Annotated in this window: 46 protein-coding genes (2 of these 46 cut by a window edge); 19 read left to right on the top strand and 27 right to left on the bottom strand. The window is 69.9% G+C overall.

The genetic code is table 11. The annotated features are described in order from the left end of the window. A protein-coding gene (tgt, locus tag WG903_RS04830) for a tRNA guanosine(34) transglycosylase Tgt (RefSeq protein ID WP_340073090.1) crosses the window boundary here: on the top strand, positions 1-196 show its final stretch. 935 nt of this gene lie to the left of the window's left edge; 196 of the gene's 1131 nt are visible here — the last part of the coding sequence; the start codon falls outside the window, past its left edge; the stop codon is at positions 194-196. A gap of 354 nt (positions 197-550) precedes the next feature. Here the strand turns inward: tgt and WG903_RS04825 are convergent, their stop codons facing one another. Further along, positions 551-2476 (bottom strand): MFS transporter, encoded by a 1926-nt coding sequence (locus WG903_RS04825; RefSeq protein WP_340073089.1) that lies wholly within the window; start codon positions 2474-2476, stop codon positions 551-553. Further along, the gene (locus tag WG903_RS04820) at positions 2473-3270 is read right to left on the bottom strand and encodes a hypothetical protein (RefSeq protein ID WP_340073088.1); all 798 of its coding nucleotides are present in this window, start codon (positions 3268-3270) and stop codon (positions 2473-2475) included. Before WG903_RS04820 ends, WG903_RS04825 begins: the two co-directional genes overlap by 4 nt. A 112-nt stretch (positions 3271-3382) precedes the next feature. On the opposite strand from WG903_RS04820, the gene WG903_RS04815 reads away from it, so the two are divergent. Next, positions 3383-4114 carry a helix-turn-helix domain-containing protein gene (locus WG903_RS04815; protein WP_340073087.1) on the top strand — a complete coding sequence of 244 codons (732 nt, stop codon included), beginning with the start codon at positions 3383-3385 and terminating at the stop codon, positions 4112-4114. Here the strand turns inward: WG903_RS04815 and WG903_RS04810 are convergent, their stop codons facing one another. The 8 genes from WG903_RS04810 to WG903_RS04775 form a co-directional block, all read right to left on the bottom strand. Next, a complete protein-coding gene (locus WG903_RS04810) occupies positions 4115-5164 on the bottom strand; it encodes a DUF535 family protein (protein WP_340073086.1) in 1050 nt (349 codons plus the stop codon). Between the two features lie 118 nt (positions 5165-5282). Further along, positions 5283-6542, bottom strand: a complete 1260-nt coding sequence (locus tag WG903_RS04805; RefSeq protein ID WP_340073085.1) for an FIST signal transduction protein — start codon at positions 6540-6542, stop codon at positions 5283-5285. Positions 6543-6549: 7 nt separating this feature from the next. Next, positions 6550-7242: a PhaM family polyhydroxyalkanoate granule multifunctional regulatory protein gene (locus WG903_RS04800; protein ID WP_340073084.1), complete on the bottom strand. Its 693-nt coding sequence runs from the start codon at positions 7240-7242 to the stop codon at positions 6550-6552. A gap of 69 nt (positions 7243-7311) precedes the next feature. After that, positions 7312-8196 (bottom strand): copper chaperone PCu(A)C, encoded by an 885-nt coding sequence (locus tag WG903_RS04795; protein ID WP_340073083.1) that lies wholly within the window; start codon positions 8194-8196, stop codon positions 7312-7314. Continuing rightward, positions 8193-10391: a TonB-dependent receptor gene (locus WG903_RS04790; protein WP_340073082.1), complete on the bottom strand. Its 2199-nt coding sequence runs from the start codon at positions 10389-10391 to the stop codon at positions 8193-8195. Before WG903_RS04790 ends, WG903_RS04795 begins: the two co-directional genes overlap by 4 nt. A 52-nt stretch (positions 10392-10443) precedes the next feature. Next, positions 10444-10800 carry a hypothetical protein gene (locus WG903_RS04785; RefSeq protein WP_340073081.1) on the bottom strand — a complete coding sequence of 119 codons (357 nt, stop codon included), beginning with the start codon at positions 10798-10800 and terminating at the stop codon, positions 10444-10446. 23 nt (positions 10801-10823) lie between these two features. Continuing rightward, positions 10824-11624 carry an enoyl-CoA hydratase/isomerase family protein gene (locus tag WG903_RS04780; RefSeq protein WP_340073080.1) on the bottom strand — a complete coding sequence of 267 codons (801 nt, stop codon included), beginning with the start codon at positions 11622-11624 and terminating at the stop codon, positions 10824-10826. A gap of 12 nt (positions 11625-11636) precedes the next feature. Next, the gene (locus WG903_RS04775) at positions 11637-12599 is read right to left on the bottom strand and encodes a TraB/GumN family protein (protein ID WP_340073079.1); all 963 of its coding nucleotides are present in this window, start codon (positions 12597-12599) and stop codon (positions 11637-11639) included. 111 nt (positions 12600-12710) lie between these two features. On the opposite strand from WG903_RS04775, the gene otsB reads away from it, so the two are divergent. The 3 genes from otsB to otsA are packed head-to-tail and all read left to right on the top strand — an operon-like array spanning position 12711 to position 16680. After that, positions 12711-13460 (top strand): trehalose-phosphatase, encoded by a 750-nt coding sequence (gene otsB, locus WG903_RS04770; RefSeq protein WP_340073078.1) that lies wholly within the window; start codon positions 12711-12713, stop codon positions 13458-13460. Then, positions 13457-15262, top strand: coding sequence for a glycoside hydrolase family 15 protein (locus WG903_RS04765; RefSeq protein WP_340073077.1), 1806 nt, complete (start codon positions 13457-13459; stop codon positions 15260-15262). Before otsB ends, WG903_RS04765 begins: the two co-directional genes overlap by 4 nt. Beyond that, on the top strand, positions 15262-16680 hold the full coding sequence (otsA, locus tag WG903_RS04760) for an alpha,alpha-trehalose-phosphate synthase (UDP-forming) (RefSeq protein ID WP_340078195.1): 1419 nt from the start codon (positions 15262-15264) through the stop codon (positions 16678-16680). Before WG903_RS04765 ends, otsA begins: the two co-directional genes overlap by 1 nt. 3 nt (positions 16681-16683) lie before the next feature. Here the strand turns inward: otsA and WG903_RS04755 are convergent, their stop codons facing one another. Next, positions 16684-17700: a fumarylacetoacetate hydrolase family protein gene (locus WG903_RS04755; protein ID WP_340073076.1), complete on the bottom strand. Its 1017-nt coding sequence runs from the start codon at positions 17698-17700 to the stop codon at positions 16684-16686. 86 nt (positions 17701-17786) lie between these two features. Here WG903_RS04755 and WG903_RS04750 point away from each other — a divergent pair, with 86 nt between their 5' ends. The 3 genes from WG903_RS04750 (at position 17787) to WG903_RS04740 (ending at position 19985) form a co-directional block, all read left to right on the top strand. Then, positions 17787-18578 (top strand): IclR family transcriptional regulator, encoded by a 792-nt coding sequence (locus WG903_RS04750; RefSeq protein WP_340073075.1) that lies wholly within the window; start codon positions 17787-17789, stop codon positions 18576-18578. Further along, positions 18571-19617, top strand: coding sequence for a DUF3108 domain-containing protein (locus WG903_RS04745; RefSeq protein ID WP_340073074.1), 1047 nt, complete (start codon positions 18571-18573; stop codon positions 19615-19617). The genes WG903_RS04750 and WG903_RS04745 overlap by 8 nt, the downstream gene beginning before the upstream one ends. A 95-nt stretch (positions 19618-19712) precedes the next feature. Next, positions 19713-19985 (top strand): BTH_I0359 family protein, encoded by a 273-nt coding sequence (locus tag WG903_RS04740; RefSeq protein ID WP_340073073.1) that lies wholly within the window; start codon positions 19713-19715, stop codon positions 19983-19985. A gap of 10 nt (positions 19986-19995) precedes the next feature. Here WG903_RS04740 and WG903_RS04735 read toward each other — a convergent pair whose 3' ends face one another. Continuing rightward, entirely contained in the window at positions 19996-21051 is a 1056-nt protein-coding gene (locus tag WG903_RS04735) for an AbrB family transcriptional regulator (protein WP_340073072.1), read from the bottom strand. 22 nt (positions 21052-21073) lie between these two features. On the opposite strand from WG903_RS04735, the gene WG903_RS04730 reads away from it, so the two are divergent. Further along, positions 21074-22174 (top strand): glycosyltransferase, encoded by a 1101-nt coding sequence (locus WG903_RS04730; protein ID WP_340073071.1) that lies wholly within the window; start codon positions 21074-21076, stop codon positions 22172-22174. Here the strand turns inward: WG903_RS04730 and WG903_RS04725 are convergent. The 3 genes from WG903_RS04725 to WG903_RS04715 are packed head-to-tail and all read right to left on the bottom strand — an operon-like array spanning position 22171 to position 24957. Continuing rightward, positions 22171-22896, bottom strand: coding sequence for a hypothetical protein (locus tag WG903_RS04725; RefSeq protein WP_340073070.1), 726 nt, complete (start codon positions 22894-22896; stop codon positions 22171-22173). The genes WG903_RS04730 and WG903_RS04725 overlap by 4 nt on opposite strands. Further along, entirely contained in the window at positions 22889-24223 is a 1335-nt protein-coding gene (locus tag WG903_RS04720) for an aminotransferase class III-fold pyridoxal phosphate-dependent enzyme (RefSeq protein ID WP_340073069.1), read from the bottom strand. Before WG903_RS04720 ends, WG903_RS04725 begins: the two co-directional genes overlap by 8 nt. A gap of 38 nt (positions 24224-24261) precedes the next feature. Continuing rightward, positions 24262-24957 carry a DUF4197 domain-containing protein gene (locus WG903_RS04715; protein WP_340073068.1) on the bottom strand — a complete coding sequence of 232 codons (696 nt, stop codon included), beginning with the start codon at positions 24955-24957 and terminating at the stop codon, positions 24262-24264. A 38-nt stretch (positions 24958-24995) separates the two neighbouring features. Between WG903_RS04715 and purU the strand changes: the two genes are divergently transcribed. Both purU and WG903_RS04705 read left to right on the top strand, forming a co-directional pair. Continuing rightward, on the top strand, positions 24996-25847 hold the full coding sequence (gene purU, locus WG903_RS04710; protein WP_340073067.1) for a formyltetrahydrofolate deformylase: 852 nt from the start codon (positions 24996-24998) through the stop codon (positions 25845-25847). A 194-nt stretch (positions 25848-26041) separates the two neighbouring features. Further along, a complete protein-coding gene (locus WG903_RS04705) occupies positions 26042-26914 on the top strand; it encodes an MT-A70 family methyltransferase (RefSeq protein WP_340073066.1) in 873 nt (290 codons plus the stop codon). On the opposite strand, the gene WG903_RS04700 is transcribed toward WG903_RS04705, so the two are convergent. Then, positions 26899-27606, bottom strand: a complete 708-nt coding sequence (locus tag WG903_RS04700; protein WP_340073065.1) for a BglII/BstYI family type II restriction endonuclease — start codon at positions 27604-27606, stop codon at positions 26899-26901. The genes WG903_RS04705 and WG903_RS04700 overlap by 16 nt on opposite strands. A gap of 97 nt (positions 27607-27703) precedes the next feature. On the opposite strand from WG903_RS04700, the gene WG903_RS04695 reads away from it, so the two are divergent. The 4 genes from WG903_RS04695 to WG903_RS04680 all read left to right on the top strand — a co-directional run bounded on the left by WG903_RS04695 (position 27704) and on the right by WG903_RS04680 (position 32874). Continuing rightward, positions 27704-28573, top strand: coding sequence for a LysR substrate-binding domain-containing protein (locus WG903_RS04695; protein ID WP_340073064.1), 870 nt, complete (start codon positions 27704-27706; stop codon positions 28571-28573). Between the two features lie 44 nt (positions 28574-28617). Beyond that, positions 28618-30252 (top strand): sensor domain-containing diguanylate cyclase, encoded by a 1635-nt coding sequence (locus WG903_RS04690; RefSeq protein ID WP_340073063.1) that lies wholly within the window; start codon positions 28618-28620, stop codon positions 30250-30252. Positions 30253-30313: 61 nt separating this feature from the next. Next, entirely contained in the window at positions 30314-31384 is a 1071-nt protein-coding gene (locus WG903_RS04685) for an enolase C-terminal domain-like protein (RefSeq protein WP_340073062.1), read from the top strand. Next, positions 31381-32874, top strand: coding sequence for an FAD-linked oxidase C-terminal domain-containing protein (locus WG903_RS04680; RefSeq protein ID WP_340073061.1), 1494 nt, complete (start codon positions 31381-31383; stop codon positions 32872-32874). Before WG903_RS04685 ends, WG903_RS04680 begins: the two co-directional genes overlap by 4 nt. A 6-nt stretch (positions 32875-32880) precedes the next feature. On the opposite strand, the gene WG903_RS04675 is transcribed toward WG903_RS04680, so the two are convergent. Next, positions 32881-37653, bottom strand: a complete 4773-nt coding sequence (locus WG903_RS04675) for a beta strand repeat-containing protein (protein WP_340073060.1) — start codon at positions 37651-37653, stop codon at positions 32881-32883. A 236-nt stretch (positions 37654-37889) separates the two neighbouring features. Beyond that, the gene (locus WG903_RS04670) at positions 37890-45845 is read right to left on the bottom strand and encodes a beta strand repeat-containing protein (protein WP_340073059.1); all 7956 of its coding nucleotides are present in this window, start codon (positions 45843-45845) and stop codon (positions 37890-37892) included. A 370-nt stretch (positions 45846-46215) separates the two neighbouring features. Between WG903_RS04670 and WG903_RS04665 the strand changes: the two genes are divergently transcribed. Beyond that, the gene (locus WG903_RS04665; RefSeq protein WP_340073058.1) at positions 46216-47178 is read left to right on the top strand and encodes a GlcNAc-transferase family protein; all 963 of its coding nucleotides are present in this window, start codon (positions 46216-46218) and stop codon (positions 47176-47178) included. Here the strand turns inward: WG903_RS04665 and WG903_RS04660 are convergent. From WG903_RS04660 to tsaB, 3 genes are read right to left on the bottom strand one after another with little or no spacing between them, the layout of a single operon-like run. Further along, positions 47166-47906 (bottom strand): uracil-DNA glycosylase, encoded by a 741-nt coding sequence (locus WG903_RS04660; protein ID WP_445263579.1) that lies wholly within the window; start codon positions 47904-47906, stop codon positions 47166-47168. The genes WG903_RS04665 and WG903_RS04660 overlap by 13 nt on opposite strands. Then, positions 47903-48370 (bottom strand): ribosomal protein S18-alanine N-acetyltransferase, encoded by a 468-nt coding sequence (rimI, locus tag WG903_RS04655; RefSeq protein WP_340073057.1) that lies wholly within the window; start codon positions 48368-48370, stop codon positions 47903-47905. Before rimI ends, WG903_RS04660 begins: the two co-directional genes overlap by 4 nt. Beyond that, positions 48367-49035 carry a tRNA (adenosine(37)-N6)-threonylcarbamoyltransferase complex dimerization subunit type 1 TsaB gene (gene tsaB, locus WG903_RS04650; protein ID WP_340073056.1) on the bottom strand — a complete coding sequence of 223 codons (669 nt, stop codon included), beginning with the start codon at positions 49033-49035 and terminating at the stop codon, positions 48367-48369. Before tsaB ends, rimI begins: the two co-directional genes overlap by 4 nt. A gap of 36 nt (positions 49036-49071) precedes the next feature. Here tsaB and dacB point away from each other — a divergent pair, with 36 nt between their 5' ends. Together dacB and WG903_RS04640 are read left to right on the top strand one after the other, a co-directional pair. Beyond that, entirely contained in the window at positions 49072-50460 is a 1389-nt protein-coding gene (gene dacB, locus WG903_RS04645; RefSeq protein ID WP_340073055.1) for a D-alanyl-D-alanine carboxypeptidase/D-alanyl-D-alanine endopeptidase, read from the top strand. Beyond that, complete coding sequence (locus WG903_RS04640) at positions 50460-50723, top strand: SemiSWEET family sugar transporter (RefSeq protein WP_340073054.1); 264 nt, start codon at positions 50460-50462, stop codon at positions 50721-50723. Before dacB ends, WG903_RS04640 begins: the two co-directional genes overlap by 1 nt. 4 nt (positions 50724-50727) lie before the next feature. Here the strand turns inward: WG903_RS04640 and WG903_RS04635 are convergent, their stop codons facing one another. Genes WG903_RS04635 through purE form a run of 4 tightly spaced genes read right to left on the bottom strand, consistent with a single transcriptional unit; the run spans position 50728 to position 54404 of the window. Further along, positions 50728-51684: an SGNH/GDSL hydrolase family protein gene (locus tag WG903_RS04635; RefSeq protein WP_340073053.1), complete on the bottom strand. Its 957-nt coding sequence runs from the start codon at positions 51682-51684 to the stop codon at positions 50728-50730. A 52-nt stretch (positions 51685-51736) separates the two neighbouring features. Beyond that, positions 51737-52726, bottom strand: coding sequence for an L-threonylcarbamoyladenylate synthase (locus tag WG903_RS04630; RefSeq protein WP_340073052.1), 990 nt, complete (start codon positions 52724-52726; stop codon positions 51737-51739). Positions 52727-52746: 20 nt separating this feature from the next. Continuing rightward, on the bottom strand, positions 52747-53910 hold the full coding sequence (locus WG903_RS04625; RefSeq protein ID WP_340073051.1) for a 5-(carboxyamino)imidazole ribonucleotide synthase: 1164 nt from the start codon (positions 53908-53910) through the stop codon (positions 52747-52749). Then, positions 53907-54404: a 5-(carboxyamino)imidazole ribonucleotide mutase gene (purE, locus tag WG903_RS04620; RefSeq protein ID WP_340073050.1), complete on the bottom strand. Its 498-nt coding sequence runs from the start codon at positions 54402-54404 to the stop codon at positions 53907-53909. Before purE ends, WG903_RS04625 begins: the two co-directional genes overlap by 4 nt. A gap of 50 nt (positions 54405-54454) precedes the next feature. Here purE and trxA point away from each other — a divergent pair, with 50 nt between their 5' ends. Continuing rightward, positions 54455-55336, top strand: coding sequence for a thioredoxin (gene trxA, locus WG903_RS04615; RefSeq protein ID WP_340073049.1), 882 nt, complete (start codon positions 54455-54457; stop codon positions 55334-55336). Here trxA and WG903_RS04610 read toward each other — a convergent pair. Then, positions 55333-56241 (bottom strand): phosphoribosylaminoimidazolesuccinocarboxamide synthase, encoded by a 909-nt coding sequence (locus WG903_RS04610; RefSeq protein WP_340073048.1) that lies wholly within the window; start codon positions 56239-56241, stop codon positions 55333-55335. The two genes, trxA and WG903_RS04610, sit on opposite strands and share 4 nt — an antisense overlap. Next, positions 56241-57281: the 3' portion of a class II fructose-bisphosphate aldolase gene (gene fba, locus WG903_RS04605; RefSeq protein ID WP_340073047.1), read on the bottom strand. It continues 24 nt past the right edge of the window; the window shows 1041 of its 1065 coding nt (coding positions 25-1065); its start codon lies beyond the right edge, outside the window — the gene reads right to left on this strand; its stop codon occupies positions 56241-56243. The genes WG903_RS04610 and fba overlap by 1 nt, the downstream gene beginning before the upstream one ends.

The following is a 57281-nucleotide window of genomic DNA, read 5'->3' as shown; positions in this document are numbered from 1 at the left end:
CTGCGCTGGCGGCTTCTCACGCGCCTACTTGCACCACCTGGAGCGCTGCGGCGAGATGCTCGCACCCATGCTGGCGACGGTGCACAACCTGCACTACTACCTGGAGCTGGTGCGCGAGATCCGCGAAGCGCTCGATTCCGGGACGTTCCCGGCCTTCGTCGCGAGGTTCAGGCTGGACCGCTCGCGCGGCGTCTGAAGCTTCAGGCGCAGGCCTTCCAGGCGGGACTGCGATTGGGCGCGGGCGGCGCTCGCGGCGAACGCCAGCGAAAAGGCGGCGGCGAAGAATTCGTTGCTGCTCATGGTCGTTTCCCTCCGGCGCGCAGTCTCACCGTCGGGGCGCCCCTAACGCGCCCGGTTTCGGGATTTCGGCCGGAAGCAGTCCTGCCGGTATCGCCGGGCGATACCCGGCGCCGATCAGGTGGCGGTCAGGCGGTGCGCCGAATAATGGGATCGCGCCGGTCCTCACGGACTGCGCGGCTGCGACTCGAGTCTCCTGTGGCCGCCCGGCGCACTCCCTGTTTCACCGGCCCTTCGGGGCCGGTTTTTCTTCTCAGGCCGGCGCCAGCAGGTGCTCGACTCGCGCCCGCAGCAGCTCCGGCGAGACTTGCGCCGGCGGCACCGGCTCGCCGACGTTCAGGCCCACGCGGTTGAACAGGCCGCGCCGGAACGGCCGCACCATCGCGCCCTTCTCCTCGATGCGCGAGAAGTACGAGCCCCACAGGTTGGTCAGCGCCATCGGGATGACAGGCACGGGGTGGCGCTCCAGGATCTTCATGATGCCGCCCTTGAACGCCTGCAGCTGGCCGTCGCGCGTGATCGCGCCCTCCGGGAAGATCGCGAGCAGGTCGCCGTCCTTCAGCACCTTCGCGGCGGCGTCGAAGGCCGCTTCGTAGGCGCGTTCGTCCTCCTTGCGCGGCGCGATCGGGATCGCCTTGGCCAGCCGGAAGAGCCAGCCCAGCACCGGCACCTGGAAGATGCGGTGGTCCATCACGAAGTAGATCGGGCGCGGGCTCGCGGCCATCAGCAGCACGGCGTCGACGAAGCTCACGTGGTTGCACACCAGCACCGCCGCACCTTCGGTTGGGATGGCCTCGTCGCCGCGCACCTTGAAGCGATAGACGATGCGCGAAGCGATCCACGCGATGAAGCGCAGCAGGTACTCGGGCACCAGCAGGAAGATGTACGCTGCCACGACCGCGTTGGCGATGCCCGTGAACAGGAAGATCTGCGGGATCGTGAAGCCCGCCTTCAGCAGCGCTCCGGCGATCACCGCGCTGGCGATCATGAAGAGCGCATTGAGGATGTTGTTGGCCGCGATGATGCGCGCACGGTGCGTCGGCTGGCTGCGCAGCTGGATCAGCGCGTACATCGGCACGCTGTACAGGCCCGCGAAGAGCGACAGCAGCGCGAGGTCGGCCATCACGCGCCAGTGCGGCGCCATGCCGAGGAACTGCGCGAGCGTGAGCTCCGCGGACGGCGCGAGTCCGCGCGAGGCGAAGTACAGGTCGACCGCGAACACGCTCATGCCGATGGCGCCCAGCGGCACCAGGCCGATCTCCACGTGCCGCCGCGACAGCACCTCGCACAGCAGCGAGCCGATGCCGATGCCGATCGAGAACACCACCAGCAGCAGCGAGGCGACCTGTTCGTTGCCGTGCAGGACTTCCTTGGCGAACGAGGGGAACTGCGACAGGAACACGGCGCCGAAGAACCACATCCAGCTGATGCCCAGGAGCGACCGGAACACCACGACATTGCCGTGCGCGAGCTTCAGGTTGCGCCAGGTTTCGCTGACCGGGTTCCAGTTGATCTTCAGGCCCGGGTCGGTCGCGGCCGCGCGCGGCACGAACTGCGCGAAGCCGCGGCCCACCAGCGCGAGCAACAGGCAGGCGATCGCGACGTGGTGCCGCCCGACCTCGGGCGTCGCCACCAGCAGGCCGCCCGCCACGTTCCCCAGCAGGATCGCAACGAAGGTGCCCATCTCCACCATGCCGTTGCCGCCGGTGAGCTCGCGCTCGTCCAGCACCTGCGGCAGGTAGGCGTACTTCACCGGGCCGAACAGCGTCGAGTGCAGGCCCATGAGGAACACGCACCCGAGCAGGACCGGCGCGTTCGCGCCCCAGAAACCGAAGGCCGCGAGCACCATGATCGCGATCTCGAGGTTCTTGACGAAGCGGATCATCGCCGTCTTGTCGAACTTGTCCGTCAGCTGTCCCGCGGTCGCCGAGAACACCAGGAAAGGCAGGATGAACAGCGCGCCGATCACGAGGCCGGCGAGCGACGGCGGCATCCACGCCAGCTGCAGCTGGTAGGTCACCATCACCGTGAACGCGAACTTGAACAGGTTGTCGTTGGCGGCGCCGAAGAACTGCGTCCAGAAGAAGGGCGCGAAGCGGCGCTGGCCGAGGAGCGCGAACTGGTTGGGATGTTCGTGCGCGGGCGCGGGTTGCGCGGCGCTCGTGACGACCGTGCTCATGACGAGATCCTCCTCAGCGTGCGCGGGCGCAGCGCGCCGCGCGGTTCCGCGGCATTGTGCCACCCGAGTGCGGCAATGACGGGCAGAGCGGCGCACGCGGCGACCAGGTGCTTCAAGGTGTGGCCGGAGAACAGGTACCCGCTTGCCGCGAACGCCCATCCGTCCAAGCCCTCGCATGCCTTGGCCGCGCAATAAATGGCGACGATGGCGAGCCAACGGACCGGCAGGGCGTCGGGCAAAGGCCGACCCAGCGCGAGCAGCACCAACAGCGCCATCCCGCCGAACTGCAGCACGACCCAAGGCAGCAGTTCGCCTTGCACACTGGCATGCAGCGCGAGCGGCGCAGCGGCGAGGAACGCCAGGCCGACGAACGCCGCAGCCCGTTCACCCACGCGTGTCGTGACCGCCAAGCCAAGGAGGCCTGCGAATGCCACGGCCATGCCACTTCGGTCAACGACGAGCCGCGCATCGTCGGGACCGAGGTGATACCAGGCCGAACACGCCGCGGTGAGCACCAGCCCCGCGAAGAACAGGCCCGCCATCGCCCTTTGCATGTTCGTCAGCGCGCCGCGCGGCAGGCGCCACACTTTCCAGGCGCCGACCAGCCCCGCAAGCGCGAAAGCGAGGTTCGAAAGCACGTCGCCGGCATTCGGCAGCGCGCCCCAGGCGCGCGTGTCGGCGAATGAGTGGTACGCGGGCGGAGCCGGGACATGCGGCCCCGCGGCCGCGAGGAGCGCGAGCGCCGCGCAGGCCACCAGGAGGGTGGACTCACGCGGCGAGAGAGGTGTTTTCATGGGTTCTCCTTTGCACGCGGCGCAGTCTGGTGCGCGCCCGCGCGAAGGCATCGGGATTTCAGGCTACATTGCGGCTTTCCGCACCTGCGGTATCACGCCGCGATACTTCGCCATGAGCACCACCGCCGACCTCGTGACCGCGCTGAAGAAGGAACTGAAGGCGGCGCAAATGACGTATGCCGACCTCGCGAAGTCGCTCGGCATGGCGGAATCGAGCGTCAAGCGCATGCTGGCCAAGGGCGACATGCCGCTGTCGCGCATCGACGCGATCTGCCGCGCGCTGAAGATGGACTTCGCCGAACTCGCGCGCCGGGTGGCCGACGCGCAGCCACTGCTGAAAGAGCTGACGCTGGAGCAGGAGCGCGCCGTCGTCGCCGACAAGAAGCTGCTGCTGGTGGCCATCTGCATCCTGTCGCAGTGGACGCTGGAGCAGGTCACGGCCAACTACCGCCTGACCGAAGCCGAGGGCATCAAGGCGCTGGCGCAGCTCGACCGCATCGGCATCATCGAGCTGCGGCCGATGAACCGCTACCGCCTGAAGCTCGCCAAGACCTTCCGCTGGCGCCCGCACGGCCCCGTGATGAACTTCTTCCGCGAGCACGTGGTGCTTGACTACTACAAGGGTGGCTTCGACAAGCCGGGCGAAGGCCTGCTGCTGGTCCACGGCTCGGTCAGCCGCGCGACGGCCCCGACGTTCTTCGAACGCATCCAGCGCCTGGCGCAGGACTTCGCGCAGCAGCACCAGGCCGACCAGCGCCTGGCCGAGAAGGACCGCGAGGGCTACACGCTCCTGCTGGGGATGCGCAGCTGGGAGTTCGAGGCGTTCACGCGGCTGCGCCGCTGATCAGTCCTCGTCGAGGTTGCCGGGCCCGGTCTCGAGCACGCGCGACGCGAAGAAATCGTCGTCTTCCATGCTGCTCGATTCGGGCACGTCGAACTCGTCCAGCGGGATGTTGCCCGAGGGCGTGAGCGCCTGCGTGATGCGGTCCAGGCGCGGCTCGCGCAGGGGCCGCTGCAGCAGCTTGCGGAACTCCGCGCGCAGGCCGTTGCGCGTGCGGATCCAGAAATCGGCGCGCCGCGCCTGGCGCGCGCGCTTCTCGGGCGACAGCGCCGTGGCCGCGAGCTTCTCGTCGGCTTCCAGCGGCAGGATCACCCAGCCCGCGGGGCCGTTGCGCGCCTCGAAGTGATCCCAGAGCGCGCGGTAGCTGGCGAAGATCTTCTCGCCTGCGTCGCGGTAGCGGCTGCTCCAGCGGTAGCTCCAGTCGTGCAGGCGGTGCGCCGTTGGGTCGAGCCCGACCAGGCGCAGGTTCCAGTAGCGCGCCAGCTCCTGCGCCACGCGCACGAGGAACACGGGCGCCTTCCATCCCTGCAGCGCGTGGCTCACTTCCACCGGGCTCACGCGCTGCACCGGGTCGCGCTGGCCGCGCACGCCGCCGATCACCAGGCACGGCGTACCGTCGATGCGGAAGCGGCTGAAGGCCAGCACCGCGGCCTCGATCGGCTGCGGCTTGTGCTGCAGCTCCGCCGAGCGGCGCAGCTGCAGCGTCAGCAGCATCTCGCCTTCGGGACTGTTCACCGGCGCCTGCCGCAGCAGGATCCGCATCATGTCGTGGCCGCGCGGCGGCGTGAGCTCCGCCAGCACCAGCGAATCGCCCGACGCGACCTGCGTGAACGCGGCCGGATGGAAGGCCGTCTCCAGCCAGTCCATGTGGTCCACCAGCTGCACCACGCGCTCGGAGAACGTGGTGTTGCCGTTGACGTAGGGCCGCACGGCGCGCAGGTACTCGCCCTTGACGTCGCGCACCACCTCGCGCGAGCGCAGTTCCACCACCACCGCCATCCAGCGCTTGAGCGCCTTGCCCTCGTGCAAGGTCGCGCGCAGCGCGCGCCACACCAGGCGCGAGCGCGACGTGCCGCCGCCCGGCGACGCGGCGGCGAACGCCCAGCGCAGCCCCTGCCAGAGGCTCGGGACGCGGCGCGGCGCACGCGGGGCGGCGCGCGGCGAGGACCGGCTAACGGAAGACAGTGAGCACCCCCGTGTAGCCGTACAGGTGGTGGCGCGCGATCTCGCCGCCGGCGAAGAAGCCGACCAGCGGCACGTCGCCGAGCGCGCGGCGCACGATCTGCAGCTCCGCGCTGGGGCCGCCGAAATGCGGGCCGCCGCGCCCGGCGCAGCTGACGTAGATGGCGCCGGCGATGCGCCGCTCGGTCGACGGCGCGCCGTCGGTGGCGGAATCGGCGAGCGCGGAAGCAGCGGCCAGCGACATCTCCTGCGGCTCGAGCTCTTCGCGCACCTCGGCGCAGATGCGCACGAGGTCGGCGCGCGCGGCCTGCGGGTTGCGCTGGCAGAAGGCCATGCGCATGCCGGTGCTGACGCGCTCGGCCACGGCGACCGCGCGGCGCGTCGGGTCCAGGCCGATGATGTGGCGCACGACGACGTCGGCGCCGAAGCTGCCGGTGCGGCCGATGGCGTCGGCGCCTTCGGCCGTGAGCCCCACCAGCGTCGCCCGCAGTTGCGCCATGGCCTCCTCGGGCTCGTCCAGCGAGATGCCGGTGTCCTTCAGCAGCACGTCCAGCGCCGGCTCGCCATCCAGCTCGGTGATGACGTTCGACTGCGCGCCCGTCACCACGCGCTGCGGCGCCACCGGCTGGCAGCCTTGCGTCACGCGCGAAATGAGCGACACGCCCTCGCCGAAAGCCACGCCCGACAGGCCGCCGGAGAACACGCCGCCCGCCGCGCCGTGGCCGCGGATGTTGCCGTTGCCGCTGACCGCGAACTGCACCGCGCGCCCGCGGCTCGAAGCCAGCCCGCCGAAGAGGTAGCCCGACGCGGTGCGCCCCGCCATCTCGTTGATCAGTTCGGCCACGTCGGGCGTGTGCGCATCGGCATGCACGAGCGCCGTGAAGGGCTCGAAGCCCATGCCCTCGCCGATGCCCAGCGGCGCGACGCCGGAGAACACGCGGTACTGGTGCGACGGCAGGTCGCAGAGCATCAAGCCGAGGGCCGGCTCGTCGAAATACTCGACGTTGCTCGAGGCGATGCCCACGCCCACCGTGCCGGCCCAGTCGGTCACCTCGGGCAGCTCGGCGCTCAGGTGGTCGAGGATCTCCTGCGCTTCGTCGACGTAGTGGTCGGTGATGTAGAGAAGGGCCAGCGTGGGCGACGCGGCGTAGTCGGGCAGCGCCATCTGCGCGCGCACCTGCGCCAGCACCAGGCCCGCGGCCATCTGCCACTTCGGGTGCGTCGCGTGGCCGAAGGGAAACAGCTTCACGGCCGCCTCACGCCCCGTGTTTCTTGGCCGGCCGTTTGGCCGCCGCTTTCTTCGCGGCGGCGCCGGCCGACTTCATCGCGCCCTTGGCCATGCCCGCGGCCATGTTCTTGGCCGTGTCCATCGCCGTCTGGGTCGCGGCGTCCTTCATCGCGCTGGTGGCGATCTGCTGGAACTGCTGCGTGAGCGCGCCCCACCACTGCAGGGGGTCGACGACGCCGTTGGCGCCGGGCTTCGCGGCGGCCCTGGCTTCCGCCGCTTTCGGTTTCGCTTTCTTGCGCGCGGCCTTGGCCTTGGTGGCCGCGCCGCCGGCGACGCCCGACACGGCCTGCGCCGCACCGGCGGCCGTCTCCGTCATCTTCTGCACGCCGCCCAGCACCGTGTCGGCGGCCTTGAGCTTGAAGGCGTTGGCGACGTCGCCCATGTTGAAGTTCATGCCCTTGAGCGTCGCCAGGGTCATCTTCTGCACTTCCAGCGCCTGGATGGTGGCGCCCAGCGCCTTGGAGTTCTGGTCCAGCCAGAAGTGCACGGCCTTCAGTTCGCCGATGCGCTTGTCCAGCTCCTCGACGTTGAGCGTGGGGGCGACCCAGTTGGAGAGGTTGGGCAGCTGGGGCAGCGTCTGCGACGCGCCCTTGGCGATGTTCTGCAGGAAGTCGAAACCGGGGACGAACTTGCCGAAGCCGAATGGGGTGTTGTCGCTCATGGCCGCCTCCGTGCGCTGTTCCGGCCACAGCTTAACGCATGGGCCCGCGCGGGGCGAGCCCGGCGTGGCTCAGTGCTTGTGCTCTCCGTGGCCGCCGGCGGGCGCACCGCCGGGCGGCTGGGCCGTCACCGGCACGCGCAGCTCGGTGCGGCTTTCCACGCCCCGGGCGTTGCGGAACACCAGCGTCACCGGCACCGTGCTGCCCGCGGCCAGCGGCTGCTTGAGCTCCTGCAGCATCACGTGATGGCCGCCGGGCTTGAGCTCGAAGGGCTTGCCCACGGGAAGCTCGATGGCGCCGGCGGCCCGCATGCGCATCACGTCACCCTCGAGCTTCATCTCGTGCACCTCGGCCTTGCCGGCAACGGGTGACGACGCGCCCACCAGCTGGGTCGGCTCCTTGGCGGTGATCCGCATGTACGCGCCGCCCGTGGGCTGGCCCGGCAGCGTGGCGCGGGCCCATGCGTTCTCCACCACCGGCCGCATGCGCCAGGCCGCCGCTTCGGGTGCGGCCATCACCTGCAGCAGCACCGCGGGCGTCTTCATGCCTTCGGTGCTCGCGCCTGGCGCCGGCACTTGCGACCATTCGACGGCCGTTGCGCCGCAGCGCTGCACGGCCGTCAACCACGTCGCTGCCGGCGCCGAGGCGACGCGCAGCTCGAGCGGGAAGTCGCCCTTGTCCTTGGCATCGGGCGTCGTTCCCGGCGCCACGGTCCACGTCACCTGCTGGGGCGTGAGCGCCACCTGCCAGCCGGCCTTGGCCTGCGCGCGCACGGCCGTGACGCCCGCGGGCAGCTTCAGTTCGACTGCGGTCGTCGCGGCCGCATCGCAGCCGTGGCCGATGCGCACGACGCCGTTCCACGGGGCGCCGGTTTCAGCGACGGGCGGATCGATGCCCACGTGCGCGGACGCGGCGCCGCAGAAGGCCAGGGAGGACAGGAGGAGGGTCTTGTTCATAGGTCCACTTTCAGTTCCGCGGTGTAGGTGCGCTGCGGGTAGGGATGGAAGTTCCAGTAGGTGTCGTTGCCGATATTGTCGATGCCGATGGCCGCGGTCCAGTTCCTGTCGATCCGCCAGCGCGCGCGCAGGTCGACGACGAAGAAGCGGCTCACGCCCATGTAGGTGCCGCCGTCGACGTCGCTGTTGTCGAGCGTGCGGAACTGGCGGCTGCTGTAGCGCGCGCCCACCGACGTGGAGAACCCGTCGTCCCAGCGGTAGCTCGCGAGCGCCGCGGCGCGCAGGCGCGGGATGTTGGGCTGGCGCTTGCCGATCGTGTCGCCCGGCACGGCGACGAAGCCCGCGTTCTCGCGGATGTGCGAGTCGGCGTAGGTGGCGCTTGCGTTGACGTCCAACTGCTTCCAGACGACACCGGCGCCGGAGTACGCCAGCTCGATGCCGCGCGTGCGGATCAGGCCCACGTTCTGCACCCGCGTGACGTTGCGGTTGGCCGCGGCGTCGAAGAGCGCCTGCGAGTACAGCGCGTCGTGCGTGTCCTCGCTGAAGGCGGTGGCGCGCAGCACGGCGTTGCCCACGTCCTTCTCGACGCTCAGCTCGCGCGTCCACGAGCGCTCGGGCTTCAGGTTGGGGTCGTTGATGAAGAGCGAGTTGACCGTCGAGGTGCCGCCGTAGAGTTCGGCGACAGTGGGAAAGCGCAGCGCGCGCCCCGTCGACGCCTTCACCACCGTGTCGGGCAGCCACTGCCACGACAACGCCAGCTTGGGCGACACGTGCGACTCGCTGCGGCTCGGCCAGGCGGTGTTCACGGCCGGCGCGATCAGCGTGTGCCCTTCGTCCGCCGTCCAGGTTTCGGCGCGCGCGCCGAGCACGGCCTTCCAGCGGGGAGCCAGCGACCACACGTCCTGGGCCCACGCGCTGCGCAGGTGCGTGCGGCCGCCGACGTCGCTGATCACCGCTGCGGGCGCGGCGGCGGTCCAATCGCCCGGCACGGCCGATGTCACGTAGGCGAGGCGGAAGCTGTCCTGCTGCACGCCGAAGTCGACGACGTGGGGTGCACCGGCCGGGCGCCAGGTGCCCTTGAGCGCCAGGGTCTGCCAGCCCGTGCCGGAGCCGTCGGCGAGCGTGCCCGAGTTCTGGCGCTTGCCGTCCTTGCTGTAGTCGTAGCGGCTGGCCGCGACTTCCCAGTCGAACACGCCCTGGGTGTGCTGCTTGAGCGTGAAGCCGTGCATCGCGTGCCGCAGGCTCTCCCGCGTCTGCGGCAGGTCGGCCAGCACCAGCGGCGCCGCGACGTAGGAGTGCGAGACGCCTTCGGCATCGTTGCGCCACACGCCGAGCACATAGGTCGCGCGCAGCACCGGCGTGACGTCGTACGCCAGCTTCGCCTTCAGGTGGTCCTGCCGCGTCGTGTACTCCGTCTGGGAGGCCACGACGTACCACGGGACGTTCGCGTTGTTGCGGCCCGGCAGTGCGCCGGCCGGCGCCGTGCCCGCCGATGCGAGCCGCGTCGCGAACGTGAGCGGCTGGCCGTGGCTGTCGGTGTGGCTGACGTTGAAGAACCACGACCAGTCACCGCCGCGGTTGCCGGCCGAGGCCGACGCCTGCCAGGCGTTGAACGTCGCGTGCGTGCCGTACAGGTCGAAGGGCTGCGACGAGTAGCCCGCTTGCGCATGCGCCTCGAAGCGCGTCGGCATGCGCGTGACGTAGTCGACCACCGCGCCGACCGAGTTGCCGGGATAGGCTGCAGAGAACGGGCCGTACATCACGTCGACGCGGTCGATCTCCTCGGGCGTGACCAGGCCCCAGCGCGGCGGGAAGGCCAGGCCGCCGACGCCGTTGCCCAGGAAGTTCGACAGCAGGATGCCGTCGGCGTACACGGCCGAGCGCGCGCTGTTGCCGGTGCCCGAGGCGCGGCTGGAAAGGATGGCGTGGTTGTAGTCGCCGATGTAGCGCTTGCGCACGAGCAGGCTCGGGAAGTACTTCAGCGCGTCTTCGCTGTCGGCCGCGTTGATCGCCTGCTCGATCTGCCCGCGCGTGATGCTCTCGACGGTGGTCGGGATCTGCGTGGGCAGCGACGTCGGCTGGCCGCCGGTGACGGTGACCACGCCCAGGTCCTTCTGCAGCGGCGGGTGGTCGGCCCATGCGCAGGTGGCCGAAAAGGCCATGGCCAGTGCCACGGCAAGGCGGGTGGGAATCATGGATGCCCCTGACGGTTGAAACCACCGGCCGCGTGCAACGGCCGGCGCTCTTTCAAGCAGCCGGGGAAGCGGGCGGGCCGCGCGCGGGCAAGGGCGCGGCGAGGATCGAAGCGATGCGTGCCGCCGGGATCGGCTGCACGGCGTGCGCGAGAGGGGCGGCGAATGCGACGTGGGCGTGGATGGGGGGCGGCGCGGCGGAGCCGCTGCACAACTGGCACTCCAGCGCGTGCGAGCCCGGCGTTTGCGCGCCCTCGCCCTTGGCCACGAGCTTCATCGCGCCCTTGCCGGTGCACACCACCTCGAACTCCGCGGGCTGCACCAGCGGCGAGGCCATCGCCACGCCCAGCGACAGCGCGAACCAAGCCAGCACGAGGCGGGCCAGGAAGGAAGCGCGGCGCAGGGCTTGCATCACCGCGCGATTATCGCCGCCGCCTAAAACCTCGGCGCGCGCCGCTCTTTCAGCGACGCGATGCCCTCGCGCACGTCGGGGCCGCCGAAGCCCATGAACTCCAGCGCCAGCGAGGTGTCGAAGCTGGGGCCCGCCATGCGCAGCCAGTTGTTCAGCGAGTACTTGGTCCAGCGGATCGCCGATTGCGAGCCCGCCGCGAGCCGGTCCGCGACTTCGTAGGCCTTGTCCAGCAGCCGGTCGTCCTCGACCGCCAGCGACACCAGGCCGATGCGCTCGGCCTCCTCGCCGGTCACCGGGTCGCACAGCATCAGGTAGTACTTGGCCTTGGCCATCCCGCACAGCAGCGGCCACACGATCGCCGCGTGGTCGCCGGCGGCGACACCCAGGCGCGTGTGGCCGTCGACGATCTTCGCGCTCCTGGCGGCGATGGAGATGTCGGCGAGCAGGCCGGCGACCAGCCCGGCACCCACCGCCGGCCCGTGCAACGCGCTCACGATCGGCTTGTCGCAGTTGATCACGTTGTAGACGAGGTCGCGCGCCTCCTTCCACACGCGCGTGCGCACCTCGAAGTCGTTGGCCATGTCGGCAACGAGTTCCAGGTCGCCGCCGCCGGAGAAGCCCAGGCCCTCGCCGCGCAGCACGGCGCAGCGCACGCTGTCGTCGTCGTTCACGTCGCGCCAGACCTGCGCGAGCTCGCGATGGCCGTCGTGCCCGGCCGTGGGCAGCTTGCCGTTCTTCGCGCGCATCTGGATGTCGAGCACGGCGCCGTCCGCGCCGCGGCGGGTGAGGGCGAGCGTGGCGTAGCGGCTGGGGTCGATTGGCATGTCGGTTCCGTTTCACTTTCCATCGAAGGCGACGCGCTGCACGTCGAACCCGCGCGCGCGCAGCAGCGTGACGAGCGACTGCGGGCCCGTCATGTGCAGCGCGCCCACCGCGGCGAAAAAGCGCGTGCCCTCGCCGTGCAGGGCGGCCATCTTGTCGGCCATGGCCGGGTTCCGGTCGTCGTTCATCCGCCGCATCATGGCCCTGTCCAGGTCCGTCTTCAGGCAGTCGCACCACTGCGGGTAGGCGGCCATGTCGTCCGCGTCGCTGCGCTCCCACGCCGCCACCATCCGCGCCAGCTGCGCGCGTGCGCGCAGCCGCTCGGCGGGGTCGATCGCCTCGACGATCATTTCGCGCTCCTCGGACTCGCTGGCGGGCAGCATCGCCTTCATCTGCCCCGCCACCGTTTCCAGCGCCACGATGCGCTTGCCCATGTGCGGCGCCATCGCCGTGAGGATCCAGTCGATGCCCAGTTCCGGGTGCAATCCTGCGGAACGGGCGGAGAGCACCGTGAGCATCACCACCTGCATCGCGGGCCGCCAGGACTGCGCGGCTTCGGGAACGCACCCCTGTTTCAGGGCCGATTTCAGCCGCTCGTCCAGGCCACCGGCCAGCACCCGCGCCGACGCGCCCGCATCCAGGGGCGGCACCCGCGGCGCCTGTTCGCCGGCCTGGGTCAGGTCCAGCTCGAGCACGAGCACGTCGCTCGCCGCCAATGCTTTCATGATGGTGGGGCCCGGCGCACCCCACTCCAGCCGGCCCACATGGACCGTGCCGTACAGCCACGAGGTGCGGCCGTCCTTCTCCAGGCGCCACAGCAGGCCGCGGTCGCGCCGCGGCGTCTTGATGACCGCCTGCTGGATCTCGGCGATGCCGGGCGGCGGCACGCACGCCGCGTCCTGGGCGGCGGCGCGGCCCGCCGCCATCGAGGCCGCTGCGGCGGCGAGCAGGCAAAGGCTTCTGGCAAGGATTCCCATGCGCCCATTCTGCATGGCCTGCCGCGAATTTCCGATGCGGCTGTAGTCCTGCTCCTACGCGGTTCGGCGTTCGCGTGAGGTGGCGGGGGCCGGTGCCCTCTGCTACGGTCGATGACCATGAATTTCGAGGACATCCTGTTCCCGTCCTGCGCCGTCTTCCTGGACTTCGACGGCACGCTGGTGGACATCGCGCCGCAGCCCGAAGCGGTGATCGTCCCGCCCGCACTGTCGGCCACGCTCGCGCAGCTGCACGGGTGGCTGGGCGGTGCGCTCGCCCTGATCTCCGGCCGCCCGATCGCGCAGATCGATGCGTTCCTGAAACCCCTGGTGCTGCCGGCCGCCGGCGTGCACGGCGCCGAGCGCCGCGGCGCCGACGGCAGGTTGTCGCTGCTCAGCACGCATCCGCTGGAAGTGGTCGAGGCCGCCGCCGCGGCGCTCGTCAAGGGCGACCCGCGGCTGCGCCTGGAGACCAAGCGCGGCTCGGTCGCGCTGCACTACCGCCAGGCGCCCGAGCGCGAGGCCGAATGCATCGCCGCGATGCAGGCCGCCGTCGAGGAGTCGCCGGGCCTGACGCTGCTGCGCGGCAAGATGGTGGTCGAGGCCAAGCCGGGCGGCGCGAGCAAGGGCGCCGCCATCGAGGCCTTCATGGCCGAGGCGCCGTTCGCGGGGCGCACGCCGGTCTTCGTCGGCGACGACATCACCGACGAAGTCGGCTTCGCCACCGTGCAGCGCCTGAAGGGCCTGGGCGTGAAGGTGGGCGAAGGCGCGACCGTGGCCTGGCAGCGCATCGAGTCGCCCCAGGTCTTCCGCCAGCAACTGCAGTTGGCCGTGGCCCACAAGGCCGGAAAGGTGCACGCATGACCCGCCCCGTCGCCCGCCCGGAGGCTTCGCTCAAGCTCGGCGTGATCGGCAACTGCGCCTTCAACGCGCTCATCGACGAACGCGGCGGCGTCGTATGGTGCTGCCTGCCGCGCTTCGACGGCGACCCGGTGTTCGACGCGCTGCTCGACCCGACCGACAAGGCGAGCCTGTGGACGTTCGAGCTCGAGGACTTCGCGCGTTCGGAGCAGGAGTACGAGCCCAACACCGCCGTGCTGCGCACGCGCCTGTACGACACGCAAGGCCAGGGTATCGAGGTCACCGACTTCGCGCCGCGCTTCTGGAACCGCGGCCGCATGTTCCGGCCGATGACGATCATCCGGCGCGTGAAGCTGATCTCGGGCTCGCCGCGCATGCGCGTGGTGCTGCGCCCGCGCTTCGACTGGGGCCGCGCCGAACCGACGGAGATCACGCAGGGCAGCACGCACCTGCGTTTCGTCGGCCCGGACCTGTCGCTGCGCCTGAACACCGACGTGCCCATCAGCTACGTGCTGGCTGAGAGCTTCTTCGTGATCGACCGGCCGATGAACTTCATCCTCGGCCCCGACGAGACGCTGACCTCCGGCATCGAGGACACGGCGCGCGGCTTCGAGCAGGAAACGGTCGCCTACTGGCGCAGCTGGACGCGCGCGCTGGCCATCCCGCTGCAGTACCAAGAGGCCGTGATCCGCGCCGCCATCACGCTGAAGCTGTCGTTGTACGAGGACACGGGCGCGATCATCGCCGCGATGACCACCAGCATCCCGGAGCACGCCAACAGCGGCCGCAACTGGGACTACCGCTACTGCTGGCTGCGCGACGCCTTCTTCGTCGTGCGCGCGCTCAACTCCATTTCCGAAGTCGCGACGATGGAGGAATACCTGCGCTGGCTGAACAACATCGTGGTGAAAACCGCCGGTGGCCACATCCAGCCGCTGTACGGCATCGGCCGCGAGGAGCAGCTGCCCGAGTCCATCCTGGAGCACCTGCCCGGCTACCGTGGCATGGGGCCCGTGCGCGTGGGCAACCAGGCGCAGGAGCATTTCCAGCACGACGTCTACGGCAACATCATCCTGGCGGCGGCGCAGGCCTTCCACGACCAGCGACTGTTCCGGCGCGCGGGCAAGGCGGAGTTCGCTTACCTCGAGGCGGTGGGCGAGCAGGCCTTCCGCATCTACGACAAGCCGGATGCGGGGATGTGGGAGCTGCGCACGCGCGCGCGCATCCACACATCGTCGGCGCTCATGAGCTGGGTGGCGTGCGACCGGCTCGCCAAGATCGCGCACGTGCTGAAGCTGCCCGACCGCGTGGGCTACTGGCGCGAGCGCGCCGACACGATCAGGGAACGCATCCTGCGCGAGTCGTGGAACGAGCAGCGCAAGGCCTTCGCCGAGAGCTTCGGCGGCAAGGAGCTGGACGCCAGCGTGCTGCTCATGGCCGAAGTGAACATGATCGACCCGAAGGACCCGCGCTTCGTTTCGACCGTCGCCGCGCTGGAGGACAGCCTGTGCGACGGCCCGTACATGCGCCGCTACGAAGCGGCCGACGACTTCGGCAAGCCCGAGGTGTCGTTCAACGTCTGCACCTTCTGGCGCATCGACGCGCTGGCGCGCATCGGCCGCAAGGAGGAGGCGCGCGAGATCTTCGAGGTGATGCTCAGGAACCGCAACCACCTGGGCCTGCTGTCCGAAGACACGCATCCCGTCACCGGCGAGATGTGGGGCAACTACCCGCAGACCTATTCGATGGTGGGGATCATCAACGCCGCGGTGCGCCTGTCGGCGCCGTGGGACTCCGTGATCTGATGGCGCGGCTCGTCGTCGTCTCCAACCGCGTGGCCGACCCGCGCAAGACCGCCGCCGGCGGCCTCGCCGTCGCGCTCGGCGAAGTGCTGAACAACACCGGCGGCCTGTGGTTCGGCTGGAGCGGCAAGGTGGTCGAGCCGGCGCAGGGCGGCCGCCCCGGCGAGGGCCAGGTGCACACGCAGCAGGCCGGGCCGGTGAAGCTGGTGACCGTGGACCTGAGCCGCGAGGACCACGACACCTTCTACGCGGGCTACGCCAACGGCGTGCTGTGGCCGGTGTTCCACTACCGCCTCGACCTGGCGGACTTCGACCCGCGCTACATCACCGGCTACCGGCGGGTGAACCAGATGTTCGCGCGCAAGCTCAAGGCCTTCCTGCGCGACGACGACATCGTCTGGGTACACGACTACCACCTGATGCCGCTGGCCGCCGAACTGCGCGCGCTCGGCTGCTCGCAGCGCATCGGCTTCTTCCTGCACATCCCGCTGCCGCCGTCGCTGATCCTCGCCGCGATCCCGGGGCACGACTGGCTGATCCGCGCGCTGTTCGCATTCGACCTGGTGGGCTTCCAGAGCAAGGCCGACCTGTTGCACTTCGCGCGCTATGCGGAGGCCGAGGCGCATGCGCACCGCCTGGACGGCGGGCGCTGGCGCGCGTTCAACCGCACCGTGCAGGCCGGCGCGTTCCCGATCGGCATCGACGTGGAGGAATTCGAGTCGCTCGCGCAGGCACCCGAGGGCCGCGAGATGTACGAGCGCATGACGCGCGAGTATTCGCGCCGCAAGCTGCTCGTCGGCGTCGACCGCCTCGACTACACCAAGGGCCTGCCCAACCGCATGCGGGCGTTCCGCGAGCTGCTGGAGCGCTACCCCGAGCACCGCAACAGCGCCACGCTGATCCAGATCGCCTCGCCCAGCCGCGAGGACGTGGTGGCCTACAACGACATCCTGAAGGAACTCGAGTCGCTGTGCGGGTCGATTAACGGCAACTTCGGCGAGCTGGACTGGATGCCGGTGCGCTACATCCACCGCACGGTGGCGCGCCAGCGCCTGCCGGGGCTGTACCGCGCCAGCCGCGTGGCAATGGTCACGCCGCTGCGCGACGGCATGAACCTGGTGGCCAAGGAGTTCCTCGCCGCGCAGGACCCGGCCGACCCGGGCGTGCTGGTGCTGTCACGCTTCGCCGGCGCGGCCGAGCAGCTGCGCGACGCGCTGCTGGTGAACCCCTACGACGTGGAGAGCATCGCCAACGCCACGCACCTGGCGCTGCAGATGCCACTGGAGGAGCGGCGCATGCGCCACCAGCAACTGATGTCGGTGCTGCGCTCGCAGGACGTGCACTGGTGGTGCGACAGCTTCCTCGACGCGCTGGTGCAGGCGCAGCCGGAGGAGACGGGAACGCCGTGGCTGCGGCTGTGACGCCTACTTGGCGCCGTACTTGACGACCTTCTGCTCGATCGCGCCGAAGACGGACTGGCCGTCCTTGCCCTTCATCTCGATCTTGATGGTGTCGCCGAACTTCATGTAGTCGGTGGAAGGCTGGCCGTCGAGGATGGTTTCGATGGCGCGCTTCTCGGCGATGCACGAGTAGCCCTTGACCCATTCCTTCTTGCCGTCCTTGCCTTCGACGGCGCGGTTGCTCACGGTGCCGCTGCCGACGATGGAGCCGGCGCGCACGTTGCGCGTCTTGCAGATGTGGGCGATCAACTGGCCGAAGTGGAAGGTCATTTCCTGGCCGGCGTCGCACATGCCGACCGTGCGGCCGTTCCACTGGCTTTGCAGCGTCAGGTGCAGCTTGCCGTCCTTCCACGCGTCGCCCAGTTCGTCGAGCGTGACGGCGACGGGGCTGAACGCGGTGGCCGGCTTGCTCTGGAAGAAGCCGAAGCTCTTGGCCAGCTCGTCGGGGATGAGGTGGCGCAGCGACCAGTCGTTGGCGAGCATCACCAGCCGGATGCCGTCGAGCGCCTGCTCCGGCGTGCTCGTCATCGGCACGTCCGCGCACACGACCGCCACTTCGGCCTCGAAGTCGATGCCCCAGGCCTCGTCGGCGAACGGCGCGTTGTCGCGCGCGCCGATGAAGTCGTCGCTGCCGCCCTGGTACATGAGCGGCTCGGTGTAGTAGTTGTCCGGAACCTTCGAGTTGCGCGCGAGTCGCACCAGCTCCACATGATTGATGTACGCCGACCCGTCGGCCCACTGGTAGGCGCGCGGCAGCGGCGCCATGCACTGCGCCGGATCGAACGGGAAGGCGTGGCGCGCCTTGCCGCCATTGAGCGTCTCGTACAGGTCCTGCAACTGCGGCGACAGGAAGTTCCAGTCGTCCAGCACCTGCTGCATGCGGTCGGCGATGCCGGTCGCATAATGGGCCGTCGCCAGGTCGCGCGAGACCACCACCAGCTGGCCGTCGCGCGAGCCATCCTTGTACGTTGCGAGTTTCATGAGGGTTTGCCGCCTTCCACGCGCCACGGTACCATCCGGCGCGTTACGCATAGTGAAATGAATTTACCTAATCGTAATTCTAGCCGATGGCCGGGAAGGTGAAGGAACGCGCCGGTATCCAGTCCGTGGAGGTGGGCTTCGGCCTGCTGGAGGTCCTGTCGAAGGCGCAGGGCCCGCTGATGCTGCGCGACCTGGCCGCCGCCGCGGGGATGAGCGCGGCCAAGGCCCACCGCTACCTCGTGAGCTTCCAGCGCTTGGCGCTGGTGGTGCAGGACGGCGCCAGCACGCGCTACGACCTGGGCCCGGCCGCGCTCAAGCTCGGGCTGGCGTCGCTGTCGCGGCTGGATGCGGTCAAGCTCGCGCGCGAATGCGTCGGCCAGCTCATCGAGCAGGTCGGCCACACATTGGCCATCGCGGTGTGGGGCAACCACGGCCCGACCATCGTGCACTGGGAAGAAACGCCGCAGGCGGTCACCGTCAACCTGCGCCTGGGCGACGTGATGCCGCTGCTGTCCTCGGCCACCGGCCGCTGCTTCGCCGCCTTCGTCAGCCGCGACGCGATCGCGCCCCTGCTCAAGGAAGAGGTCGCGCGCGCGCAGCGCCAGGGCCGCAAGGACATGCCCACGTCGCTGGCCGAAGCGCGCGCCCTGCTCGACGAGGTGCGACAGCGCGGCATGGCGCGCGTGGTGGACACCTTGCTGCCCGGCATCGTCGGCTTCTGCGCGCCGGTGTTCGACGCCGACGGCCACATCGCGCTGGGCATCGTCGCGCTCGGCCCGACGGGCACCTTCGATTCGGCCTGGGGCGGCGCGGTGGAAAAGCCGTTGCGCGCCGCGGCCCGGCAGCTCTCGAGCGACCTGGGGTGGCGCGGTGCCTGACACGAAGAACCGCTGGCGCATCGCGCTGCTCGCGCTCGCGGTGCTGGCCGTGCACCTGTGGCTCCTCGCGGGCATGCCGCGCTTCGTGGTGCCGCAGAGGAACGGCAACACGACATGGGTCGCGCGCACCGTGACGCCGCCGGCGCCGCAACCCGAAACGAAAGCGCCGGAAGCAACAGCCGCGACGAAACCACGCGCCGCGGTCGCACCACCGCCCCCTGCTCCTAGAAAGCAGGAAGCGAAGGCCGCGGAACAACGCACGCCCGAAGTTGCCGACACGACGGCGCCGAAAACTGTCGAGAGCGGAACGCAGGTTGCCGAACGCACCGCCACTCCGCCCGCGCCCGAGCCGCCCGCCGCCGCCGCCACCCGCGAATCCGGCGCATCGCCCGCGCTTCGCTTCCGCATGCCGCCGTCGGCGCGCTTCAACTACGACCTCTCGGCACGCCAGAAGGGCTTTCCGCTGAGCGGCAGCGGGCGCCTCGATTGGCGCAACGACGGGCACGAATACGAGGCGCGCCTGACGCTGTCCGCGCCGCTGCTGCCCACGCGCGTGCAGCACAGCACCGGGCTCGTCACGGCGCAGGGCCTCGCGCCGGTGCGTTTCTCGAACAAGGTCCGCAGCGAAGAGGCCGTGCACTTCGACCGCGAGCGCGGCAAGGTGGTGTTCTCGACGAACAAGCCCGAGGCCGTGCTCGAGCCCGGCGTGCAGGACCGGCTCAGCATCATCCTGCAGCTGGGCGCGATGCTCGCGGGCGAGCCGTCGCGCTATCCCGCGGGCAGCCACATCACCGTGCAGGTGGCATCGACGCAGGTGGCGGAGCCTTGGACCTTCACCGTGCAGGGCAGCGAGACGCTGGCCCTTCCCGGAGGCCGCGTGCAGGCCGTGCGCCTCACGCGCGAGCCGCGCAAGGAATACGACGTCAAGGTGGAGCTCTGGCTGGCTCCCGGGGCCGCTTACGCCCCCGTGCGCCTGCGTCTGACACAGCCCAACGGCGACTGGGTCGACCAGCAGTGGTCGTCCACCGACAGGGGCTGAACAGCCCGCGCCCGTACCCTAGCTGCAAGCAGGCGGTCCCTGCGCCCCCTTGAATCGGGCGCGACAGCAGCCAAGTAACGGGCAAGGAATACACCATGCAAATGCTTTATGACTCGGACTCGTTCGTCGTCGTGCACATGCTGGCGAACGAAGCCGCCGACGGGGAGGCCGCCCCCCGTTCGCCACGCCACGGCTTCGAGATCGTGGACAAGCGGACCAACCGCGAGGTCTACCTCGACGGCTCCTGGGCCGACGCCTTCCAGCGCCAGATCAACGCCTGGCAGCTGAACACCCCCACGCAGGAAGAGGTCGAGGAAAAGCTCGAGGGTTACTGCGAGCTCGCCCAGAACCCGCTGGTCCTGCACTGACCCCGCCGCGCTAACGCACCCAGCCGCGGCGATACAGCGGCTCGACCAGCACCAGCACGGCCACCAGGCGGCAGACCTGGAACGCCGTCACCACCGGAACCCCCAGCTGCAGCACCTTCGCGGTGATCGCCATCTCGGCGATGCCGCCCGGCGACGTGCCCAGCACCATCGTCGCCCAAGGCAGCCCGCAAGCCCACGCCAGCAGCGCGGCAACCGCCGCGCACAGCGCGATCATCACCACCGTCCCCAGCGCCACCGACAGGAGCCAGCGCGGCGCGGTGTGCACGAACTCGGCCGAAAAGCGCACGCCCAGGCTCACGCCGATGAAGAGCTGGGCGGCGTTGGTCATCCATGGCGGCATCGCCGACAACTCGATGCCCAGCATCGTGAAGCCCATGGTCACGAACAGCGCGCCCATGAACCAGGGATTCGATCGACCCGTGCGCGTCATCAGCCAGCAGCCCAGCCCCGCCGCCGCCAGCAGCAGCGCGAGGCCGGGCCAGTGCACGATTCGCGTGACGGGGGCATCCGGGTCGACGCCGTGCAGGCCGCCGAACGTGAGGGCGAAGGGCACCGTGAGCGTGACCAGCAGCAGGCGCAGGCTGTGCGCGGCCGCGACCATTTCCGTGCGGCCGCCGGCGCGCTCGGCCAGCAGCGTCATCTCCGATGCGCCGCCGATCGCCCCCGCGAAGTAGCTGGTGGCGCGTTGCTGCGCGTCGTCGCCGCCGATCTCCCGCGCGTGGCGCGCATGCAGCCAGCGGCCGAACGCCCAGCCCAGTGCCAGCGCCCACACGATCGCCGCGGCGATGGCCCACCACAGGCTCGCCACGAGCGCCGTGACCTGCGGCGTGAAGTACAGGCCCAGCGCCGCGCCGATCAGCCACTGGCCCGTGTTGCGCAGCGGCACGAGGCTGCGGGCGGGATAGCCGAGCACCGCCGCGAGGCCGGTGGCCACCAGCGGGCCGATGGTCCACGGGATCGGGGTGTGCAGCCACACGCAGGCCAGCGCGCCGGCCAGCGCGAGCAGCAGCGTGAGCGCGACGCGGGCCGGGAAAGTGTTCGCCATGACGCGGTTAGTATCGCCGCCTATGGCGAGCGCCCGACCCGCGATCCACGTCGTCGAGAAGAACCCGTACGCCCCGCGGCCCTACGTGTTCTCCGAGGTCGCGGTGTGCCTGCGCGACGCCATCCGCGCCGCCGGCTACGACAGCGAGCTGCTCCACAACCGCATCGACCCCCAGGCCTTCTCCATCGTGCTCGGGATCTGGCCCGACAAGGTGGGCGAACTGGAGCACCTGGACCCGCGGCGTTGCGCCGTCTTCAACTTCGAGCAGCTGGGCAGCACATCGACCATCGCCGGCCCGGAGTACCGGCGCTGGCTCGCCGGCTGGCTGGTGCTGGACTACCACGGCAGCAACATCGAGGTGCTGCGGCGCGAGAACGGCTCGCACCAGCTGGCCTTCGAGCTGCCGCTGGTGCCCAGCCCCGGCCTGCAGACGAGCGGCGACGAGGCCAAGGACATCGACGTGCTGTTCTACGGCACGATGAGCGAGCGCCGCTCGCAGGTGCTGCGCCAGCTGGAAGCAATGGGACTGAAGGTGGAAGCGGTGGCAGGCGCGTACGGCCCTGAGCTCGCACCCGCCATCCGGCGCGCCAAGCTGGTGCTGCACGTGCATTTCTACGAGAGCGGCCTGTTCCCCGTGGCGCGCATCGTGCAGCCGGTCATCATGGGCGTGCCGGTGGTGTGCGAGGACTCGGTGTTCTCCGAGCTCAACGACTGGTCGCACTCGGGCATCGTCTTTGCCGATTACGCCCACCTGGCCGAGGCCTGCCGCGACCTGCTCGAAGCGCCCGACCGCATGGCGGTGCGCGCGCGCATGGCGCGCGCCTACGTGCGCGAGATCGACTTCGCCACGCCTTTCGCGCGGGTGGTGCGCGCCTTCGACGCGCTGGCGCACGGCGCACCCGCCGCGGCCCCGGCCCCAGCCGGCGACCACGCCCTGTCGGACGAGGAGATCGCGCGCATCCTCGAAGAGGAAGGCGCCGAGCTGCCGCCGGAAGCCGATGCGCCGGTGCCGCCCGTGAAGATGGTGGAGCGCCAGCCCGGCAAGGGGCCTTACGGCAAGTGGGTCCTGGCCGTGCTGATCGTGTTCAGTTTCTACACGATCTGGCTGTCGATGCGCGGCTAGCGTTTCTCGAAAGCGGCCGGCAGCCAGCCAGCGGACGTGAGGGCGCCCTCGTGCGCGTGGTAGATCGCCGTGCGCCGGTCCGACACCTTGCAGCGGAACTTCGGCATGGTCACCTGCGACACGACGTCCTGCGTCGCGTAGTGCGCCGTGTCGGCCTCGATGTCCTCGAGCAGCGTGCGCGCGAAGCGGCGGTTGAAGCACATGGTGCCGCTCATGCCGCCGGGCGTGTGCGACGTGAACTTAACGCCCGGGCTGTAGCGGAAGTCGGCGGGGCGCGTGTAGAGCAGGCCGCAGTTCTGCGACACCGAGAAGTCGCAGTCCTTCAGGTCCTCGATGCCTTTCTCGACGTGGTCGCGCAGGTAGATGTCGTCGTGGTCGGCCCAGAAGAAGTGCGAGCAGCCCTGCTCGATCAGGTACTTGAGCGGGATCGAGTACCACTGGTGCTGCGGCAATTGCGCCGCCGTGTGCAGCCAGGCGATGCGCGGGATCACCTTCAGGTCGTCGACCACCCAGAAATACGAATCGGCGATGCCGTTCTGGTGGACGCAGATGATGTCGGGCGGGCGCGACTGCGCGGCGAACTGCAGCACCGCGGAGCGCAGGAGGTCCGGCCGGTTGTGCGTGGTCAGCAGCACGCCCACCCGCGCGGGCAGGCGGGATTCGCGCAGCGCATCGATTTCCTGCGCGAAGCGCGAAAGCTCGGGCGACTTCTCCTCAGGCATTCCTCTTGATCGAATCCGCGAGCATGTTCACGAGCTGGTCGATGTGCGACTTCTCGACGATGTAGGGCGGCGCGATCACGACCACGTCGCCCGCCGGGCGCACCAGCGCGCCGTTCTTGAAGCAGTCCAGGAAGATGTTGAAGGCGCGTTTGCCGGGGCTGCCGGCAATCGGCGCGAGTTCCACCGCGGCGGCGAGGCCGAGGCTGCGGATGCCGACCACGTTGGGCAGGCCCTTGAACGTCGAGTGGAACGCGTCGCCCAGCACCTTGCCCATCTCACCGGCGCGCTGGAACAGGCCCTCGTCCTTGTACAGCTGCAGCGTGGCAACCGCGGCGGCGCACGCCACCGGGTGGCCCGAGTAGGTGTAGCCGTGGAAGAACTCGACGACGTGTTCGGGCGCGTCGGTCTTCATCATCGCGTCGTACAGCTTGTCGCGGCAGATCACGCCGCCCAGCGGGATCACGCCGTTGGTCACGCACTTGGCGAAATTCAGCATGTCGGGCACGACGCCGTAGAAGTCGGCGGCGAAGTTGGTACCCATCCGGCCGAAGCCGGTGATGACCTCGTCAAAGATCAGCAGGATGCCGTGCTTGTCGCAGATCTCGCGCAGGCGCTGCAGGTAGCCCTTGGGCGGCAGGTACCAGCCCGCGCTGCCGGCCACCGGTTCGACGATGATCGCCGCCACGTTGCTCGGGTCGTGCAGCGGCAGGATGCGGTTCTCCAGCTCCAGCAGCGGGTCTTCTTGCCAGACCGGTTCCTGGTTGTGGATGTAGGCGTTGTTCACCGGGTCGTGGATGAAGCGCAGGTGGTCCACGCGCGGCAGCATGGCCGCACCGAACACCTTGCGGTTGGCGGGAATGCCGCCCACGCTCATGCCGCCGAAGCCGACGCCGTGGTAGCCCTTCTCGCGGCCGATGAAGACGTTGCGGTGGCCTTCGCCGCGCGCGCGGTGGTAGGCCAGCGCCACCTTCAGCGAGGTGTCGGCCGCTTCCGAACCGGAGTTGCAGAACAGAACCTTGTTCAGGTCGCCGGGCGCCATCTTCGCGATGGCCTCGGCGGCCTCGAAGGCCTTGTCGTTCGATGCCTGGAAAGCCGTGGCGTAGTCCAGCGTGTCGACCTGCTTCTTGATCGCGTCGTTGATCGGCTTGCGCGCGTGGCCCGCACCGACGCACCACAGGCTGGAGATGCCGTCGATGACCTTGCGGCCGTCGTGCGTGGTGAAGTGCATGCCCTCGGCGCCGACGAAGACGCGGGGCTCCTTGCGGAACTGGCGGTTGGGCGTGAAGGGCAACCAGTGGCTGTCCATGCGGAGGTCGTTGTAGGCCATTGCAAATTCTCCTTGGCGGATTCCTATTTTGGCGCGGATCAGCGCAACGCGCCGAAGACCTTGCCCAGCAGGGCGCTGCCGGTGCCCACCGGGTCGCGGCGGATCTTCTTCTCCTCCTCGCCGATCACGTGGTACAGGCCGTCCAGCGCCTTGCGGGTGACGTAGTGGTCGATGCTGGCGTCCTCCTGCTTGACCAGGCCGAAGCCGGCTGCCTTGCCGGCGACATGGTCGTACTTCTGGGCGAGTCCCACCTTGGCGGTGGCTTTCTTCACCACGGGCAGGAACTGCCCCGACAGGGGCTGGCGCGTCTTGTCCGCGAAGAACTGCGTCACCGAGGTCTCGCCGCCGGTGAGGATGCGCTTGGCGTCGCCGACGCTCATGTTGCGCACGGCGTCCTGCAGCAGCTTCCTGGCCAGCGGCACGGCGCTCTCGGCGGCGCGGTTCATGGCCACTTCCAACTCCTCGACCTGCTGGCGCTGGCCCATGGCCTTGAGCAACTTGGCCGCTTCCCGCAGCGAGCCGGGCAGCTGGATGCGCACCTGCGGGTTGCCGAGGAAGCCGTCGGGCCGGCCCAGGAGGCGCACGGCCGCGGCGGCGCCCATGTCCAGCGCCGCCTTCAGGCCGCGGCCGGCGTCCCCGTCGGAGATCCCGGCCAGCGACTGGGCGCGCACGGCGGCCAGCGGTGCCAGGGCGAGTGCGCCCGCCAGGGCGCGGCATAGGTGGCGTCGGTCCATCGGCCCTCCTCGAGGCTCCTGCGACAATCACGCACAGTATGAACCACGCCTACATCCTCACCCTGTCCTGCCCCGACCGGCCCGGCATCGTGCACGCGGTGTCCGGCTTCCTGCTGGAACGCGGCGGCAACATCGAGGAAGCGGCGCAGTACAACGACCACGGCACGGGCCTGTTCTTCATGCGCGTGCAGTTCGCCTGCGACCAGCTCACCTTCGAGGACCTGAAGGCGCAGCTGAAATTCTTCGCCGAGCCCTTCGGCATGAAGTGGGAGCTGCACGCCACCAACGAGCCGCTGCCGACGGTGATCTTCGTCAGCCGCGAAGGCCATTGCCTCAACGACCTGCTGTTCCGCTGGAAAAGCGGCCTGCTGCCGCTGGTGGACGTGCGCGCCGTGGTGTCGAACCACCGCGACTTCTACCAGCTGGCCGCCAGCTACAACGTGCCCTTCCACCACATCCCCGTGACGGCGGCGACCAAGCAGCAGGCCGAGGCGAAGGCGCTCGAGATCGTCGAGGCCGAGGCCTCGCAACTGGTGGTGCTGGCGCGCTACATGCAGATCCTGTCGAACGGCATGTGCGAGCAGCTCGCCGGCCGCGCCATCAACATCCACCACAGCTTCCTGCCCAGCTTCAAGGGCGCCAAGCCCTACTACCAGGCGCACGGCCGCGGCGTGAAGCTGATCGGCGCCACCGCGCACTACGTGACGGGCGACCTCGACGAGGGCCCGATCATCGAGCAGGACGTGGCGCGCGTGGACCACAGCAAGACCGTGGAGGACCTGACCGGCATCGGCCGCGACACCGAGAGCCTGGTGCTGGCGCGCGCGGTCAAGTGGCACAGCGAGCGCCGCGTGCTGCTCAACGGGCACCGCACCGTGATCTTCAAGTGAGGCGCGATTGCAACTCGCTGACCATTAGGACACGTGCCGGCCCTTCATAGAAGCTGCGCGTGGTGACGAGCAATTGCCAGCGTGGTGTCATCTTCAATCGATGGGCTTTGAGGTTGTTGTGTTCGCGTGACATAGCATGTGCGCATCTCAAAAATAGATCTTTATTTAGATCTTTACCCAGTACACTGCGCTCTATGAAAGCTCTTCCCCTTCGATCAGAAGCGCTGTCGGCGCCGTTGCCTCATATTGTTGGTGGTTTTTCGACTGTGTTGGCGGATCCGCCTTGGCGATTTGCAAACCGAACGGGGAAAGTGGCTCCGGAGCATCGACGCCTGGATCGATATTCGACCATGCCCCTTGACGCCATCAAGGCGCTTCCCGTGAGCGAAGTGCTAGCCAAGAATGCGCACCTGTACTTGTGGGTTCCAAATGCGCTTTTGCCCGACGGACTGGAAGTGATGGCGGCTTGGGGATTTCGCTATGTGAGCAACATCGTTTGGGCCAAACGACGCATCGATGGCGGCCCTGACGGAAGGGGCGTGGGCTTTTACTTCCGCAATGTCACTGAATTACTGCTCTTCGGAGTTCGAGGTTCGATGCGGACGCTGACACCCGGGCGGTCTCAAGTGAACATGATCGAAACACGCAAGCGCGAGCACTCGCGCAAGCCGGATGAGCAGTACGCGCTCATCGAGTCTTGCTCTCCTGGTTCATATTTGGAATTGTTTGCACGACACAGTCGTGATGGTTGGGTAGCGTGGGGAGACGAATCCTCTGACGAGGTGGTCCCGCGCGGCGCCGTACACAAGGGCTACGGTGGCGGACCCTTATTGCCTCCGCTCCTTCCCAATGAGCACGTTGATACGGCAAGAGCAGAGGTTTTGGGAGAGAGACTGCGCAAGATGTATCGCACAGGAAAGAGTGTTCGACAACTCGCAGATGAAACGGGCTATTCGATTCAACGGATTCGCGTGCTGCTCCAAGTAGCAGGAACAACGATGCGCCCCCGCGGTCGAAGTGCAGCGTCACGCGAACAGGAAGCTGACCTCTTTCAGACAACCGAATAGGGCTGACCGTTCCAGGTCGCTCGGTTCGCCGCGACGATTAGTAATGGGCACGTGCCCATTACACCGCGGCGGACCCGAAGCGTTGCCTTCTCAAGATTTGTCGTCGTAGAAGTTCGGAGATCAATCGGGACTCTGGCTGTCCTCTGAGCAGCGGGTAAGGTCAGCAAGTGTGCGGCCCAGATCTCATCGGCCAATCCTCTTAAAGAAAGTTGATCCTGGGTGATGAGCACTGCAGCTGAAATGACACCAGCGTCGTGCCATGACCGGTACGCAGATAGATCACGATCCAAGTTGCCGTCTTTCGCATTCCACTCGACGTCCAGTGCTACGCGGCCCTTGAAGTTGTCGACCAAGTAGCCTTCTTGGCGCATTTCGGGGAGTTCACCGGTCACTGCTCCCGCACGCGACAGAAGTTCGCCTCTGGTGAGAAGGTCCACCCTAGTCTCTCGCCAGCCACGAGCGTTGAACATGTTGTCGATTTCGATCGCAACTTGCCCACGGTTCCCGCCCGCTCGAAGCCAGCTGGGAGGATTGAGGGTGAACGTTCTGAGAACTTCCGTAATGTCACGCCACTCTTCTGGGCACACCGAGCGCAGCACCGCCGCAGCGGAGCTGGTTTCCAGAAATGCCCAGCGCTGTCTAATTTCCGGGGCAAGAACAAGCGGGTCGTCGTATGTGCGAGTCTCGAACATCACTGAAGTGTATGTGCACCGCCCGGATTACCGCAGCCCGCCTTCACGGCACGAAGCGGAAAGGCCAAAATATCCCTTTCCCTCAGTCACAATCTTTATGACTTCGCGCATCCCGCCGATCCAGTGCCTCGTGACGTTCGAGGCCCTGGCGCGGTTGCGCTCGGTGACGCAGGCGGCCGACGAGCTGTGCGTCACGCCCAGCGCGGTGAGCCACCGCGTGCGCCAGCTGGAACAGATCCTGGGCACCAAGTTGTTCGGCCGCGCCGACTTCTCGCTCACGACCGAAGGCAGCGAGTACCTGGCTCACGTGCGCGAAGGCCTGGCGGTGCTCGGGCGTTTCCCGGGCAAGGATGCGGCGCAGGGCAAGCGCAAGCTGCGCGTGGCCGTCACGCCCACCTTCGCGCGCTCCATCCTCATGCCGCGGCTGCGCGCCTTCCTCGAGGCCTATCCGGAGATCGACCTGACACTGCAGGTGTCGATCCCGCTGCTCGACGTGGTCGCGGAAGATGCCGACCTGATGATCCGCTTCGGCACCGGCCGCTACGCCGACGTCGAGCATGTCTGCGTGATGACCGACGAGGTCACGCCGCTGGCGGCGCCGCACTACCTGCGCGAGCACGGGCCCTTCGACACGGTGGAGGACTTGCTCGGAGCCAAACTGCTGAAGAGCCCCCTGGAGCCGTGGCGCACCTGGTTCCTCGCGCACGGCGTCGACACGGGCGAGCCGGCCGAGGGCTCCTCGTTCAACGACATCGGCCTGATGTGCGACGCCGCGGCGCAAGGCCTGGGCATCGCGCTCGTGCGCCTGAAGCTGGGTGCGCCCTGGCTGGAGAACGGCTCGCTCGAACGCGTGTCGGCGCGCAACGTGCCCAGCCCCCATGCGCACTACCTGTGCTGGCGCACCGGCGCGATGGACCGCTGGGAGTGCGCGGCCTTCGCCGAGTGGCTGCAAAGGAGCCTGGCCTGAGCACCTGGCTACGGTGGCTGCTGGCGGCAGGGCTCGCGCTCGGCATGGCGGGGGCGTTCGCCGCGGACGTCACGCGTCAGGCGCAGGTCGCCGTCGATCCTGCCGCCACGCTCACGGTGAGCGACGTCGAGGGCGGCGCGCTGAAGCTCGAGCCGTTGCACCCGCGTTCGTTCGCCCTCGGCGCCGGCGCGTTGTGGCTGCGCCTGGACCTGCCCGCGCACGACGCAGCGCGCGCGACGTATGTGCAGCTGTCCGGATCGACCGTGGTCAACCGCGCGAGCTTCTTCACGCGCGCGCCCGACGGCAGCTGGCACGAGCAGCGCGCCGGCGACCACGTGGCGGTGGCGCAGTGGGCCCATCCCGCGGCAACGCCGCTGTTCGACGTGCCGGCGGCGGGCGGCCGGGCGTGGCTGCGCATCGAGAACCAGCCGGCCCCCGTGAGCCCGTTCCTGCAGCTGATGGACGAGGGTGAACTGCAGCAGGCGCAGCGCTGGACCTTCGTGGGCATCGGCATGTACCTGGGCTTCGGCCTGCTGGTGCTCATCGTCGGCCTGATCCACGGGCGCCTGTACGGCGAGCGCGTCTTCTACTCGTACTGCGCCTACGTGCTGGCGATGCTGATGTTCCAGCTGGCGTACACCGGGCTGGGCGGCCTGCTGCTGTGGCCGCAGTCGGCGGCGGTCAACGACGCCGCGCCGGGCTTCTTCATGCTGGCGATGACGGCGGCGGGCATCTGGAACATCCGCGAAGCCGTGGCGCTGCGGCGGCACAGCCGCAGCGTGGACCGATTCACGCTCGGCTTCATCGGGTTCGGCGCGCTGTTCGCCTTGGCCTACAACGCCGTGCTGTCGCCGGCGGCCTACGTACTGCTGAACCTCTATGGGCTGGCCGCCGTGATCCTGAGCATGGCGCTGTGCCTGTGGACCTGGCGGCGGGGCGAGCGCTACTCGGGCTGGCTGTTTCTCGGCTTCCTGCCTGTGCACCTCGCCTACCCTTTTCCCGCGCTGCGCGCCGCGGGCGTGATCGCCGACAGCTGGGCGACGCAGTACGCGGTGCTGATCGGCTCGGCCATCGAGATCCCGCTTCTGCTGTACATCCTGCATGCGCGCGCCAAGGACTTCAGCGAGAACCGCGCCCGGCTGCGCGCGCTGGACAGCACCGACCCGCTCACGGGCCTGACGACGCTGCCGGTGCTGATGCTGCGCCTGCGCGATGCGCTGCGCCGCGCGCAGCGGCTGGACCACCGCTTCGCGCTGCTGGTCGTGGAGCTGGCCAACCACGGCGACATCCTGGCGCGCGGCGGTCGCACCGCGGCCGACCGCGCGCTGGTGGTCGCCGCATCGCGGCTGTCGCGGCTGGTGCGCGAGATCGACACCGTGTGCCGCATCGAGGACGCGCGCTTCGCCATCCTCACCGAAGGCCCGCAGGGCGGAGACCTGCGCGCCGCGCTGGCACAGCACATCATCGCGCGGGGGCTGGAACCGGTGCCGCACCTCGACGTGGCGCTGCGTTTCCGCGTCGTGACGGCCTGGCTGCCCGACACCGCGCCCGGCGCCTCACCGAAGGTCGGGGGCGCGGATGAGCAAGGCGTGCTGCAGCGCCTGGGGGCCGCGCTCGACGAGCTGCTGCAGGACCCCCGGCGCGTGCTGCAGCACCTGGAGGCCGGCGCCGCGCCCTGATTTCAGGCGCCCGCGGAAAATTCTTCATGCGCGCCGCGTGGCTGCCGCCTACAGTGGCGCCATGAAGATCCGATCCCTGCAGGCCCGGCCCGTGAAGGTTCCGATGGCGACGCCGCACCGCACCGCGTCCGGCACGATCGAGAGCTCGCCGCTGGTGCTGGTCGACGTCGTCGCCGAGGACGGCACGCGCGGCCAGTCCATCGTGTTCACCTACACGCCGGCCGCGCTCAAGCCCACCGCCGACTTCCTGCGCAACCTCGAGCCGTTGGTGGCGGGCCAGCCGCTGGCGCCGGCGGCGCTCAGCGAGCAGCTGCACGCGCGCTTCCGCCTGCTCGGCACGCAAGGGCTCGTGGGCATGGCCCTTGCCGGCATCGACATGGCGTTGTGGGATGCGCAGGCGCGCGCCCAGGGCGTCGGCCTGCATGCGCTGCTGGGCGCGCAGCCGAAAAAGGTCGCTTGCTACGGCGGCGTGGGCTACGACGGCGAACGCGATTCGGCACGCGCCGCGGAGGCCTGGGCCCGGCAGGGCTTCAAGGGCGTGAAGGCCAAGGTCGGCTACCCCACGCTGGCGCAGGACATCGCGGTGGTCCGCGCGATGCGCGCGGCCGTCGGGCCCGACGTGGCGCTGATGGTCGATTACAACCAGAGCCTGTCGCCGCTCGAAGCGCGCGCACGCCTGGCGGCGCTGGATGCCGAAGGGCTCGCGTGGGTCGAGGAGCCCGTGCTGGCGCACGACTTCGCCGGCTTCGTGGAACTCGGCCAGCGGGCGAAGACGCCGCTGCAGGCCGGCGAGAACTGGTGGGGGCCGCTGGATTTCCGCCACGCGTTCAATGCCGGCGTGCGCGGCCACGTGATGCCCGACGTGATGAAGTGCGGTGGGGTCACCGGGTGGCTCGCGGTGTCTGCGATGGCGCAGGTGTACGGCGCCAGCGTCTCCAGCCACCTGTGGCCTGAAACCAGCGCGCAACTGCTCGCGGCCACGCCGACGGCGCGCTGGCTCGAGTACGCCGACTGGTGGAACCCGGTGCTGCAGCAACCGCTCGCGGTGCGCGAAGGCAGCGCCGACATCGAAGGCGTCGTCGGCAGCGGCGTCGCGTTCGACGAGGCCGCGGTGGAAAAATTCGCCGCATGAACGCGCCCGCCGACACTCACGCGCTCGCGCGCGCAGAACGCCAGGCGCAGGTGGTGCGCGCCCTGGCGCCCCTGTTGCCGAAGGAGGCGTTGCTGTGGACCGCGGAGTCCACGACGCCCTACGAATGCGACGGGCTCACCGCCTACCGCCAGCGCCCGCTGGTGGTGGCGCTGCCCGAGGACGAAGCCCAGGTGCAGGCGGTGCTGCGCGCCTGCCATGCGCTGGGCGTCCCGGTGGTCGCGCGCGGCGCGGGCACGGGCCTGTCGGGCGGCGCGATGCCGCATGCCGAAGGCGTGACGCTGTCGCTCGCCAGGTTCAACCGCATCGTCGCGATCGACCCGCTCGCGCGCACGGCGCGCGTGCAATGCGGCGTGCGCAACCTCGCGATCAGCGAAGCCGCGTCCGCATACGGCATGTATTACGCGCCCGATCCGTCCAGCCAGATCGCCTGCACCATCGGCGGCAACGTCGCCGAGAACTCCGGCGGCGTGCACTGCCTGAAGTACGGCCTGACGCTGCACAACGTGTTGAAGGCGCGCGGCTTCACGGCCGAGGGCGAGCCCGTCACCTTCGGCGGCGAGGCGCTCGACGCGCCCGGGCTGGACCTGCTGTCCGTGGTGATCGGCAGCGAAGGCATGCTCGCGGTCATCACGGAGGTGACGGTCCGGCTCATCCCGAAGCCGCAACTGGCGCGCTGCATCATGGCCAGCTTCGGCGACGTGCGCCACGCGGGCGACGCGGTGGCCGCGGTGATCGCCGCCGGCATCATCCCCGCGGGCCTGGAGATGATGGACAAGCCCATGACGGCGGCGGTCGAGGACTTCGTGCACGCCGGCTACGACCTGGCGGCGGAAGCGATCCTGCTGTGCGAGAGCGACGGCACCCCCGAAGAAGTGGAAGAAGAGATCGGCCGCATGAGCGAGGTGCTGCGCGCCGCCGGCGCCACCGCCATCGCCGTGAGCCGTGACGAGGCCGAGCGGCTGCGCTTCTGGAGCGGCCGCAAGAACGCCTTCCCGGCGTCGGGGCGCATCAGCCCCGACTACATGTGCATGGATTCGACGATCCCGCGCAAGCGGCTCGCGGACATCCTGCTGGCCATCCAGCAGATGGAGCGCAAATACGAACTGCGCTGCGTCAACGTCTTCCACGCCGGCGACGGCAACCTGCACCCGCTGATCCTTTTCGACGCGAACGTCGCGGACCAGTTGCACCGCGCGGAACTGTTTGGCGCAGACATCCTGGAGACCAGCGTCGCCATGGGCGGAACGGTCACGGGCGAACACGGCGTGGGTGTCGAAAAACTCAACTCGATGTGCGTGCAGTTCACCGCCGAGGAGCGCGAGCAGATGTCCGGCGTCAAGCGCGCCTTCGACGCGAAGGGGCTGCTCAACCCGGGCAAGGTCATCCCGCAGCTGCGGCGCTGCGCCGAGTACGGGAAGATGGTGGTGCGCGGCGGCCGGCTGCCGCACGCCGACCTGCCGCGCTTCTGAGCCGCGCTACTTCGTGCAGACGTTGGCGACGACGTTGTCGGCCGCGGGCTGCTTGTTCTCTTCCTGCTTCTTCTCCTCCTTCAGCACGAGCGTGGTGAAGGTGGTGAGCGGGTTCGTGTCCATCGTCGCGATGATCTCCGCGGCCTGCGCGTGGTCGCCGTCGATCAGCTCGAGGATCTTTTCGACCTGCGTCGTCGGCGGCGGGGCGGGTGGCGGCGGCGCCGTCGTCGGGGCCGGCGTGGGCGCGGCCGTCGGCGCGGGCGTGGGTGCCGGCGTGGGCGCGGGCGTGGGTGCCGGCGTGGGCGCGGGCGACGGTGCCGGCGTGGCTGACGGCGCCGGGCTCGGCGACGGGCTCGGCGAGGGCACGGGCGTCGGCGACGGGGCCGGCGACGGCGGCGTGACCGGCGAAGTGGCCACTAGCGTGAACCCGGACGGCGACGGCACGACCGCCAGCTGGCCGGCCGAGACGTCGGGCAGCGTACCGATGGTCGTGCTCGCGCTCGTCATGATGGTGAACGTGTCGTCGGTCGAGATGCTCACGTTCTTCGTGAACGACACCAGGATCTGCGGCGCGCCGAGGACCGTCGTGGTGGCCCCTTGCTGCTTGGCCAGCCCTGCGAAGGTCGCGGAGCCGCTGACGTTGAAGTGGTCGTAGTTCTCGACGTTCTCGATGTCCACGGCCAGCACCGAATCCGGCTCGAAGATCACGTCGCCGTTGAGGGTGAGCGTGCCGATGCCCTTGTTCCCCACGCCGGGCGAGATCTTGCCGTAGTTGTCGAGGACGTCCGTGACGATGGTGCCGGTGCCCAGGATGACACCGTTGTTGCCGTTGACGAGCCCGCTGACGGTCGCCGCGCAGGCGCTCAGCAGGAGACAGCCGCCCGAGGCGTACAAGGTCCCGAAGACTTCGAGCGTGCCGTCGTTCTGCATGGCGCCGGTGTCGAGTGACGCGTCGGCGGCGATGGTGACCAGGCCGGCGTTGTTCGTGACGTTGGCCGACATGCTGCCGCTGGCGGCGGAGATGGTGCCCGAGTTCAGCACGCCGCCGTTGGCGAACAGGTCGGCGCTGCCCGTCATGAACACCTTGCCGGTGTTGCTGAAGTAGCCGCCGCCGCCCACCGAGCCCAGGCTGCCGATGTTGAAGGTGCCGCTGTTGACCCAGTTGCCGCTGAAGTTGACGGCGCCGTTGACCACCACGCCGGTACCGGCGGCGGTGCCGACGCCGGTGACGCGCACCGTGCCGTGCGTGCCGGGCGCGTCGTTGGAGTAGCCGCCGCTCGCACCAAGGTCGCCGCTGGACAGCGTCAGCACGCCACCCTTGGCACCAAGGCTCACGTCGCCCCCGGTGCCACCCGCGGCCTGCAGCGATGAGCCGGCGCCGCCGGTGCCGCCCGCCGCGTCGACCGAAACATAGCTTGCGTTCCACGCGCCAGTCGACTGCTCGATCTTGACGTGGCCACCGTCCCCGCCCACGCCACCGGCGCCGGTCAGGCTGCCCCCACCCGACCCACCGCTCGAAACGACGTAGATCGGGGAGTTGACGGTTCCCGCCAACAGTGTGACGGTGCCGCCCGAGCCGCCCGCGCCCAGCGACGTCGTCGAGCCGCCGGCCGTGCTGATTGAGGTGACGGACAGGATCGTTCCCGTGCCGCCCGTGATGCTGACCACGCCGCCGGTGCCGCCGCCGGTCTCGCCGTCGCCGGCCTGCGCCTTCAGGTTCCCGATCGTGGCGTTGCTGCCCGTGACGGTGACGGTCACATTGCCGCCGTTGCCGCCGCTGCCGCCGCTGCCGGCGAAGCCCCGTGCATCGATGGTCGGGACGTTGAGCTGGGTCGCGGTCAGCGTGATCGCGGCGCCGCTGCCGCCGGAGCCCGAGTCGTAGCCGTAGCCGCCCGCGCTCGACAGGCCGCTGCCGACGCCGAGCGAGGCCCCGGACGAGATCGTGATCACGCCGCCGTTTCCGCCCGTGCCGCCGCCGTAGCCGTCCCCGCCTTCGGCGGTCACCTGGCTGAGCAGGATGCCGGCGCCGGTCGACGTGATCGACACCGCGCCGCCCGTGCCGCCCGCTTCCGCGCCGCCGCTGTCGGCGCCGTCGCTGCCGCTCGTGTCGATGTAGGAGACGTTGATGAAGCCGGACGCAGTGCCGATCGTCACGGCGCCGCCGGTGCCGCCCGCGGCGCCGCTGCCGCCCGAGCCGCCGCCGGTCCGGATCTCGTAGACGCTGACGTACCCGGTGGAGGTGGCCTTGAGTTCCACCGCGCCGCCGGTCCCGCCGGCGCCCAGGCTGCTGTCGCCGCCATAGGTGTAGATGCCGTAGCCGCTGATGCCGCCCGCGCCGGCGCTGAGCGAAACCTTGCCGCCATTGACCGCGCTCGCTGCCGACGTGTCGATCGTGTTGAAGCTGATGCTGCCGCCCGCGGTCATCGAGACCGACCCGTCGGTGGCACCGCTGCCGACCGCGCCGCTGGTCGAGACCGGGCCCACCCCGATGTTGCCGCTGGCACTCAGCACGACGGAGCCGCCGCCGACGGAGGTGAAGGAACCCGAGTTGATGTTGCCCGACGAGGTGATCGACACCTTGCCGCCGGCGGAGATGTCGGAGTTGACATCGACGTGCGAGTTCGTGCCGGTCGTGGTGATCGAGACGTTGCCCGTCCCCCATTCGACGCCATCGGCCCAGAACGCTTCGTCGTACCACTCGAGGGCCAGCGGGGCTGTGTTCGTGAACGAGAAGTTGCCGCCCGCCGAGCCCCCGGTAACGCCGAGCGTGGCGACTTTGTTGCTGCCGTTCATCGACACCGCGTTGCCGGCGTAGATGCCGAGCGTCTGCGCGGTGACCGATGCGCCGCTGTCCTGGTTGATCGAGTTGCCCGCGTAGAGTCCGGCCGAGGCAATGGAGGCGGTGGAGGCCGCGGTCAGGTTCGCGTTCAGCCAGATGGTGCCGGTGGTCGCCTCGAGCGCGACCGTGGCGCTCGGGTCGAACGCCTTGATCGGCTGGCTCACCGTGAGGTCCCCGGAAGCCGCGGTGATCGACACCGACGAGTGGAATTGCACGCCGGGGACGGTCGCCGTCACCACCCCGCTCGCCGAGAGCGTGCCGATGGTCAGGTCCGTCGAATTCACGAAGTTCAGCGAGCCCGAGACGGCCGCGAGCGTGCCCACCGTGTTGCCGGAGTTGCTGAGGTCGGCCAGGCCGCCGGAGAACACCATCAACTTGGGAACGGTGATCGGCGCGGCCTGGTTGATCGCGCTGCCAGCTGACAGCACGAGCATGCCGCTGGCGCTTCCTGCGCTCATCGCGGAATTGACTTCGATGTTCCGGTCCGCCGTGAGCGCGAGCATGTGTGCGCTGCTCCAGGTAACGGGCGCATCCACGAAGATGTCGCCGTTGCCCCCGGCCACGCTCGCGGTCGTCTTGACCAACACGTCCGACAAGCCGAGCTGCGTCTGCAGGATGTTGACGTTCAGGTGGTTCGTCGGGCTGCTGCCGCCGAAGACCCAGCCACCGCCGGCGGCCACGCTGCCGGCGTCGTTCGGGCCCGAGTCGATGTACAGATCGTTCGGGTCGAGCAGCAGCGTGCCGGCCTTGCCCGCCGCGGCCCGCAGGTCGGCCGCGCCCGCGAAGTCCAGGTGCTTCCTGCCCGACACTTCGGCGAAGCCGCCGTTGCCGCCTTGCGCGCCGCCCTTGGCGCTGATCTGGCCCCAGTAGCGCGTGGTGTCGTCGGACCACACGATGACGCGGCCGCCGTCGCCGCTTTGCGTGGCGTCGGCGTTGATCCTGGCGTTCTCGCCCACGAACGTGAACTGCGCGTTGGGCACCTGCGCGTTGTCGCCATGCAGGTCGCCGCCGATGCGCACGCTGCCGCCGCCCTTGGCGCCGCTGGCATCGATGCTGGCGTTGCCGTACAGCGCCACGCGCTCGCCCAGCACGTCCACACTGCCGCCCTTGTCGCCCGCCTTCGCAGTCGTGACGCCATCGACCAGGTTGTCGCCTGCGGCTTTCAGCACCACCTTGCCGCCTTCGATGGTGACCGCGTTGGCGCTGACCAGGCCGCTGTGCTTCAGCGTTCCGGCAAAGACTCCCACCGCATCGCCTTGCAGCGTGCCCAGGTTCACCGCCTCGTTGGCCGGCGCCTGCACCTGCATCACGATGCCTTCCAGGCCGCGGCCCGTCAGCTCCACCTTCTGGCCCGCCGCCAGGAGCGTCGCCCCGTTGGGCGCCTGCACCAGCGCCTGCTGGCCCACCTGCACGTTCGGCGCAATGAGCACCACATCGCCGCTTCGCGCCACGATGCTGCCGTCCACCTTCAGCGCCCCGCCTGCCAGCTGCCCGTCCCCGAAGATCAGGCGCCCGGCCAGCGCATCGGCCTCGCTCATCTTCAGCGTCGAGGCCGTAAAGCCTGCGGTATCCACCACCGCTCCGGCTCCCACGGCAATGCCCGCCGGGTTGACCAGCACCAGCCGGCCGTTGGAGCTCAGGGTGCCGAAGATCGCGCTGGGGTCCGTTCCCAGCACGCGGTTGATCGACAGGCTCTGCGCCGTGGGCTGGTCAAAGCGCGTGGTGCTGCCCGTGGGCACCGAGAAGCTTTGCCAGTTGATGACCGAGCGGTTCGTTCCTGCCGCGTTGGTGGTCTTGACCACCAGCGAGTTGCCTTGCTGCTGCAGCAGGGCCTGGCCCTGGATCGCCTGCGCTCCCGCAGGCTGGCCGAAGGCGTTGCTCACCCCCATGAAGGCCGCCGCCACCGCCAGCGCTACGCCAGCCGGACGGAAGCCCGCCACGGCGGGGGAAGGTGCAGCGGCGACGTGCCGCGGTCTGCTTGGCTTGTTCACGCGATGCTCTTTCCGGCAAGGCCTCGCGGCGCTTTGCCCCCCGGCCGTGGGCCGGGACTCTGGTCCCAGGATGCGGGTTACGGTAGCACAGCGTTACTACAGCTGCAACACGCGTAACCAAAGCAAAACAAGGCACTTGCGGCATATGCCGCAAGAACCCTGCAACAGGAGGATGGAATCGGTAACTACTTTGTGCACTGGTTCACGACCAGTGCCGGCCCGTCGGCCTTTTTCTCTTCGTCTTGCTTCTTTTCTTCCTTCAGCACCAGCGTCGTGAAGGTGGTGAGCGGGCTCGTATCCAGCTGCGCGACCACCTGCTGCGCGGTTTCGTGATCGCCTTTCAGCAAATCAATGATCTGGTCGACCAACGGTGTCGCCGGGGCCGGGGGCGGCGGCGGCTCGGGAGCCGCCGTCGGAGCCGGTGTGGGTGCTGCGGTCGGCGGCGGTGTCGGCGCGGCCGTCGGAGCGGGTGTCGGCGCGGCCGTGGGCGCCGGCGTCGGCGCCGCGGTCGGCGCGGGCGAGGCTGTGGGAGCGGGCGTCGGTGCGGCCGTGGGGGCCGGCGTCGGGCTCGGCGACGGCGGACTCGGCGAGGGTGACGGACTCGGCGAGGGTGACGGACTCGGCGAGGGTGACGGACTCGGCGACGGCGACGGACTCGGCGACGGCGAGGGTGACGGACTCGGCGACGGCGACGGCGACGGCGAGGGTGACGGACTCGGCGACGGCGAGGGTGACGGGCTCGGCGACGGCGAGGGGCTCGGCGCCGGCGACGGCGCCGGTGTCGCGGTGATCACGAATGCGGCCGGCGCGGGCGCGATCGCCTGCGAATAGCCCGCCGTCACGTTCGCGCTGCCGCTGATCGTGCCGCCGCTGCTGGTCACCACGGCGAACGCGTCGCCCGGGTTGTACACGTAGCCGACGCTGTTCACGTTGACGTTGCTCGCCGGGTCGATCGTCACATTGCCGTTCGTGGCCAGCACGTCGAAACTCGACGCCGACGCGACGTCGATGTCGAGCACGCTGCCCGCGCCCAGGGTGATGCCGCCCGCCGCGTTGATCGTGAGCGTGCCCACCGCGCCGCCGGGCCCGGGATTGATCGTGCCGAAGTTGGTGAACGAACCCGCGCCCAGGTCGAGCGTGCCGTCGCCATGCACCAAGCCGGTCGACTGGTTGGTGAGGCTCGAGCCCGAGTTGTCCAGCGTCGCGCCGGAAGCGATCCACACCGTGCCGGCGTTCGACGTGAACACGCCGGAGCCGAACTGCAGCGTGCCCGAATTGACGTCGAGCGCGCCGTTGTTCGCGAACGAGGAGAAGCCCGCGATCGCGTGCGTGCCGGTCGCGTTGAGGCTGACGACGGCGTTGTTGGTGAAGGCGCCGCCCCCGCCGCCGGAGAAGCCGCCGCCCTGGATGTCGAGCTGCGCGCCCGTGTTGTTGTCGAAGGAGGCACCGGTGCCCACCGTGACGACGCCCGAACCCGACAGCGTGACGGTTCCGTTGTTCTCCAGGGGCCGTGTCAGCGACACCGCGCCGGTGATGCCGGCGGCCGCGCCGGCGCCCACGATGGTCTTGCCGGTGCCCGACATCGAACCGCCCGACCACGCGAGCGAGGTGTTGACCGTGAGGTCGGCGTTGCCGGTGACGATGCCGCCGGCGTTCAGCGCCACGACGTCGATCGCGGACGCGGCGCCGACGTTCAACGTGCCGTCGATGGTGACGGTCGCGCCTGAGAGGCTGGTTTGTAGCGTCGTGGCCGGGCCGGCTTGCACCTTCACGGAGTTGCCGGCCGACAGCTGCCCCGATGCGCCCGACAGCGTCGCGCCCGACAGCAGCACGTCGTGCGCCGCCGTGAGCATCAGCGTGCCGGTGCCGGCGTCGACCGATGCATTGACCGCGAGGTCCTTGCCCGCGCCGTTGGCCTCCAGGCGCGCGCCGGTGCCGGAGGCGACCGCCGATGCGACGGTGAGTGCGTCGGCCGAGCGCACGTCGACGTTGTTCGTCGCGTTGACGCCGCCGCCCAGCACACCGATGGTCAGCGCGCCGCTGTTGCGGTAGTCGACGAAGGAAGCGCTGGGCACGGCGAGCGAGCCGACGTTGTTGCCCGTGTCCGTGAGCTGCACGCCGCCGCTGGTGGCCGTCAGCTTGACCCCGCGCGGCGTGAGCAGCGTCGCGCCGGCGGCCTGGTTGATGTCGGTGCCTTGCAGCTCGATCGCCGTCGTCGCCGTGCTGGCCGTGGCCTGCACGCCCGCGAAGCCGCCCACCGAGTTCAGGTTGATGCCGTTCGAGCTCGTGTACTTGAAGACCGATCCCGGCAGCGCACCCATCGCGCGGCCGGCGATCACGCCGGTGGGATTGGCCTGGTCGAGGACGACGCTGTCGCCCTGCACGTACACCGCCTTGCCGCCGATGAGGCCCAGCGCGTCCTGCGTGAGCGAGCCGCTCGCGGCCACGAGCGCGATGTAGCCGGAAGGCGCTGCGGCGTTGTAGCCGCCCGCGCCACCCTGCACGAAGATGCCGTTGAGCCCGTCGATGCCGCTGCCCACGTTCAGCGCCGACGCGTTCTTGAACTGGAAGTTGCGGTCGGTGCTGCCGTCGCCGACGACGCCCGTGAGGTTCGTCACCGCGTTGCTGGCGCTCACCAGGCTCACGTCGCCCAGCGCCTTGACCGCCAGGTTGTTCGCGGTGATGGTGCCGGTCCCGGACTGGGTGATCGTGCCGCCGGATTGCAGCGTCAGCGTGTTCACCGCGCTGCCGTCGACCGCGCCCCCCACGTACAGGTTGCCCGACCCGTTCGAGCCGACGCGCAGGATGCCGCCGGTCGAGAAGGGCGAGAGCGAGGCGATGTGCAGGTAGCCCGATTGCGTGGCGGCGCCGAGTTCGATGCCTTGCAGGGGCGCGTACGAATCGACTTCGATCAGGCCGGTCGGCCCCGGCGCGCTGACCGACGACGCCGGCAGCGACAGCGAATCGGCCACCAGCTTCACGCTGCCGCCGGAGACCGTGACGCTGCTGCCCAGCGACAGCAGGCCGCCGCTCTTGAGCGCGACGCTGCCGGTGGTCGTGACGTCGCTGCCGATGTTGAGGTTGCCGCTGGCGCCCACGAAGAACGGGCCGGCGGTCGCGACCGAGGCGTTCACGATGTCGGCCACGCCGGTGTGCGAGATGTAGACCGAACCCGGGCTCGCGCCCGCGGTGTTCGCGTCGATCGCGTACCAGGTGCTGCTGACCGAGGCCGTCTGCAGCGGCGCCGCCAGCGTGCCGATGCCGTTGCTGCCCGCCGCGAGCACGATGGTGTCGGAGACCACGGAGCCGCCTGCGCCCTGGCGGATGCCGCCGCCCGGCGACTCGGCGCGCAGGTAGACGCCGCCGCCGCTGCCGGGCGTGATCGAGCCGGCCACCGTGAGGTCGCCGCCGTACTCGTTGATGTCGATCGAGCCGCTGCCGGGCCCGACGCTCACCGCGCCCAGCTGCAGGCCCGCGCCGCGGCTGTTGCCGAAGTAGATCGAGCCGCCGCCGGTGTTGGCCGCGGTGAATTGCTGCACCTGGTTCAGCGGGCTGGTCAGGACGATCGTTCCGTCCGCAGTGACGGCGAGCACGGCCCCCGAAATCTTCGTGCCCGCATCCTGCGTGACGTCGCCGGTCGCGGAGCTGAGCGACACCGTCCCCGTGAGGCCGTCGACGCCATAGGTCGTGTCGGACACGTGCACGTTGCCGCCCACCGACGTGAGGGTCACGCCGCTGCCCTTCACGCCATAGGAGCCCAGCACGCTGCCCGCGTCGACGGAGTTGGCGTTGGTGAACGCGAAGCTGCCCGAACCCGCGTAGCCCGCGATCTTGGCGACCGAGTTGCTGGCGGCATCGAGCGACACGGAACCTGTGTCGGCAATCGCCAGCACGCCAGGCGCGGCGATCTGCGCGCCGGCGCTTTGCGTGATGTTGCCGCCGTACGCGCGCAGGCTGAGGTCGCCGCCGGTCACCACGTAGCCGGGCAGCGCGATGCTGGTGGCTGCCGTGATGTACGAGGCGCGCGTCAGGCCGTCCGCCGACACGGCGCTGGTGATGTCCTGCCCGCCGTAGCCGCCATCGGTCTCGAGGTACACCGACGACAGGGCCACCTTGCCCGCGCCGGCTTCGATGGCGATCGTGCCGCCGTTGCCGCCCGTGCCGCCGGGCTGCGCCGCGGGCGCCGAGGAATCGCCGCCGTCGCCGCCGTTGGCGCTGAAGGTCACGCCGCCGACCGACAGGTCGCCCGCGCCCTGGTAGATCGAGATGCCGCCGGCCATGCCGCCACCGCCGCCGGGGCCGGCGCTGTGGTCCGCGCCCCAGCCGCCGGAGGTGTCGATGTCGCCGATCCCGGAGATGCCGGCCGCGTTCAGCGTGACGGTGCCGCCCATGCCGCCGGAGCCGCCGTCGTTGCCACTGGCGTCGCCGCCGCGGGCGTAGATGCGGCCGACGCTCAGCGCGCCGGTCGTGCTGATCCAGACGTTGCCGCCGCTGCCGGCGTTGCCGCCGTCCCAGGCCTGGCCGCCGCCGGCCGAGAGCGAGCCGACGCTGGCGCCGCCCGAGCCGGCGATGATGGACACCCAGCCCGCCGTGCCACCGTTCCACAGGCCGTTGCCGTCGCCGCCCGTGGTGTCGATCGAGCCGGACACGGAAACGCCGCCTGCGGTACCGGACTGGATCAGGACGTTGCCGCCCCACCCGCCCGGGCCGTTGATGTTGCTGGAGCCGCCCCATGTCGAGATGCTGTCGACACTGATCGAGCCCGTGCTGCCCAGCGTCACGCCGCCGCCGTAGCCGCCGAAGCCGCTGTCGGACGCGCCGCCGTAGGTGTCGATCCAGCCGATCGACGTGCCGCCTGCGCCGCTGGAAATGGAGACGGTGCCGCCGTTGCCGGCGTTGGCCGAGCCGAAAGCGTCGCCGCCGTAGGCTTCGATGCCGTCCGAGATGGTGACGGCGCCGCTGGTGGTGACGAACACGCTGCCGGCGAACCCGCCCGAGCCACCGGCCGCAAACGCGCTGCCGCCCCAGGTCGCAAAGCTGTCCACGGCGATCGGGCCGCTGCCCGAGAGCTGCACCGTCCCGCCAGTGCCGCCGGCGCCGGAATCCGTGCCGCCGCCGAAGGTCTCGATGCCGGGGCTCGTGATGCCGCCGGTGCCGCTCGTGATCGAGATGGAGACCGTCGCGCCGTTGCCGCCGTTGCCCGTGCCATACCCCTCGCCGCCGTAGGCGCTCACCCACGGCAGGTCGACCGGGCCGGTCGACGTGATGGTGATGTTCCCGGCATGGCCGCCCGGCCCGGACGACGCGCCGTCATCGCCGTCGCCGCCCGAGGAATCGAGCTGGTTGTGGATCGTGACGCCGCCGTTGCCGGCCGAGATCGAGATCGTGCCGCCGGACACGCCGTAGGCGCTTGCCGATCCGCCCGAACTGTCGACCAGTCCCGCCTCGACCTTGTTCGAGGCGGTCAGCGTGATCGTGCCCGCGGTACCGAAGCCGCTGCTGCGGATCTCGCTGTTGCTGCCGACGATGCTGGCGCCGGCCCCGGTGGCCTCGATCAGGATGTTGCCGCCGTGCGAGAACACCTGCGAGTAGAAGTCACCGAGGTCGAGGTCGCCGGACCCGGCGTGCAAGGTGATGGGGCCGGTCGCATCGAGCGTCACCTGCGCGCTCGCGCCGATCGTCACGGGCCCTGCCGAATTGACGGCAATGCCCCCGGCACTGGCGGTGATGTTGTCGACGACGGTGATGCCGCCGGTGCTGCTCGCGATGGAGACGCCGGCGGACGACCAGATGCCGTTCGACCCGCCTGCGCTGCCGACCGTGAAGGCGGAACCGTTGGTGAACAGGAACCCCCCGGCCGCGCCCGCGCTGCCGGCAACGACCTGCACGGCGTTGGTGCCGCTCGACAGCGTCACGGAGCCCATGTCGGCGACCGCCTCGAGGTTCAGCGCCGCGATGCCGCCGGCTTGCTGGCGGATGTTGCCCATGTCGGCGCGCAGGGACACGGTCGAAGCGGGGCCCGCGTTGATGTTCGCGTTGAGCACCAGGTCGCCGGCGTTCTCGCGCACGGTGAGGGCGCCCGAAGCGTTCGCCAGGCTGATGCTGCCGAGCGTGAGGTTCGCGCTGCGGTTGTTGGTGAAAGCGACGTCCCCGGCCGTGTTGTCGGTCTGGGAGATGCCGAGCGCGGCCACGGAATTCTGGGCCGTGAGGTCGATGTCCTTCGCGGTCACCGACAGCGCATTCACGCCGGTGATCGGCGTGACCTGCGACAGCGTGCCGTTCGGCGCGCTGAGGGTGAAGTTGCCGCCGCTCGACTTCACGCCGTTGGGCGATGCCGCGGCGCTGTCGTCGATGACGAGGTTGCCTCCCGTCACGGACAAGGTGCCGCCGCCATTGGCCACCACGCCGGAGAGATCGCCGTGGCCGGTGTTCGACGCGACGTAGCCGATGGTCAGCGAACTGCCCGTGACCAGGCGCGTCTGTCCCACGCCCGTATTCGCCATCGCCGCCTGGCCGATGCTGTTCCCGGCGCCATCCAGCGCGAGGTTGCCGCCCGAGGTGTAGGCCCAGAGCTTGCCGACGGTGACGCCCGCGCCGGTGCCGGCTTGTGCGATGCCGGTCGTCGCCTTCAGGCCCAGGGTTCCCGACGCTGCGGTGATCGGGCCGTTCAACTGGATGCTTCCGGCCGCATCGAGCATCAAGGTGTTCGTGTTGCCCCAGCTGATGCTGCTGAGGTTGCTCAGCGTGATGTTGCCGCTGCCGCCGCTGCCCGTGTTGGTGTCCAGGATGACGTGGCCGAACGCGAGTTGGCCCTCGATGGTGCCCGGCGTGATCGTCGCGGTGCTGACGCCGCTGCCGAAGCTGTACGGGTTGGTCCCGGAAAGCGTCAGCGTGTCCGGCCCGGCCGTGATCAGGATGTCACTGGGGTCGAGGAGCAGCGTGCCGCCCGCGCCCTTGGGGGCCCGCAAATCCGCCCGCCCGCGGTACTCGAGGTAGTCCTTGCCGGAGACTTCGACGGAGCCGCCGTTGCCGGCGCTTTCGCCCCCGCGTGCGCTGATGCTGCCGCCGAAGCGCGTGGCGTCGTTCGACCAGACCACCACGGTCCCGCCATCGCCGTCCAGCGTGGCGTCGGCCTTGACTTGCACGTCGCTGCCCACGAAGGTGCTGCGTGCATTCGGGACCTGCGCATTCGCGCCATGCAGGTCGCCGCCGATGCGCACGCTGCCGCCGCCCTTGGCGCCGCTGGCATCGATGCTGGCGTTGCCGTACAGCGCCACGCGCTCGCCCAGCACGTCCACACTGCCGCCCTTGTCGCCCGCCTTCGCAGTCGTGACGCCGTCGACCAGGTTGTCGCCTGCGGCCTTCAGCACGACCTTGCCGCCTTCGATGGTGACCGCGTTGGCGCTGACCAGGCCGCTGTGCTTCAGTGTTCCGGCAAAGACTCCCACCGCATCGCCTTGCAGCGTGCCCAGGTTCACCGCCTCGTTGGCCGGCGCCTGCACCTGCATCACGATGCCTTCCAGGCCGCGCCCCGTCAGCTCCACCTTCTGGCCCGCCGCCAGGAGCGTCGCCCCGTTGGGCGCCTGCACCAGCGCCTGCTGGCCCACCTGCACGTTCGGCGCAATGAGCACCACATCGCCGCTTCGCGCCACGATGCTGCCGTCCACCTTCAGCGCCCCGCCTGCCAGCTGCCCGTCCCCGAAGATCAGGCGCCCGGCCAAGGCATCCGCCTCGCTCATCTTCAGCGTCGAGGCGGTGAAGCCTGCGGTATCCACCACCGCTCCGGCTCCCACGGCAATGCCCGCCGGGTTGACCAGCACCAGCCGGCCGTTGGAGCTCAAGGTGCCGAAGATCGCGCTGGGGTCCGTTCCCAGCACGCGGTTGATCGACAGGCTCTGCGCCGTGGGCTGGTCAAAGCGCGTGGTGCTGCCCGTGGGCACCGAGAAGCTTTGCCAGTTGATGACCGAGCGGTTCGTTCCCGCCGCGTTGGTGGTCTTGACCACCAGCGAGTTGCCTTGCTGCTGCAACAGGGCCTGGCCCTGGATCGCCTGCGCCCCCGCAGGCTGGCCGAAGGCGTTGCTCACCCCCATGAAGGCCGCCGCCACCGCCAGCGCTACGCCAGCCGGGCGGAAGCCCGCCACGGCGGGGGAGGAAGCTACCGCAGGCGGAGGCCTGCGGACGGGTCGGGTCAGATGTTTCACAGCTTTTCTTCGTGGGCGGCTCCAAAGCCAGCCCCACCCAATGACTACAGGTTTCCCCGGAAAGTGGACGGTAGCATCGGGTTACATCCGGGGCAAGCCGAACCCGGCAATAGTTCACACACCGGGCGGTTTGGGGCCGCCGGTGTGGCTCAGCGGGTGCACTGTCGGTTACCAGTGGGGCGTCGGCCTTCTTTTCCTCGGCCTGCTTCTTTTCTTCCTTCAGCACCAACAAGACGTTTCGACCCCTAGGGCGGCACGAATTCACGCTCGCGTCGGCCTTCGCGCGTGCGGCGCTACCATCGCCGGGCGCATGGCCATCTTCCTCAGCATTGCCTCCTATTGCGACCCGGTGCTCGGCTTCACCTTGTCGCAGGCCATCGCCACGGCGCGCTGGCCGGAGCAGTTGCACTTCGGCATCGTCGACCAGTCGCCCGCCGCGCATGCACTGCAGCCACGTGCCTATGCGCCCGCGCGCGTGAGCTACGTGCGCTTCGACCCCGTCTATGCGCGCGGCCCGTGCTGGGCCCGCGCCATCGCGATGTCGCTGTACGACGGCGAGGACTGGTTCCTGCAGGTCGACTCGCACATGGACTTCGACCTGCACTGGGACCAGCTGCTCTTGGAGCAGGGCGAGGAGCTCATGGCCGGGCGGCCCGGCATGGTCATCACCGCCTACCCGAACCCCTTCGTCTTCGAAGGCGACCGCCCCGTGCACAAGCCCGCCACCGACAAGGTGCTGGCGCACGTCGTGAAGACGGACCACGGCTTCGAAGCCGACCACCTGGTGCTGTCGTTCGAAGCGCACCCGGTCGACCGCGACGAGCCCCTGGTGGGTTTCCACCTGGCGGCAGGGTGCCTCTTCGGGCCCGGCAAGATCGTGCAGGCCTTTCCGTACGACCCGTGGTTCTACTTCCACGGCGAGGAGCAGGCCTATGCCGCGCGCCTGTACACGCACGGCTGGGACATCTTCCACATGCCGGGCCTGCCGCTCTACCACCTGTACAACAACGCGGAGTCCGGCGCGCCGGCGCGCCCGCTGCACTGGGACGCGGAGCAGGACCGCGTGCGCGAGCGCAACTGGTGGGAGCTGGAGAACCGCTCGCGCGCGCGCCTGGCCGCGCTGCTGGGCGGGGACGACCTGGGCGCGTACTCGCTCGGGCGCGTGCGCAGCATGGCCGACTACGCCGCCTTCAGCGGCATCGACTTCGCGGCGCGCACGCTCGCTTCACGCGCCTACAAGCCGCTGGAGCGGCTGGATCCTCAGCCGTCCTGAGCGATCGCGCGCGCCAGGCACAGGTCCGACCAGGCCTTGGCCTTGTCGGGCAGGTTGCGCAGCAGGTAGGCCGGGTGGTAGGTGACCACCACCGGCACGCCGGCGTAGCTGTGACGCTGGCCGCGCAGCTTGCCGATCGCATCGGTCGTGCCGAGCAGCGACTGCACCGCGAAGCGCCCCATGGCGACGATGATCTTCGGCTGCAGCAGCTGCACCTGCCGGCGCAGGAAGGGCTCGCACTGCGCGACCTCGTCGGGCTCGGGGTTGCGGTTGCCGGGCGGGCGGCACTTGAGCACGTTGGCGATGTACACCTTCTCGCGCCGGTTCAGGCTCAATGCCCGCAGCATGTTGTCCAGCAGCTTGCCGGCCTGGCCGACGAAAGGCTCGCCCTGGATGTCCTCGTGCTCCCCGGGCGCTTCGCCGACGATCAGCCAGTCCGCTTGCCGGTCGCCGACGCCGAAGACGGTGTTGCGCCGCGTGCCGCACAGCTTGCACGCGCGGCAGGCCGCGACGGTTTCCTCGAGGACGTCCCAGGCCATCAGCTCGACGCCGGTGGCGCGCGCCGACAGTTCGACCGGAACGCGCGCCGCCTCGTGCGCGAACACGGGCACGGGCGGCGCTTCGGCAGCCCCGGGTGCTTCTTCTTCGAGCGCGGTTTCGCGCACCTGCCAGCGGATGCCGAACTGCTCCAGCATCGCGACGCGCCGCTCGTCCAGCAGCAGCGTCATAGGCGCAGGCTCATCACGATCGCATCCTCGCGCTGGCCGGGGCCGGCGGGGTAGTAGCCCTTGCGCTCGCCGACGCGGCGCATCCCATACAGCTCGTACAGGTGCTGCGCGCGCTGGTTGCTGGTGCGCACCTCCAGCCACAGCCACTGCGCGCCCTGCCCCCGCGCCCACAGCGCGACCGCATCCAGCATCAGGCGGCCCCAGCCTTGCGACTGGTACGCCGGGGCCACGGTGAGGTTGAGCAGGTGCACCTCGTCCACGCCCTTCATCGCCACGAAATAACCCAGGAGCGCGTCGCCCGCAACGAGCGCCTGCGCCTCGTAGCCCGAACGCAGCGAATCGGCGAAGTTGCCGCGCGTCCACGGATGGTCATACGCGCTCGCCTCGATCGCCACGACGGCGTCCAGGCGCTCTTCGGTGAGCGGCTCGAACTGCGCTTCGACGGATTTCAGGACGGCGCTCATGGCGGAGGCGGGCGGTTGGCGCGCGCCTGGGCGCGCTCCTCGGTGGTTTGGGCCACTTTATCGCGAATGTAGACCGGCGCGGCATGCGCCGCGTCCTGCGCCGCACCTTTGGCCAGCAGGCGTGGCGCAATGCGCAGCATCGCCGCGGCCGTCGGCTGGGCCTCGATGCGCGCGGCATCGAACACGTTGCCGGCGACGCGCCAGCCCGCCGGGACCTCGACCGTTTCGGGCCGCGCCAGCACGATGTCGCCCTCGCGCCGCCATTCGCCGCCGCCGAACGCATAGCGCGCGGCATAGACCTCGCTCATCCGCGCATCGAGCATCGCGACCACTTGCGTGGCGCCGGCGCGCTCGCGCGCGTCCTCGGCCACGGCCAGCAGCGTCTCGATGCCCAGCACCGGCACGCCGCTGCCGAAACCCAGGCCCTGCGCGACCGCGCACGCCGTGCGCAGGCCCGTGAACGAGCCCGGCCCGCGGCCGAACACGATGGCGTCGAGGTCGCCCAGCGCCAGGCCCGCTTGCGCGAGCAGCGCCTGCAGCGCCGGGATGAGCGCCGCCGAGGCCTGCGCGCCGCCCACCGTGCGCTCCTCGGCCACGACCGCGCCGCCGCGCATGACGGCGGCGGCGAGGGTTTCGGTGCTCGTGTCGAAGGCCAGCAGGTTCATCGCAAGGCGTCGATTATCGAGCGACATAATCCCGCCATGCCGCGCCGCCCGCTCATCCTCCTCGCATGGGCCTGGGCCTGCGCCGTGCAGGCGCAATCGCTGCCACCCACCGTCGAGGCTGCGTTGGCGCGCGCGAAGGTGCCGCGCGAGTCGCTGGTGGCCTACGTCGCCGAGGCCGACGGCAAGGCCACGCCGCGCCTGGCGCACCGCACCGACGCCACGGTCAACCCCGCCTCCATTGCCAAGCTCGCCACCACGTTTGCGGGCCTGGACGTGCTGGGCCCGGCGTACACCTGGGCCACGCCGGTGTACATCGACGGCACGATCGAGAACGGCACGCTGCAAGGCAGCGTCTACATCCAGGGCCGCGGCGACCCCAAGCTCGTGACCGAGCGCCTGTGGCTCTTGCTGCGCCGGGTGCAGGGCCTGGGCATCCGCCACATCGCCGGCGACATCGTGCTGGACCGCAGCGCGTTCGACGTGCCGCCGCAGGACCCGGGCGCCTTCGACGGCGAACCCCTGCGGCCCTACAACGCCGGTCCCGACGCGCTGCTGGTGAATTTCAAGTCGGTGCTGATCACCTTCACGCCGGCCGGCACGCGCGCGCTGGTGCACGTCGAGCCGCCGCTGCGCGGCGTGCAGTTTCCCGCCGAAGTGCCGCTGCGCGCCGGCTGCGGCGACTGGCGGCCGCAGCTGCAGGCCGACTTCAAGGACCCGGCGCGCGTGCGTTTCGCGGGCGCCTATGGTGCCTCGTGTGGCGAGCGCAACTGGCCGGTGGCCTATGCGCAGCCCGCGAGCTATTCGGCGCGCGCGATCGCCGGCATGTGGCAGCACCTGGGCGGCACGCTCGCCGGCCAGGTGCGCGAAGGCCGCGTGCCCGCGGGCCAGCAACCGGCCTTCGAGCTGTCGTCGCCGCCGCTCGCCGACGTGATCCGCGACATCAACAAGTTCAGCAACAACGTGATGGCGCAGCAGCTGTTCCTCACGCTGGCGCTGCAGCGCGGCATGCCGGCCACCTTCGACAGCGCACGCGAAGCGATGCGTGCATGGTGGGCCGCGCGCATCGGCGGCGACGCGCCGGGCTTCCAGAACGGCTCGGGCCTCGCGCGCGACGAGCGCACCACCGCCGCGCAGCTCGCGCGCCTGCTGCATGCCGCGTGGGCCTCGCCGCTGATGCCGGAGTTCATCGCCTCGCTGCCGCTGGCCGGCGTCGACGGCACGCTCGCCACGTCGGCCAAGGGCCGCAGCGGGCGCGGCCTCGCGCACCTGAAGTCCGGCAGCCTGTGGAACGTGCAGGGCGTGGCCGGCTATGTGGACGGCACCAACGGCAGGCGCTACGTGCTGGTGGCGATCGTCAACGACGCGCACGCCAACCAGGCGCAGGCCGCGCTCGATGCGCTGCTGGCGTGGACGGCGCAGGAGTGATGACCGCGCCGGAACTCGTGGGCTATCTCGCCGCGGTGCTCACCACCGTGAGCTTCGTGCCGCAGGTGTGGCACACCTGGCGCACGCGCGACGTCGCGGGCATCTCGATGGGCATGTACGCCGTGTTCGCCGTCGGCGTGTTCCTGTGGCTGGTGTACGGCCTGCTGCTGGGCGCATGGCCCATCGTCGTGGCCAACGGCATCACCCTCGCGCTGGCCCTCGCGATCCTGGCGATGAAGCTGAAGTGGGGCCGCAGCCCCTAGGCGATCAGAACCGGTCGTGCACGCGGGTGAACATGAAGCTCGCGAAGCGCGAATGGCCGGTGGGCGTCGGGTACACCGGGTCGGCCCACAGGTAGGTCGCGTAGTCCACGCCGCTGGCGATCGTGGCCGTCGTGCACAGCAGCGAATTGACCTGGCCCGTGCCGATGCCGATGCCCGGCCCGGGATCGACCGAGGTGCACGCGGGGTTGCCGACGTTGACCAGGGCGTAGCTCGCGGGGTTGCCGGTCATCAGGTTGAACAGCAGCGCCGTGTCGATGTACAGCATCGTCTGCCCCTCGTTCACGAGCGACACCAGCACCGCGTTGTTGAAGGCGGTGGTCGCATCGGTCAGCAGTTGCTGCTGGCCGGTGGAGATGCCCCAGGGGGTGCGTGCGAGGTCGTAGGCACCCAGGATCGCGATGTGCGTGGCACCGGCGGCCTTCAGGCGCCGCGCCTGGTCGGCGTAGTCCAGGCCGGCCTGCCGCACGTTGGCCAGCATCTGGTCGCGTGTCTGCGTGCCGGCGATCACCGCCCGCGCCTGCACGATGATGTCGCTGAGGCCACCCTGCAGGATGACGAGGTCGGTCGCACCGGGCGTGCTGGACGCGAGGAAGGCGTCGACCTGTTCCTTGATCGTCAGCGTTGCCGTGCTGCCGGCGGCGTCGGGCTCCAGGGTCACGCGCGCGTTGCCGGTGGCGTAGTTGGTGCCGCCCGCCGACGAGGCCTTGAGCGTGGTGACGCCGTAGTCGGCGGCGATCAGCTCCGGCCAGGTCTTGGAGGTGTCGTTCACCGTGTAGCGCTTGCCGGCGGCCTGTCCCTGGTCGGCGAAGCCGTCGCCGAAGACGACCAGTCGCGTGGGCACGAGCTGCGACTCGATCGAACCCGAGCCGCAGGCGCCGAGCGCGAGCAGGGCGGCCGGCGCCAGCGCGAACAGCACGCGGCGCATCCACTGAAATGCCATGGGGAATGTTCCTTGTGTGAGGGGGGTAGTTTAACGGGGGGGCCGTCCCGGCTCATCCCGCCGCGGCGCGCTGCAGCCGGTCGCGCACGCCGGCCCATTCGGGCGTGTCCGGCGGCGTCTCCACCCAGATCAGGCCGACGCCCTGCGCGTCGAACTCGCGCAGGACGGCGAAGAGCTGCCGCGCCGTCTCGGCGGCGTCGTCGGGCATGCGTCGGCGCAGCACCTGCGCCGAGGACGTCGTGAGGATCACCCGGGAGTAGATCGCGATCCCGCGCGCTTCGTTCCCCAGCAGGTTCAGCGCCGTCTGCAACTGCTTCGCGTCCATCAGGCGCACCTTGGCGTTGGGCGCGTAGTGCGACTCGAGCGTGCCCGGGGCACGTGGCGCGGCTTGCGCGAGCTCCTCCGGTGAGCGCATCCGTTCGCCGCACGCCGCCTCCAGCTGCGCCGGCGTGATCATCCCCGGGCGCAGCAGCACGGGCACCTCGCGCGTGCAGTCGACGATGGTCGATTCGATGCCGACGCGGCAGGGCCCACCGTCGAGCACCAGCAGCGCATCGCCGAATTCGGCTTGCACGTGCTGCGCGGTGGTCGGGCTGACGCGGCCGAAGCGGTTGGCGCTGGGGCCGGCCACGCCGGGCACGCCCGCCTGCGCGCAGGCTTCCAGCAGCGCATGCGCCACCGGGTGCGCGGGACAGCGCAGGCCGATCGAGGCCTGCCCGCCGGCGGCAGCTGCCGCCACGCCGCCCTGCCGCGGCAGGATCAGCGTCAGCGGGCCGGGCCAGAAGGCATCGACCAACCGGCTCGCGAAGGGCGGCAGCGATTCGGCAAAGGCCGGGATGCCTTCACGCCCGCGCACGTGCACGATCAGCGGGTGGTCGCTGGGCCGGCCCTTGGCCGCGAAGATCTTCGCGACCGCTTCTTCGCGCGAGGCATCGGCGCCGAGGCCGTAGACGGTTTCGGTGGGGAAGGCGACGAGCTCGCCGCGGGCCAGCGCCTGCGCCGCCTGCGCGACCGCCGCCGCCGTACCACCGTCGAGGATCACCGCGCCCCGCCTTTCGGCCCCTAGAAGGGCTCGATCCCGAGGATGGCCGCGGCGTCGAGCGCGACGCGGCGCGCCTGCGCGGGGTCGGCGGCACTGATGGTGAGGTGGCCCATCTTGCGCCCGCGCCGCGCGTCGGCCTTGCCGTACAGGTGCAGGTGCGTGCCGGGCAGCGCCAGCACGTTGGCCCAGCGCGGGGTCGCCGCGGTTTCGCCGCCGATGAACCACAGGTCGCCCAGCAGGTTGAGCATGACCGCGGCGCTGTGCTGGCGCGGCGCCACCAGCGGCAGGTTGGCCAGCGTGCGCACCTGCAATTCGAACTGCGAGACGTTGCAGGCGTCCATGCTCCAGTGGCCGCTGTTGTGCGGCCGCGGCGCCATCTCGTTGACCACCAGCGCGCCGTCCTTCAGCACGAAGAACTCCACGCACAGCACGCCGACGTAGCCGAGCCCCTGGGCCACGGCGCGCGCGGCGTCGATGGCCTGCTGCGCGGCCTCGTGCGGCACGGCGCCGTCGTGCACCTCGGTCACCGCGAGGATGCCGCCGCGGTGCAGGTTGCGTTGCACGGGCAGGTGCACCATCGCGCCGGTGCGAGAGCGCGCCACGATCACCGAGCACTCGAAGGCGAGGTCCAGCAGCTTCTCGAGCACGCAGGGCACGCGCTTGAGGCCGCCCCAAGCCTGCTCGAGCTCCTCGCGCGTAGCGACGCGCACCTGGCCCTTGCCGTCGTAGCCCAGGCGCGCGGTCTTGAGCACGCCGGGCAGCAGCGCCTCGTCGACGGCGCGCAAGTGTTCGTCCGACTCGATCACCGCATGCGGCGCGCACGGCACGCCGCAGCGCGTGAAATGCGCCTTCTCCAGCGCGCGGTCCTGCGCGATCGACACGGCATCCGCCCCGGGCGCGACCGGCACGTCGCGCGCGAGGCGCTCCAGAGCCTCGGCCGGCACGTTCTCGAATTCGGTGGTGACCGCGGCGCTCACGCGCGCGAGCTCCGCGAGGCCCGCCTCGTCCAGGTAGGCCGCGCGCATGTGGTGATGGCTCACGAGGCCGGCCGGGCTGCCTTCGTCGGGGTCGAGCACCGCAGTCGCATAACCCATGCGCTGGGCCGCGTGCACGAACATGCGGCCGAGCTGGCCGCCGCCCAACACGCCCAGGGTGGCGCCGGGAAGGATGGCCGAGGCGCTCATCCTGCCTTGGGCAGGCTCATCTGCCGCGCCTCGTCCGTCTGGCGCGCGCGGAAGGCTTCGAGCTTGCTGCGCAGGGCCGCGTCTTCGTTGGCGAGCAGCGCCACGGCGAACAGCGCGGCGTTGGCGGCGCCGGCGGCGCCGATGGCAAAGGTGGCGACGGGGATGCCCTTGGGCATCTGCACGATGCTGTGCAGCGAATCGACGCCCTGCAGGTGGCGGCTGGGCACCGGAACGCCCAGCACCGGCACCACCGTCTTGGCCGCCAGCATGCCCGGCAGGTGCGCCGCGCCGCCCGCGCCGGCGATGATGGCCTTGAGCCCGCGGGCCTGCGCGCCCTGCGCGTATGCGAACATGTCGTCCGGCATGCGATGGGCCGAAACCACCTGGGCCTCATGCGCCACGCCGAATTCCTGGAGAATCGCCACTGCGTGCTGCATCGTGTCCCAGTCGCTGCTGGAACCCATCACCACGCCCACCTGTACCGAACTCGCCATGGGTTCTCCCAAAGGTTGAATTTTAAGGGCCGGCTCCCCAGCTACATCCGATGATCGACGTCACCATCCAGAATTTCGAATCCGAGGTCATCGAAGCCTCCCTGCAGCAGCCCGTGCTGGTGGACTTCTGGGCCACCTGGTGCGGCCCCTGCAAGGTGATCGGCCCCATCCTCGAAAAGCTCGAGGCCGACTATGCCGGGCGCTTCAAGCTGGTGAAGATCGACTCCGACCAGGAGCAGCAGCTGGCCGCCGCCTTCGGCATCCGCAGCATCCCCACCGTGATCCTGCTGATGAACGGCCAGCCGGTGGACGGCTTCATGGGCGCCATGCCCGAAGGCCAGATCCGCCAGTTCCTCGACAAGCACCTGCCGCCGGCGGGCGAGGAGCCGGAAGAAGAAGTGCTGGCCGAGGAACCCGCCGCGGCAGCCGACCCGGCCTCGCAGCTGGAGAAGCTGCAGCACGCCGTGGCCACCGACCCGGCCAACGACGACGCCTGCTTCGAGTACGTCAAGGCGCTCTTGGCCGCCGGCCGCAGCGACGACGCCAAGGTCGCCTTCGCGCCCGTGATCGCCAAGGCGCCGGCCGTGCGCAGGCTCGACGCGCTGCAGCGCTGGATGAACGCGCTCGACGCGAAGGGCCAGCCTTCGGACTTCGACGCGAAGATCGCCGCCAACAAGCGCGATTTCGACGCGCGCTTCGGCCGCACGCAGGCGCTGATGGCCCGGCAGCGCTGGACCGACGCGATGGACGAACTGCTGGAGATCCTGATGCGCGACAAGGCGTGGAAGGAAGACCTGGCGCGCAAGACCTACATCGCGATCCTGGAGATCATCGAGCCGCCCAAGCCCAAGGTGGCCGACGGGCAGATCCCGCCCGACGACCCGGTGGTGGCCACCTACCGCCGGCGCCTGTCCTCGGTCGTCCTGAGCTAGGCGCGCAGCCGCTCCAGCGCTTCGCGGTACTTCGCCGCGGTCTTCTCGATCACGTCCTGCGGCAGCTTCGGCGCCGGCGGCTTCTTCGGCCACGGCTTGCCGCCGATGCGCACCGCTTCGAGCCAGTCGCGCACGAACTGCTTGTCGAAGGACGGCGGGTTCGCGCCCTTCGCATAGGCCGCTTCGTAGCCCTCGATGGGCCAGTAGCGCGAGGAGTCGGGCGTGAGCACCTCGTCCATCAGCACCACGCGGCCCTTGCCGTCCAGGCCGAACTCGAACTTGGTGTCCGCGATGATCATGCCCTTCGTGCGCGCGAAATTCGCCGCTTCGGAATAGATGCGGATGCTGAGGTCGCGAATCTGCGCCGCCACCTCGGGCCCGGTGATCTTCACGACCTGTTCGTACGTGATGTTCTCGTCGTGCTCGCCCATCTCGGCCTTGGCGGCCGGCGTGAAGATCGGCTCGGGCAGCTTCCCGGCGTTCTTCAGCCCGGGCGGCAACTTCACGCCGCACACCGACTGCGTCTCCTGGTACTCCTTCCAGCCGCTGCCCGCGAGGTAGCCGCGCACCACCGCCTCGACCGGGATCGGCTTCAGGCGCTGGACCAGCATCGTGCGGCCGCGCACCTGCGCGACCTCGCCGGGCTGGACCACCGACTCGGGCGCGTCGCCCGTCAGGTGGTTCGGGCAGACGTGGCCCAGGCGCGCGAACCAGAACAGCGCCATCTGCGTGAGGATTTCGCCCTTGCCGGGGATGGGCTCGCCCATGATAACGTCGAACGCCGACAGGCGGTCGCTCGCCACCATGAGGATGCGGTCGTCGCCGACCGCGTAGTTGTCGCGGACCTTGCCGCGCGCGAGCAGCGGCAGCGACGTGAGGCTGGAGGTGTGCAGCGCCGCGACCATCAGGCCACGACCTGGGCCAGCTCACCCTTCTCGTACTTCTGCGCGACCACCGTCAGCGTCTCGGGCTTGATCTTGGGCGCCTGGCCCTCGCAGCCGAACTGCTGGAAGCGCTGCTTGCAGATCTGCTTGGCCGCTTCGCGCGCCGGCTTGAGCCATTCGCGCGCGTCGAACTTGTCCGGGTTCTCGGCCAGGAACTTGCGCACCGCGCCGGTCATCGCCAGGCGGATGTCGGTGTCGATGTTGATCTTGCGCACGCCGTGCTTGATGGCTTCCTGGATCTCCTCGACCGGCACGCCGTACGTTTCCTTCATCTTGCCGCCGTACTGGTTGATGATGGCCAGCAGGTCCTGCGGCACCGATGAGGAGCCGTGCATCACCAGGTGCGTGTTGGGGATGCGGCGGTGGATTTCCTTGATGCGGTCGATGGCGAGGATGTCGCCCGTGGGCTTGCGCGAGAACTTGTACGCGCCGTGGCTCGTGCCGATGGCGATGGCCAGCGCATCGAGCTGCGTGCGCTTGACGAAGTCGGCGGCCTGCTCGGGGTCGGTGAGCAGCTGCTCGCGCGTCATCGTCGCTTCGGTGCCGTGGCCGTCTTCCTTGTCGCCCTTCATGGTCTCGAGCGAACCGAGGCAGCCCAGCTCGCCCTCGACCGTGACGCCCAGCTTGTGCGCCATGTCGACCACCTTGCGCGTCACGTCCACGTTGTAGTCGTAGCTGGCGATGGTCTTGCCGTCGGCCTCGAGCGAGCCGTCCATCATCACGGAGGAAAAACCGAGCTTGATGGCGCCGGCGCAGACGTCGGGGCTCTGGCCGTGGTCCTGGTGCATGACCAGCGGCGTCTCCGGGTAGGCTTCCAGCGCCGCCAGGATCAGGTGCTTGATGAAGGGCTCGCCGGCGTACTTGCGGGCGCCGGCCGAGGCCTGCAGGATCACTGGCGAACGGGTTTCCTTGGCCGCCTCCATGACGGCCTGGACCTGTTCGAGGTTGTTGACGTTGAAGGCCGGGATGCCATAGCCGTTTTCGGCGGCATGGTCGAGCAG

Source organism: Ramlibacter sp. PS4R-6, from assembly GCF_037572775.1.
Classification (GTDB): Bacteria; Pseudomonadota; Gammaproteobacteria; order Burkholderiales; family Burkholderiaceae_C; genus Ramlibacter.
Note: the sequence above shows the minus strand (reverse complement) of the source record. Positions and strands in the feature narration are given on the sequence as shown.

Coding starts and splice junctions, on each gene's coding strand:
- WG903_RS04625 (WP_340073051.1), bottom strand. CDS start 53,910: ATGAGCGCCTCGGCCATCCTTCCCGGCGCCACCCTGGGCGTGTTGGGC.
- WG903_RS04690 (WP_340073063.1), top strand. CDS start 28,618: ATGGCGGGGGCGTTCGCCGCGGACGTCACGCGTCAGGCGCAGGTCGCC.
- WG903_RS04695 (WP_340073064.1), top strand. CDS start 27,704: ATGACTTCGCGCATCCCGCCGATCCAGTGCCTCGTGACGTTCGAGGCC.
- WG903_RS04610 (WP_340073048.1), bottom strand. CDS start 56,241: ATGGTCGCGGCGCTGCACACCTCCAGCCTCACGTCGCTGCCGCTGCTC.
- purE (WP_340073050.1), bottom strand. CDS start 54,404: ATGGCGAGTTCGGTACAGGTGGGCGTGGTGATGGGTTCCAGCAGCGAC.
- WG903_RS04765 (WP_340073077.1), top strand. CDS start 13,457: ATGACCCGCCCCGTCGCCCGCCCGGAGGCTTCGCTCAAGCTCGGCGTG.
- WG903_RS04640 (WP_340073054.1), top strand. CDS start 50,460: ATGACCGCGCCGGAACTCGTGGGCTATCTCGCCGCGGTGCTCACCACC.
- WG903_RS04660 (WP_445263579.1), bottom strand. CDS start 47,906: ATGACGCTGCTGCTGGACGAGCGGCGCGTCGCGATGCTGGAGCAGTTC.
- WG903_RS04730 (WP_340073071.1), top strand. CDS start 21,074: ATGGCGAGCGCCCGACCCGCGATCCACGTCGTCGAGAAGAACCCGTAC.
- WG903_RS04680 (WP_340073061.1), top strand. CDS start 31,381: ATGAACGCGCCCGCCGACACTCACGCGCTCGCGCGCGCAGAACGCCAG.
- otsA (WP_340078195.1), top strand. CDS start 15,262: ATGGCGCGGCTCGTCGTCGTCTCCAACCGCGTGGCCGACCCGCGCAAG.
- WG903_RS04700 (WP_340073065.1), bottom strand. CDS start 27,606: ATGTTCGAGACTCGCACATACGACGACCCGCTTGTTCTTGCCCCGGAA.
- WG903_RS04790 (WP_340073082.1), bottom strand. CDS start 10,391: ATGATTCCCACCCGCCTTGCCGTGGCACTGGCCATGGCCTTTTCGGCC.
- otsB (WP_340073078.1), top strand. CDS start 12,711: ATGACCATGAATTTCGAGGACATCCTGTTCCCGTCCTGCGCCGTCTTC.
- WG903_RS04755 (WP_340073076.1), bottom strand. CDS start 17,700: ATGAAACTCGCAACGTACAAGGATGGCTCGCGCGACGGCCAGCTGGTG.
- WG903_RS04740 (WP_340073073.1), top strand. CDS start 19,713: ATGCAAATGCTTTATGACTCGGACTCGTTCGTCGTCGTGCACATGCTG.
- purU (WP_340073067.1), top strand. CDS start 24,996: ATGAACCACGCCTACATCCTCACCCTGTCCTGCCCCGACCGGCCCGGC.
- WG903_RS04635 (WP_340073053.1), bottom strand. CDS start 51,684: ATGGCATTTCAGTGGATGCGCCGCGTGCTGTTCGCGCTGGCGCCGGCC.
- WG903_RS04665 (WP_340073058.1), top strand. CDS start 46,216: ATGGCCATCTTCCTCAGCATTGCCTCCTATTGCGACCCGGTGCTCGGC.
- rimI (WP_340073057.1), bottom strand. CDS start 48,370: ATGAGCGCCGTCCTGAAATCCGTCGAAGCGCAGTTCGAGCCGCTCACC.
- WG903_RS04820 (WP_340073088.1), bottom strand. CDS start 3,270: ATGAAAACACCTCTCTCGCCGCGTGAGTCCACCCTCCTGGTGGCCTGC.
- WG903_RS04685 (WP_340073062.1), top strand. CDS start 30,314: ATGAAGATCCGATCCCTGCAGGCCCGGCCCGTGAAGGTTCCGATGGCG.
- WG903_RS04800 (WP_340073084.1), bottom strand. CDS start 7,242: ATGAGCGACAACACCCCATTCGGCTTCGGCAAGTTCGTCCCCGGTTTC.
- WG903_RS04785 (WP_340073081.1), bottom strand. CDS start 10,800: ATGCAAGCCCTGCGCCGCGCTTCCTTCCTGGCCCGCCTCGTGCTGGCT.
- dacB (WP_340073055.1), top strand. CDS start 49,072: ATGCCGCGCCGCCCGCTCATCCTCCTCGCATGGGCCTGGGCCTGCGCC.
- WG903_RS04725 (WP_340073070.1), bottom strand. CDS start 22,896: ATGCCTGAGGAGAAGTCGCCCGAGCTTTCGCGCTTCGCGCAGGAAATC.
- WG903_RS04815 (WP_340073087.1), top strand. CDS start 3,383: ATGAGCACCACCGCCGACCTCGTGACCGCGCTGAAGAAGGAACTGAAG.
- tsaB (WP_340073056.1), bottom strand. CDS start 49,035: ATGAACCTGCTGGCCTTCGACACGAGCACCGAAACCCTCGCCGCCGCC.
- WG903_RS04825 (WP_340073089.1), bottom strand. CDS start 2,476: ATGAGCACGGTCGTCACGAGCGCCGCGCAACCCGCGCCCGCGCACGAA.
- WG903_RS04750 (WP_340073075.1), top strand. CDS start 17,787: ATGGCCGGGAAGGTGAAGGAACGCGCCGGTATCCAGTCCGTGGAGGTG.
- WG903_RS04715 (WP_340073068.1), bottom strand. CDS start 24,957: ATGGACCGACGCCACCTATGCCGCGCCCTGGCGGGCGCACTCGCCCTG.
- WG903_RS04705 (WP_340073066.1), top strand. CDS start 26,042: ATGAAAGCTCTTCCCCTTCGATCAGAAGCGCTGTCGGCGCCGTTGCCT.
- WG903_RS04720 (WP_340073069.1), bottom strand. CDS start 24,223: ATGGCCTACAACGACCTCCGCATGGACAGCCACTGGTTGCCCTTCACG.
- trxA (WP_340073049.1), top strand. CDS start 54,455: ATGATCGACGTCACCATCCAGAATTTCGAATCCGAGGTCATCGAAGCC.
- WG903_RS04780 (WP_340073080.1), bottom strand. CDS start 11,624: ATGCCAATCGACCCCAGCCGCTACGCCACGCTCGCCCTCACCCGCCGC.
- WG903_RS04735 (WP_340073072.1), bottom strand. CDS start 21,051: ATGGCGAACACTTTCCCGGCCCGCGTCGCGCTCACGCTGCTGCTCGCG.
- WG903_RS04795 (WP_340073083.1), bottom strand. CDS start 8,196: ATGAACAAGACCCTCCTCCTGTCCTCCCTGGCCTTCTGCGGCGCCGCG.
- WG903_RS04775 (WP_340073079.1), bottom strand. CDS start 12,599: ATGGGAATCCTTGCCAGAAGCCTTTGCCTGCTCGCCGCCGCAGCGGCC.